Origin of the sequence: Phenylobacterium sp. (assembly GCF_036495085.1) — a bacterium.
Taxonomy (GTDB): domain Bacteria; phylum Pseudomonadota; class Alphaproteobacteria; order Caulobacterales; family Caulobacteraceae; genus Phenylobacterium.
The window spans coordinates 55554-110672 of the sequence record NZ_DASXNL010000023.1; the positions used below are offsets into that span (position 1 = coordinate 55554).

Annotated in this window: 58 protein-coding genes and 4 tRNA genes (2 of these 62 running past the window's edge); 44 read left to right on the forward strand and 18 right to left on the reverse strand. The window is 66.5% G+C overall.

Annotation, left to right across the window (positions count from 1 at the left end; translation table 11 throughout):
• The 5 genes from VGI62_RS03730 to VGI62_RS03750 form a co-directional block, all read left to right on the forward strand.
• Positions 1-141, forward strand: partial view of a riboflavin synthase gene (locus tag VGI62_RS03730; protein ID WP_331503048.1) — the end only. Its footprint begins 450 nt before the window's first position; only the last 141 of its 591 coding nucleotides appear in the window; the start codon falls outside the window, past its left edge; it ends in the stop codon at positions 139-141.
• Positions 142-170: 29 nt separating this feature from the next.
• Positions 171-638: a 6,7-dimethyl-8-ribityllumazine synthase gene (gene ribH, locus VGI62_RS03735; protein ID WP_331503049.1), complete on the forward strand. Its 468-nt coding sequence runs from the start codon at positions 171-173 to the stop codon at positions 636-638.
• Positions 635-1099, forward strand: coding sequence for a transcription antitermination factor NusB (gene nusB, locus VGI62_RS03740; RefSeq protein WP_331503050.1), 465 nt, complete (start codon positions 635-637; stop codon positions 1097-1099). The genes ribH and nusB overlap by 4 nt, the downstream gene beginning before the upstream one ends.
• A gap of 14 nt (positions 1100-1113) precedes the next feature.
• Positions 1114-2052, forward strand: a complete 939-nt coding sequence (gene thiL, locus VGI62_RS03745; protein WP_331503051.1) for a thiamine-phosphate kinase — start codon at positions 1114-1116, stop codon at positions 2050-2052.
• A 77-nt stretch (positions 2053-2129) separates the two neighbouring features.
• Entirely contained in the window at positions 2130-3923 is a 1794-nt protein-coding gene (locus VGI62_RS03750) for a DEAD/DEAH box helicase (protein ID WP_331503052.1), read from the forward strand.
• A 7-nt stretch (positions 3924-3930) separates the two neighbouring features.
• On the opposite strand, the gene VGI62_RS03755 is transcribed toward VGI62_RS03750, so the two are convergent.
• Positions 3931-4890: a retroviral-like aspartic protease family protein gene (locus tag VGI62_RS03755; protein WP_331503053.1), complete on the reverse strand. Its 960-nt coding sequence runs from the start codon at positions 4888-4890 to the stop codon at positions 3931-3933.
• Between the two features lie 185 nt (positions 4891-5075).
• On the opposite strand from VGI62_RS03755, the gene VGI62_RS03760 reads away from it, so the two are divergent.
• Positions 5076-5507, forward strand: a complete 432-nt coding sequence (locus VGI62_RS03760; protein ID WP_331503054.1) for a hypothetical protein — start codon at positions 5076-5078, stop codon at positions 5505-5507.
• A gap of 205 nt (positions 5508-5712) precedes the next feature.
• Entirely contained in the window at positions 5713-7839 is a 2127-nt protein-coding gene (locus tag VGI62_RS03765) for a sodium-translocating pyrophosphatase (protein WP_331503055.1), read from the forward strand.
• Positions 7840-8081: 242 nt separating this feature from the next.
• Here the strand turns inward: VGI62_RS03765 and VGI62_RS03770 are convergent, their stop codons facing one another.
• The gene (locus tag VGI62_RS03770) at positions 8082-8588 is read right to left on the reverse strand and encodes an outer membrane protein assembly factor BamE (protein ID WP_331503056.1); all 507 of its coding nucleotides are present in this window, start codon (positions 8586-8588) and stop codon (positions 8082-8084) included.
• Between the two features lie 108 nt (positions 8589-8696).
• Here VGI62_RS03770 and VGI62_RS03775 point away from each other — a divergent pair, with 108 nt between their 5' ends.
• From VGI62_RS03775 to VGI62_RS03805, 7 genes are all read left to right on the forward strand, one after another.
• Positions 8697-9227: a ubiquinol-cytochrome C chaperone family protein gene (locus VGI62_RS03775; RefSeq protein ID WP_331503057.1), complete on the forward strand. Its 531-nt coding sequence runs from the start codon at positions 8697-8699 to the stop codon at positions 9225-9227.
• Entirely contained in the window at positions 9224-9745 is a 522-nt protein-coding gene (locus VGI62_RS03780; protein WP_331503058.1) for a DUF177 domain-containing protein, read from the forward strand. The genes VGI62_RS03775 and VGI62_RS03780 overlap by 4 nt, the downstream gene beginning before the upstream one ends.
• Before the next feature lie 90 nt (positions 9746-9835).
• Entirely contained in the window at positions 9836-10900 is a 1065-nt protein-coding gene (gene plsX / locus VGI62_RS03785; RefSeq protein WP_331503059.1) for a phosphate acyltransferase PlsX, read from the forward strand.
• A complete protein-coding gene (locus VGI62_RS03790; RefSeq protein ID WP_331503060.1) occupies positions 10897-11874 on the forward strand; it encodes a beta-ketoacyl-ACP synthase III in 978 nt (325 codons plus the stop codon). The genes plsX and VGI62_RS03790 overlap by 4 nt, the downstream gene beginning before the upstream one ends.
• Positions 11875-12024: 150 nt before the next feature.
• Positions 12025-12327 (forward strand): integration host factor subunit alpha, encoded by a 303-nt coding sequence (locus VGI62_RS03795; RefSeq protein WP_331503061.1) that lies wholly within the window; start codon positions 12025-12027, stop codon positions 12325-12327.
• 14 nt (positions 12328-12341) lie between these two features.
• A complete protein-coding gene (locus VGI62_RS03800; protein ID WP_331503062.1) occupies positions 12342-12722 on the forward strand; it encodes a MerR family transcriptional regulator in 381 nt (126 codons plus the stop codon).
• Positions 12723-12860: 138 nt separating this feature from the next.
• Positions 12861-13247 carry a hypothetical protein gene (locus VGI62_RS03805; RefSeq protein WP_331503063.1) on the forward strand — a complete coding sequence of 129 codons (387 nt, stop codon included), beginning with the start codon at positions 12861-12863 and terminating at the stop codon, positions 13245-13247.
• Between the two features lie 525 nt (positions 13248-13772).
• On the opposite strand, the gene VGI62_RS03810 is transcribed toward VGI62_RS03805, so the two are convergent.
• Positions 13773-14972 (reverse strand): cytochrome P450, encoded by a 1200-nt coding sequence (locus VGI62_RS03810; RefSeq protein WP_331503064.1) that lies wholly within the window; start codon positions 14970-14972, stop codon positions 13773-13775.
• 355 nt (positions 14973-15327) lie between these two features.
• Here VGI62_RS03810 and VGI62_RS03815 point away from each other — a divergent pair, with 355 nt between their 5' ends.
• A complete protein-coding gene (locus VGI62_RS03815; protein WP_331503065.1) occupies positions 15328-15768 on the forward strand; it encodes a hypothetical protein in 441 nt (146 codons plus the stop codon).
• Positions 15769-15831: 63 nt separating this feature from the next.
• Here VGI62_RS03815 and VGI62_RS03820 read toward each other — a convergent pair whose 3' ends face one another.
• From VGI62_RS03820 to VGI62_RS03830, 3 genes are all read right to left on the reverse strand, one after another.
• Positions 15832-16176 carry a hypothetical protein gene (locus VGI62_RS03820; protein WP_331503066.1) on the reverse strand — a complete coding sequence of 115 codons (345 nt, stop codon included), beginning with the start codon at positions 16174-16176 and terminating at the stop codon, positions 15832-15834.
• 249 nt (positions 16177-16425) lie between these two features.
• Positions 16426-16502 (reverse strand) — tRNA-Pro (locus VGI62_RS03825).
• Positions 16503-16572: 70 nt separating this feature from the next.
• Positions 16573-16770 (reverse strand): DUF2842 domain-containing protein, encoded by a 198-nt coding sequence (locus VGI62_RS03830; RefSeq protein WP_331503067.1) that lies wholly within the window; start codon positions 16768-16770, stop codon positions 16573-16575.
• 106 nt (positions 16771-16876) lie between these two features.
• Between VGI62_RS03830 and VGI62_RS03835 the strand changes: the two genes are divergently transcribed.
• From VGI62_RS03835 to msrB, 8 genes are all read left to right on the forward strand, one after another.
• Positions 16877-17908 (forward strand): COX15/CtaA family protein, encoded by a 1032-nt coding sequence (locus tag VGI62_RS03835; RefSeq protein WP_331503068.1) that lies wholly within the window; start codon positions 16877-16879, stop codon positions 17906-17908.
• An 80-nt stretch (positions 17909-17988) separates the two neighbouring features.
• A complete protein-coding gene (locus VGI62_RS03840; RefSeq protein WP_331503069.1) occupies positions 17989-18624 on the forward strand; it encodes a cytochrome P460 family protein in 636 nt (211 codons plus the stop codon).
• 149 nt (positions 18625-18773) lie between these two features.
• Positions 18774-19247 (forward strand): 50S ribosomal protein L13, encoded by a 474-nt coding sequence (gene rplM, locus VGI62_RS03845; protein WP_331503070.1) that lies wholly within the window; start codon positions 18774-18776, stop codon positions 19245-19247.
• 2 nt (positions 19248-19249) lie between these two features.
• Positions 19250-19741, forward strand: a complete 492-nt coding sequence (rpsI, locus tag VGI62_RS03850; protein ID WP_331503071.1) for a 30S ribosomal protein S9 — start codon at positions 19250-19252, stop codon at positions 19739-19741.
• An 82-nt stretch (positions 19742-19823) separates the two neighbouring features.
• Complete coding sequence (gene argC, locus VGI62_RS03855) at positions 19824-20804, forward strand: N-acetyl-gamma-glutamyl-phosphate reductase (RefSeq protein ID WP_331503072.1); 981 nt, start codon at positions 19824-19826, stop codon at positions 20802-20804.
• A gap of 130 nt (positions 20805-20934) precedes the next feature.
• Positions 20935-21378 (forward strand): GNAT family N-acetyltransferase, encoded by a 444-nt coding sequence (locus VGI62_RS03860; RefSeq protein WP_331503073.1) that lies wholly within the window; start codon positions 20935-20937, stop codon positions 21376-21378.
• 122 nt (positions 21379-21500) lie between these two features.
• Entirely contained in the window at positions 21501-22097 is a 597-nt protein-coding gene (locus VGI62_RS03865) for a hypothetical protein (RefSeq protein ID WP_331503074.1), read from the forward strand.
• Positions 22098-22207: 110 nt separating this feature from the next.
• On the forward strand, positions 22208-22699 hold the full coding sequence (gene msrB, locus VGI62_RS03870; RefSeq protein ID WP_331503075.1) for a peptide-methionine (R)-S-oxide reductase MsrB: 492 nt from the start codon (positions 22208-22210) through the stop codon (positions 22697-22699).
• Here msrB and VGI62_RS03875 read toward each other — a convergent pair.
• From VGI62_RS03875 to phaC, 4 genes are all read right to left on the reverse strand, one after another.
• Entirely contained in the window at positions 22696-23544 is an 849-nt protein-coding gene (locus tag VGI62_RS03875; RefSeq protein WP_331503076.1) for a GIN domain-containing protein, read from the reverse strand. The genes msrB and VGI62_RS03875 overlap by 4 nt on opposite strands.
• Positions 23541-24122, reverse strand: a complete 582-nt coding sequence (locus VGI62_RS03880) for a DUF1700 domain-containing protein (protein ID WP_331503077.1) — start codon at positions 24120-24122, stop codon at positions 23541-23543. The genes VGI62_RS03875 and VGI62_RS03880 overlap by 4 nt, the downstream gene beginning before the upstream one ends.
• Complete coding sequence (locus VGI62_RS03885) at positions 24119-24445, reverse strand: PadR family transcriptional regulator (protein ID WP_331503078.1); 327 nt, start codon at positions 24443-24445, stop codon at positions 24119-24121. The genes VGI62_RS03880 and VGI62_RS03885 overlap by 4 nt, the downstream gene beginning before the upstream one ends.
• A gap of 316 nt (positions 24446-24761) precedes the next feature.
• The gene (gene phaC, locus VGI62_RS03890) at positions 24762-26732 is read right to left on the reverse strand and encodes a class I poly(R)-hydroxyalkanoic acid synthase (protein ID WP_331503079.1); all 1971 of its coding nucleotides are present in this window, start codon (positions 26730-26732) and stop codon (positions 24762-24764) included.
• Between the two features lie 100 nt (positions 26733-26832).
• On the opposite strand from phaC, the gene VGI62_RS03895 reads away from it, so the two are divergent.
• From VGI62_RS03895 to glpX, 4 genes are all read left to right on the forward strand, one after another.
• The gene (locus VGI62_RS03895) at positions 26833-27267 is read left to right on the forward strand and encodes a hypothetical protein (protein ID WP_331503080.1); all 435 of its coding nucleotides are present in this window, start codon (positions 26833-26835) and stop codon (positions 27265-27267) included.
• A gap of 126 nt (positions 27268-27393) precedes the next feature.
• Positions 27394-28614 (forward strand): LL-diaminopimelate aminotransferase, encoded by a 1221-nt coding sequence (locus tag VGI62_RS03900; RefSeq protein ID WP_331503081.1) that lies wholly within the window; start codon positions 27394-27396, stop codon positions 28612-28614.
• Complete coding sequence (locus tag VGI62_RS03905) at positions 28611-29903, forward strand: homoserine dehydrogenase (protein ID WP_331503082.1); 1293 nt, start codon at positions 28611-28613, stop codon at positions 29901-29903. Before VGI62_RS03900 ends, VGI62_RS03905 begins: the two co-directional genes overlap by 4 nt.
• Before the next feature lie 39 nt (positions 29904-29942).
• The gene (gene glpX / locus VGI62_RS03910; protein WP_331503083.1) at positions 29943-30896 is read left to right on the forward strand and encodes a class II fructose-bisphosphatase; all 954 of its coding nucleotides are present in this window, start codon (positions 29943-29945) and stop codon (positions 30894-30896) included.
• 135 nt (positions 30897-31031) lie between these two features.
• On the opposite strand, the gene VGI62_RS03915 is transcribed toward glpX, so the two are convergent.
• Entirely contained in the window at positions 31032-31544 is a 513-nt protein-coding gene (locus VGI62_RS03915) for a multiubiquitin domain-containing protein (RefSeq protein ID WP_331503084.1), read from the reverse strand.
• A gap of 282 nt (positions 31545-31826) precedes the next feature.
• On the opposite strand from VGI62_RS03915, the gene recJ reads away from it, so the two are divergent.
• The 8 genes from recJ (at position 31827) to VGI62_RS03955 (ending at position 36475) form a co-directional block, all read left to right on the forward strand.
• A complete protein-coding gene (gene recJ, locus VGI62_RS03920; RefSeq protein WP_331503085.1) occupies positions 31827-33626 on the forward strand; it encodes a single-stranded-DNA-specific exonuclease RecJ in 1800 nt (599 codons plus the stop codon).
• A 75-nt stretch (positions 33627-33701) separates the two neighbouring features.
• Positions 33702-33776 (forward strand) — tRNA-Glu (locus tag VGI62_RS03925).
• Positions 33777-33923: 147 nt separating this feature from the next.
• Complete coding sequence (locus VGI62_RS03930; RefSeq protein WP_331503086.1) at positions 33924-34529, forward strand: cold-shock protein; 606 nt, start codon at positions 33924-33926, stop codon at positions 34527-34529.
• Positions 34530-34597: 68 nt separating this feature from the next.
• Positions 34598-35422 carry a glutaminyl-peptide cyclotransferase gene (locus VGI62_RS03935; protein ID WP_331503087.1) on the forward strand — a complete coding sequence of 275 codons (825 nt, stop codon included), beginning with the start codon at positions 34598-34600 and terminating at the stop codon, positions 35420-35422.
• Positions 35419-35853 carry a PaaI family thioesterase gene (locus VGI62_RS03940; RefSeq protein WP_331503088.1) on the forward strand — a complete coding sequence of 145 codons (435 nt, stop codon included), beginning with the start codon at positions 35419-35421 and terminating at the stop codon, positions 35851-35853. The genes VGI62_RS03935 and VGI62_RS03940 overlap by 4 nt, the downstream gene beginning before the upstream one ends.
• 122 nt (positions 35854-35975) lie before the next feature.
• Positions 35976-36052, forward strand: a tRNA-Pro gene (locus VGI62_RS03945).
• A 28-nt stretch (positions 36053-36080) separates the two neighbouring features.
• A complete protein-coding gene (locus VGI62_RS03950) occupies positions 36081-36389 on the forward strand; it encodes an ETC complex I subunit (RefSeq protein ID WP_331503089.1) in 309 nt (102 codons plus the stop codon).
• 9 nt (positions 36390-36398) lie between these two features.
• A tRNA-Arg gene (locus tag VGI62_RS03955) sits at positions 36399-36475 on the forward strand.
• 138 nt (positions 36476-36613) lie between these two features.
• On the opposite strand, the gene VGI62_RS03960 is transcribed toward VGI62_RS03955, so the two are convergent.
• The 3 genes from VGI62_RS03960 to metC form a co-directional block, all read right to left on the reverse strand.
• Positions 36614-36913, reverse strand: coding sequence for a hypothetical protein (locus VGI62_RS03960; protein WP_331503090.1), 300 nt, complete (start codon positions 36911-36913; stop codon positions 36614-36616).
• Positions 36914-37097: 184 nt separating this feature from the next.
• A complete protein-coding gene (locus VGI62_RS03965) occupies positions 37098-37949 on the reverse strand; it encodes a kinase (RefSeq protein ID WP_331503091.1) in 852 nt (283 codons plus the stop codon).
• A 129-nt stretch (positions 37950-38078) separates the two neighbouring features.
• Positions 38079-39224 carry a cystathionine beta-lyase gene (gene metC / locus VGI62_RS03970; RefSeq protein WP_331503092.1) on the reverse strand — a complete coding sequence of 382 codons (1146 nt, stop codon included), beginning with the start codon at positions 39222-39224 and terminating at the stop codon, positions 38079-38081.
• A gap of 116 nt (positions 39225-39340) precedes the next feature.
• On the opposite strand from metC, the gene VGI62_RS03975 reads away from it, so the two are divergent.
• Entirely contained in the window at positions 39341-40435 is a 1095-nt protein-coding gene (locus VGI62_RS03975) for an amino acid ABC transporter substrate-binding protein (RefSeq protein WP_331503093.1), read from the forward strand.
• Here the strand turns inward: VGI62_RS03975 and sseA are convergent.
• The 3 genes from sseA to VGI62_RS03990 are packed head-to-tail and all read right to left on the reverse strand — an operon-like array spanning position 40432 to position 43570.
• Positions 40432-41277, reverse strand: a complete 846-nt coding sequence (sseA, locus tag VGI62_RS03980) for a 3-mercaptopyruvate sulfurtransferase (RefSeq protein WP_331503094.1) — start codon at positions 41275-41277, stop codon at positions 40432-40434. The genes VGI62_RS03975 and sseA overlap by 4 nt on opposite strands.
• Complete coding sequence (locus VGI62_RS03985; protein WP_331503095.1) at positions 41274-42275, reverse strand: cysteine synthase A; 1002 nt, start codon at positions 42273-42275, stop codon at positions 41274-41276. Before VGI62_RS03985 ends, sseA begins: the two co-directional genes overlap by 4 nt.
• A 41-nt stretch (positions 42276-42316) precedes the next feature.
• Positions 42317-43570 (reverse strand): cyclopropane-fatty-acyl-phospholipid synthase family protein, encoded by a 1254-nt coding sequence (locus VGI62_RS03990; RefSeq protein WP_331503096.1) that lies wholly within the window; start codon positions 43568-43570, stop codon positions 42317-42319.
• Between the two features lie 181 nt (positions 43571-43751).
• Here VGI62_RS03990 and kdsA point away from each other — a divergent pair, with 181 nt between their 5' ends.
• From kdsA to VGI62_RS04020, 6 genes are all read left to right on the forward strand, one after another.
• The gene (gene kdsA, locus VGI62_RS03995) at positions 43752-44606 is read left to right on the forward strand and encodes a 3-deoxy-8-phosphooctulonate synthase (RefSeq protein ID WP_331503097.1); all 855 of its coding nucleotides are present in this window, start codon (positions 43752-43754) and stop codon (positions 44604-44606) included.
• A 34-nt stretch (positions 44607-44640) separates the two neighbouring features.
• Positions 44641-46128 (forward strand): D-glycero-beta-D-manno-heptose 1-phosphate adenylyltransferase, encoded by a 1488-nt coding sequence (gene rfaE2 / locus VGI62_RS04000; protein WP_331503098.1) that lies wholly within the window; start codon positions 44641-44643, stop codon positions 46126-46128.
• Entirely contained in the window at positions 46125-47129 is a 1005-nt protein-coding gene (rfaD, locus tag VGI62_RS04005; protein ID WP_331503099.1) for an ADP-glyceromanno-heptose 6-epimerase, read from the forward strand. Before rfaE2 ends, rfaD begins: the two co-directional genes overlap by 4 nt.
• Before the next feature lie 51 nt (positions 47130-47180).
• Positions 47181-48236, forward strand: a complete 1056-nt coding sequence (locus VGI62_RS04010; RefSeq protein WP_331503100.1) for a DUF3089 domain-containing protein — start codon at positions 47181-47183, stop codon at positions 48234-48236.
• A gap of 42 nt (positions 48237-48278) precedes the next feature.
• Complete coding sequence (locus VGI62_RS04015) at positions 48279-49283, forward strand: NADP-dependent oxidoreductase (protein ID WP_331503101.1); 1005 nt, start codon at positions 48279-48281, stop codon at positions 49281-49283.
• Positions 49284-49369: 86 nt separating this feature from the next.
• Complete coding sequence (locus VGI62_RS04020; RefSeq protein ID WP_331503102.1) at positions 49370-49711, forward strand: hypothetical protein; 342 nt, start codon at positions 49370-49372, stop codon at positions 49709-49711.
• Positions 49712-49714: 3 nt separating this feature from the next.
• On the opposite strand, the gene recG is transcribed toward VGI62_RS04020, so the two are convergent.
• Entirely contained in the window at positions 49715-51793 is a 2079-nt protein-coding gene (gene recG / locus VGI62_RS04025; RefSeq protein WP_331503103.1) for an ATP-dependent DNA helicase RecG, read from the reverse strand.
• Positions 51794-51840: 47 nt separating this feature from the next.
• Between recG and VGI62_RS04030 the strand changes: the two genes are divergently transcribed.
• Together VGI62_RS04030 and mfd are read left to right on the forward strand one after the other, a co-directional pair.
• A complete protein-coding gene (locus VGI62_RS04030) occupies positions 51841-52164 on the forward strand; it encodes a succinate dehydrogenase assembly factor 2 (protein WP_331503104.1) in 324 nt (107 codons plus the stop codon).
• A 28-nt stretch (positions 52165-52192) separates the two neighbouring features.
• Positions 52193-55119, forward strand: the 5' portion of a protein-coding gene (gene mfd / locus VGI62_RS04035; protein ID WP_331503126.1) for a transcription-repair coupling factor. It continues 526 nt past the right edge of the window; the window shows 2927 of its 3453 coding nt (coding positions 1-2927); its start codon is at positions 52193-52195; the stop codon falls past the right edge of the window.

Here is a 55119-nt window from a genome sequence, read left to right on the forward strand (position 1 = left end):
GAGGACGACGTTTTTGGGGTGAATCTGATTCCGCACACCTGGGACGTCACCACCCTTGGCGAGCTCAAGCCAGGTTCGCGGGTGAACCTGGAGATCGACATGCTGGCGCGCTATCTCGCCCGTTGGCGAGAAACGGCCTAAAGCGTTCACCTCACGCTGAAGGGGCCCAGATGAGCGAAGACCAGATCCGCATCCTGATCGTCGAGGCGCGGTTCTACTCCGACCTGGCCGATGAACTGCTGAAGGGCGCCGTGGACGCTCTCGAAGCCTATGGCGCGACCTACGAAGTGGTCACCGTGCCGGGCGCGCTGGAGATCCCGGCGGCGATCGCGCTGGCCGAGGAAGGGGGCCATCGACCGGCCGCCGCCGCGCCCTACGACGGCTATGTGGCGCTGGGGACGGTGATCCGCGGCGAAACCTACCACTTCGAGATCGTCTCGAACGAGTCGGCGCGAGGGCTGATGGAGCTCTCGATCGCCAAGCGGCTCTGCATCGGCAACGGCATTCTGACCGTCGAGGACGAGGCTCAGGCCTGGGCGCGAGCCCGACCGAGCGAGGGTGACAAGGGTGGCGGGGCGGCGCGCGCCGCGCTCACCATGGTCGCGCTTCGCCAACAACTGCTGGCCGGCAAGCGATGACCGCTACCCCCAAGCAGGCCCGTTCCGTGGCGAGGCTCGCCGCTGTCCAGGCGCTCTACCAGATGGAGGTGTCGAACGCCGGAGCCGAGATGGTGATCCGGGAGTTCACCGAGCACCGATTCGACCGTGACCTGCCCGACGAAGCCGGGGAGGACGTGACCCTGGCCCATGCTGACGAAGTCTTCTTCGCCGATCTGGTGCGGGGCGTCGTTGCGCACCAGAAGGCGGTGGACGCCGCGATCGCCAAGCGGCTGGCCTCGGGTTGGCGTCTTGACCGGCTGGACGCCACGGCGCGGGCGATCCTGCGGGCAGGGGCCTACGAACTCAGCCACCGCGCCGACGTGCCTACCGAGGTGGTGATCGACGAATACGTGGAACTCGCCAAGTCGTTCTTCGAAGGGCCCGAGCCGGGGTTCGTCAACGGCGCCTTGGATGCCGTGGCCCAGGACACGCGGGGCTGATTGTCGGGGGGCTGATGTCCGGCGCTGACGAGTTCACCGAGATCGCTCGACTGTTCCGGCCTTTGACCGGCGGTGCGATCGGGGCCTTCGACCTCCTCGACGACGCCGCCATCGTTCCGCAGCGGCCGGGCTTCGACCTCGTGGTCACCAAGGACGCCATCGTGGAAGGCGTGCATTTTCCGGTGGGTGAGCATCCCGGTTTGGTCGCCAGGAAACTGGTGCGCGTGAACCTTTCCGACCTAGCGGCCAAGGCGGCCGAGCCATTCGCCTGCTTCCTGGCCGTGGCCTGGCCGAAGGCGTTCGGCCCCGCCGAGCGCGAGGCGTTCGCAAGCGGCTTGGGAGAGGATCTGCGGACGTTCGGGGTAGGGCTGCTGGGCGGTGATACGGTTTCGACGCCGGGCCCCTTCACCGCCAGCCTGACGGCGCTGGGCTGGGTGCCGCAAGGCGGTATGGTGCGCCGCGCCGGGGCGCGGGTCGGCGACGTCGTCGCTGTGAGCGGGACCATCGGTGACGGCGCCCTTGGCCTGCTGGCGACGCAAGGCGAGGTCGAGGATCCCGCGGGATGGCTTGCGGAGCGCTACCGGCTTCCCTCGCCGCGTCTCGACCTTCGCGACGTACTGCGTGGCGCAGCCAGCGCCGCTGCCGATGTGTCGGACGGCCTGATCGCCGACGCTGGACATATCGCCGCGGCCAGTGGGGTGCGGCTAAGCCTGGACCTGGACCGTTTGCCCGTCTCGGCGGCTGCGGCCGCCTGGCTGGCGACCCAACCCCATCAAAGTCAGGCGCTCGCGCAACTTGCGACGGGAGGCGACGACTACGAGGTGGTGGGAACCTTCCGGGAAACGCCGCCCGGCTTCACGCAGATCGGCAGGGTTTGCGCGGGAGCCGGGATCGAGGTCTCGGTGGGCGGGAGCCCCGTCGAGATCGGCCGCCGCGGTTGGCGTCACATCTGAAGGCTTGCGTTCCTGTTCGTGCTAGGGCTTTTGCCGCGTCCGCCGCGTTTCGTGAGAGCGGACGCCAAGGACCTCAGATGCCATTCCCTCCGACCCACCCTGCGCTGGCCCGCGCGCTCGAGCAGCAGGGCTATGCCGAGCCCACCCCCGTCCAGGCCGCCGTGCTCGCCGCGCCGGAGCAGCAGGACCTCCTGGTCTCCGCCCAAACCGGCTCAGGCAAGACCGTGGCCTTCGGTCTTGCGCTCGCCCGGGGCCTGCTGGGGCAGGAACCCCACTTCGAGCGGGCCGGTGTTCCCCTCGCGCTGGTGATCGCCCCGACGCGCGAACTCGCCCTTCAGGTCAGCCGCGAGTTGGAGTGGCTCTACGCCCACGCAGGCGCAAGGGTCGTGACCTGCGTCGGAGGCATGGACCCCTTGCGCGAACGGCGCGCGCTGCAGGCCGGCGCCCACGTTGTGGTTGGCACGCCTGGGCGGTTGCGTGATCACCTCGAGCGCGGAGCGCTCGATCTTTCCGGCCTTCGCGTCGTCGTGCTCGATGAGGCCGACGAGATGCTGGACCTCGGCTTCCGCGAAGACCTGGAGGAAATCCTCGACTCCACGCCGACCCAGCGCCGGACCCTGCTCTTCTCCGCGACGATCGCCAAAGAGATCGCCACGCTTGCGCGCCGCTACCAACGTGAAAGCCTGCGCATCGACACGCTGCGTCGCGACGAGGCGCACGGCGATATCGAGTACCGCGCCATCCGCGTTGCGCCAAACGAGGTCGAGCACGCCGTCGTCAACCTGCTGCGCTACTTCGAAAGCCCCGGCGCCCTGGTGTTCTGCGCCACGCGCGACAGGGTTCGCCACCTTCACGCCGCGCTGCGCGAACGCGGCTTTGCCGCGGTGGCGCTCTCCGGAGAGCTCAGCCAGAAGGAGCGGGCGGACGCCCTACAAGCCCTACGGGACGGCCATGCGCGGGCCTGTGTGGCCACCGATGTGGCCGCCCGAGGCCTCGACCTTCCCGACCTGGGCCTGGTTATCCACGCCGATCTGCCCGTGAACAAGGCGGGCCTGCTGCATCGAAGCGGCCGCACCGGGCGGGCCGGCAAGAAGGGGACCTCGGTCCTGGTCGTCCCGTACAACAAACGCCGGGTCGCGGAACGATTGCTGGACAGCGCCAGCATCGACGCAGGCTGGTCAGGCCCGCCGCTCGCCGACGAGATCCGCGCCAAGGACCAGCAGCGATTGCTTGCCGATCCGATCCTGACAGAAGATCCGTCCGACGAGGACCTGACACTGGCCCGCCTGATCCTCGCCGACCGCTCGCCGGAAGCTGTCGCAGCCGCCCTGATCCGTCTGCACCGCCAACGCTTGCCGGAGCCCGAGGACCTCTTCGACGACGCGCGCGACTCCGGCCAGTTGATCCCCTCGGCAAAGCCCCGCGGCGGCGCGGCCTATGATCCCCTGCGCGAGGGAGCCCCCGGAGCCTCGAACGCCACGGGCTCGGTCGGCGCGGAGTGGTTCCGAATGCCGATCGGACGTCAGAACAATGCCGACCCGAAGTGGCTGATCCCGCTGATTTGCCGGCTGGGCCATGTCACCAAGAAGGACATCGGCCAGATCCGCATCTTCGATCGAGAGACCAAGTTCGAGATCATCGCCGAAACGGAAGCTCGTTTCCGACAAGCGGTGAAGGGCGCCGCCGAAGGGGATATCCGCATAGAACCGGCCGCAGCGCCGCCCGCCGCAGACCGCCCGCGTGGACCGCGGCCGAGCGCAAACCGGCAGGGACCGCGGCCGCAAGCGCCTCGGTCGCCCGCAGCCAAGACGGCGGGGCCCAGGCCCGGTCCGAGAGCCAAGGGCGGCAAGCCGCGACACAAGCCCAACTAGCGATAGCTCATGCGGCCTTCGGGCGGCCCGGCTCGCTGACGTCGAAACGGACCTGTGAGCGGCCGAAATCCATCGCCACCGCATCGAACTGGGTGAGCAGGTCCATGCCGAGCATGACGGCCGGCTTGTCCTTCAGGCCCCAGATGTCGAACACGTGCAGATCGGCATAGATGACCGGCACATTGCCGAGGTGCAGGCCGCCCAAGCGCATGAAGGGGATGTACAGAAGGTCGCCCCAGAACTGCTCGCCGACCAGACTCTCCATCCGCAGGCGCTGGTAGGGTTCGACGCGCAACTTGCGGCGATCCACCTCGGCCACGATCTCTCGCAGGGCGGCGTTGCACATGGTCATCTGCGCGCCGGAGTCGATCATGGCGCTGATGTGTTTGCCGCTGAGGTCGGCGTCGACGATGGTCAACTGGCCGAGCCGGCGCCGAGCGGGAACGACCGCGCTGCCCTGGGTCGAGAAATCAGCTCTGGAGCGTGTGATCGCCAGGTTCTTCGCCTTGAAGCCGAGTTCCAGGCGTTGGCCGGACAGCCAATCGATCCCGAGCACCCCCTCCAGCCCGTCGTCGAGCGGCAGAACCGTAGCGTGCACGCCCTTTCGGTTGCGCTCGCCGACCCGCAACTGATCGATCAGGACGCCTGGCCGTTCACGGACTCCGACGATGGTATGCACCCGGGAGGGCGGGAGATCGGGGAGCGCAAGGCGCTGGGCGAGGTCCCTGGAGATGCAAGAAACATTGGCGCCGGTGTCGACCAGGAATTGGAACGGCCCCTGGCCGTTGATGGTGACGGGCCCCATCATATGCTCGAAAGCGTCGTGACCCGTATTGACCTGGGTCGGCGCCTCATCGGCGACGGCGGGGCGATCGGTCGAGACCTGGGCGATGGCGCGGGAAACGGTGAGGGAGGCGGCGCAGGCGGCAAGCAGGCTGCCGGATGCCTGTCGGCGGTTCGGAAGCATGGCTCCAACTCCTGCCCATAAGGCTGCGGCAGGATATCACCTGGGGGACCTGCGGTCACGCTGGAGGCTATGGCGACCGGTTTTTGGCAAGTCAGCCAAAAGTCGAGAGCGCTTCCGGCTACTCCCACCCGTCGGCACTGGGAGTGGGAAGCACCCCCTGGCCTCAATATTGCGGAAACCGGGCGATGCTATCCTCAGGCATGTCATACCGCGCCCTGACGTTAGCCCTCGCCCTGCTGACCCTCACTGGCCCAGCGCACGCGGCCGAGAAGTCCAGGGAGGTCGGGCAATATGTCGATCTGCAACCGGTCGCCCTGCCGATCGTCGTCCAGGGCCGCTTGGTCAACTACGTGTTCGTCTATGTCCGTGTGAACTTCAGGAACGGTGTCGACATCGCCAGGGTGCGGGACAAGGAACCGATGTTCCGCGACGCCCTGGTCCGCCAGGGGCACCGCACGCCCTTTGTCGTGCCAAACGACTGGAAAAGGGTTGACGAGGCCAAGCTCGTGGCGGCCCTGACCCGCGACGCCGCGGCGATCACCGGCCCCAACGTGGTGAGCTCGGTCGTGGTGACCTCACAAGCTCCACAGAAGAGCGTCATCACCCCAGGAGCCTAGGCCCTGGGAGGCTCCCGAACCGCGCCGGGCGCCGCAGGTTGCGCGTGCGAGACAACTTTGGCACTTTCCGGCCTCTTGCCGCAGGGCCGCGAAGAGGGCGCGCCCTGATTCTTGGGAAATTTAGGGGCTGGAAACGAGCCGGGGCCGTGTCGTCACACGGTCGTCGACCTCGGTCCGCGCGATCGCAAAAGGGGTGCGCACGAAAATGAGTGTTACTTTGATGCTGGTGATAGCCGCCGGCTTGCTTGCAGTGCTGTATGGCGCTGCGCAGACAGCCTCGCTGCTGCGGGCTTCGCCCGGCAACGCGAAGATGCAGGAAATCGCCGCCGCCATCCAAGAGGGTGCGCAGGCCTATCTGAACAAGCAGTACACCGCGATCGGCGTGGTTGGCGTGGTCATCCTGATCGCCGTCTTCTTCCTGATCGGTCCGCTGGCGGCCATCGGCTTCGCCACGGGCGCCATCCTGTCGGGCGCCGCGGGTTTCGTCGGCATGTTGATCTCCGTGCGCGCCAACGTGCGAACCGCCCAGGCGTCGTCCGAGGGGCTGGCCAAGGGTCTGTCGCTGGCGTTCCGCTCGGGCGCCATCACCGGCATGCTGGTGGCGGGCTTCGCGCTGATCGGGGTCGCGGGTTACTACGCCGTGCTGACCGGGCCGCTGGGCCACGAGAACACCAGCCGCGAAGTGCAGGACTCGATGATCGCCCTGGGCTTCGGCGCCAGCCTCATCTCGATCTTCGCCCGTCTGGGCGGCGGCATCTTCACCAAAGGCGCCGACGTCGGCGGTGACATGGTCGGCAAGGTCGAGGCCGGCATCCCGGAAGACGACCCGCGCAACGCGGCGACCATCGCCGACAACGTCGGCGACAACGTTGGCGACTGCGCCGGCATGGCGGCGGACCTCTTCGAAACCTATGCGGTGACCACCGTCGCCACGATGGTGCTGGCGGCGATCTTCTTCCGCGGCCAGGAAATCGTATCGAATATGATGCTGCTACCGCTGGCCATCTGCGGCGTGTGCATCGTCACCTCGATCATCGGCACCTTCGCGGTCCGCCTGGGCCGCTCCAACAACATCATGGGCGCGCTCTACCAGGGCCTGATCGTCACCGGCGTACTGTCGGTTGGCGCGATTTATTGGGTCATCAGCAAGCTGGTCACCAGCACCATGACCGTGGGCGACAAGAGCTTCGACGGAATGAGTCTGTTCTGGTGCGGCATCACCGGCCTGGCGGTCACCGCAGCCATCGTCGTGATCACCGAGTACTATACCGGCACGGGCTTTCGACCGGTGAAGTCGGTGGCCAAGGCCTCGGTCTCCGGCCACGGGACGAACGTGATCCAGGGCCTGGCCATGTCGCTCGAGTCGACGGCGTTGCCTGCCCTTACGATCATCATCGGGATCATCGTCACCTATAACCTGGCGGGGCTGTTCGGCATCGCCATCGCAACCACTTCGATGCTGTCGCTCGCCGGGTTCATCGTGGCGCTGGACGCCTTCGGCCCCGTGACCGACAACGCCGGGGGCATCGCCGAGATGGCCGGCCTTCCGCCGGAGGTCCGGGTCACGACCGATGCGCTCGACGCCGTCGGCAACACCACAAAGGCCGTGACCAAGGGCTACGCCATCGGTTCGGCCGGCCTGGGTGCGCTGGTGCTGTTCGCGGCCTACACCGAGGACCTGAAGTTCTTCGCCGCCAACGCGGCGCCTGGCACCTTCTTTGACCATCTGGGCGCTGTGGCCTTCGACCTCTCCAACCCCTACGTCGTGGTGGGACTGCTGTTCGGGGGCCTGCTGCCCTTCCTTTTCGGCGGTCTGTCCATGACCGCGGTGGGCCGTGCGGCTGAATCGGTCGTGGAGGAGGTCCGCCGTCAGTTCCGCGAGAACCCCGGCATCATGACGGGTGAGGTGAAGCCCGAGTACGGCCGCGCCGTCGCGATTCTGACCCAGGCGGCGATCAAGGAAATGATCGTGCCCTCTCTGCTCCCGGTCCTCAGCCCGATCGTGCTGTTCTTCATCATCAAGGCCATCGCTGGCAAGGTTGACGCCTTCGCCTCGCTGGGCGCCATGCTGATGGGCGTGATCGTCACCGGCCTCTTCGTCGCTATCTCGATGACCTCAGGCGGCGGTGCGTGGGACAACGCCAAGAAGCTGATCGAAGAGGGCCACTACGGCGGCAAGGGCTCGGAGGCCCACAAGGCGGCCGTCACGGGCGACACCGTTGGGGACCCCTACAAGGACACCTCCGGTCCGGCCGTGAACCCGATGATCAAGATCACCAACATCGTGGCGTTGCTGCTGTTGGCGGTCCTGGCCCACGGCGCGATCCACTGATCGCCGCGCGCCTCGTCGCGGAGGCGAATGGCTGAAACGAAGGCGCCCCGGAGATTGCTCTCCGGGGCGCTTTTTCGTGGGCGTCATCCCTCGCCGGGGAAGGCTCGACCGAGCGAACCTCCGGACAGGTCGAGGTGTAGCGGCCAAATGGGGGGATCCAACGCTTGAGCTCGGCGCCTAAAACATGGCCCTAAGGCGACTTCTCCCTTCCCCAGGAGGAGAGACGAGGCGGTGAATCTGGACTAGTTCCGACGATCGCCGGGGCGGTTGCCGGGGACGGTCTCGTCCTCTTGCGGCAGCATCGAGCCGCGGCCGACGTTGCCGAGGATCTGCTCGAGGATCGTCAACTCGCGGCCGCGCGTGGGCGTCTCGCGCCCGTTGAAGGCGATGACCTTGCCATCCTTCAGGGTGTAGCTGTTGACCGACTCGACCGTCTCGGAGTCCTTGTTGAAGCTGATCGCCGTGACGTTACGGGAGATCACCTCGGGCCGCCTGAACGCGACGCGCGACTTTAGCTGGTTCATGTAGAACCAAGTGTTCGAGTCGAAAGTACCGGTCGCCGAGGGCGAACCAAGCCGCGTGCGCACGGTCGACTTGGTGTCGGTCCCGATCTTCACGTCTTTCGGATCCGACTCGATGGCCTGGAAGCCGGAATAGCTGGTGATTGGGGCGCAAGCCGAGAGGCTCGCAGCGGCGGCTGGGATCAGCAGGCCCGCGGTGAGGGCGGCGAAGGCGGCTCTTGAGGACATCTGCGGCGTTTGAACCTACTTCGGGACACTCGTGGCCTTTGACCTATCGTCGCTCGGCCCTTAGTTCAATGCGGCTTTATGGAATGGATCGGGCGAAAACGAGGCGTGATGTTGCTGGACCGTCTGTTCCGACCGCGCGCGGCGCTCCTCGCCGGCCGGGCGCTCTACGCCCTCGCCGTCGAGCAATCGCGTCGCCCTGAGCTTTATTCCGCGTTCGGCGCGCCGGACACCGTCGAGGGAAGGTTCGAGGTCTACAGCCTGCACGTCGTCCTTCTGCTGGACCGCCTGCGGGGACTGGGCGAGCCGGCGGCGGACGTCTCGCAGAGCCTCTTCGACACCTATGTGAAGGGCCTGGACGACGCGCTTCGCGAGATGGGGGTCGGCGACCTTTCGGTCGGGCGCAAGATGCGAAAGCTGGGCGAGGCCTTCTACGGCCGAGGCAAATCGTACGAGAGCGCCTTTGCTTCCTTGCCGGACACAGCCGCGCTACAGGCGCTGCTGACGCGTACGGTCTATGCGGACGCCGATTCGCATGCCGCGCCCCACCTCGTCGCCTACGTCCTCGATCAGCGCGCGGCGCTTGCGACACAGCCGCTCGAGCGGCTGCAGGCCGGCGAGGTCTCCTGGAACGCGGCATGAGCCAGCCGTGGAACACACGCGTACGGCTGCACGAGCTTGCCCGTGGCGCACTGAGCGTGAGGCTGGAGCCGGACGCGGCCCAGCGAGCCAAGCTCGCCTACGACCTGGGCTTGGAATCGCTCCCCGCCCTTACGGTTCAACTTGCGGTCAAACCCTGGTTCGACGGCGCGGAGATCACCGGTGGCTTCGACGCTGTCGTCGAGCAGATCTGCGCGGTGTCGCTCGAAGCCTTCGAACACCCGCTCGCTGGCCGGATCGGCATACGGCTCGTGCCCGCCGACAGCCCGCATGCGCCCCAGCCGGATGGGGGAGAGCTGGAATACGACCCCGACGCCCCCGATCCTCCGGACGTCCTGGAGAGCGACATCATCGATCTGGCGGCCTATGTGGTCGAACATTTGGCGCTGGAAATCGACCCCTTTGCGCGCAAGCCGGGCGCGACGTTCGACTACACGCCGCGTGACGAGCCGGAGTCGCCGTTCGCCGTGCTCAAGAAACTGAAGCGCGACAAGCCCTGAAGCCTTAAGGCCTTTGTTTGCTTTGCCGGGCCCGGGCGCTATCGTCGCGACCGAATCCGGCGGGACCCGTCGAAGGACCATAGCGCCGCCTTGACCCAGCCACTGGTGATTTCCATCGACGCCATGGGCGGAGACCACGGGCCGTCCGTGGTGATCCCCGCGGTGGTGCGCGCGATCTCCGCGCTCCCCCAAGACGTCCGCTTCCTCCTGCACGGTGACGGGGCTGCGATCGCCGCAGGACTCGCGAAACATCCTGATGCGGCGCGCCGGGTGGAAATTCGTCACGCCGATCGGGTCGTCGGCATGGACGAGAAGCCCGCGCAGGCTCTTCGCCGCGGCAAAGGCACCTCCATGTGGAACGCCGTCGAGGCGTTACGCGAGGGCCACGCTGCAGCCGCAGTCTCGGCCGGCAACACCGGCGCCCTGATGGCGATCTCCAAGCTGATCTTGCGGATGAGCGCCGAGCTGGAGCGCCCGGCCTTGGTGACCAGCATCCCGACCGCGCGCTCGGTGACCACCTTCCTCGACGTGGGCGCCAACATCGACTGCGACGCCGAGCGGCTGGTGGAGTTCGCCATCATGGGCGAGGCCTACCATCGCGCTGCACACGGGGTGCCAAGGCCTACTGTCGGTCTCCTCAACGTGGGCTCCGAGGAGATGAAGGGCCACGAGGAGGTGCGCGAGGCCAACCGGGTGCTGCGTGAAGGCAAGATCGATCTCGACTATCGCGGTTTCGTCGAAGGCGACGACATCACCCGCGGCGCGGTCGACGTGATCGTCACCGACGGCTTCACGGGCAACATCGCCCTGAAGGCCATGGAAGGCGCAGCCCGGTTCATGAACAACGAGCTTCGCAACGCCCTGACCTCGGGCTTCGCCGCGACGGTTGGGGCCGTCCTCGCACGCTCAGCGCTGCTGCGGTTCCGCGATCGACTGAGCCCAACGCCCGCCGCGCCGCTGTTAGGCCTGAACGGCATCGTGCTTAAGTGCCACGGCGGGGCCAGCGACCGCGACTTCGCCCAGGCGGTTCGGCTTGCGGCCGACCTGGCCCGCAGCGACTTCGCCTCTGAGATCGAACGGAACATGCGGCGGCTGCCCGAAGCGCTCGCCGAGCCTGCGACTGCCACCGAGGTCGCTCAAGGAGCCCACGAGTGAGCCTGTTGCGCAGCGTAGTAACTGGGGTCGGCGGCTACCTGCCAGAACGCGTCGTGACCAACAACGACCTCGCCAAGTTCGTCGACACCTCGGACGAATGGATCATCGAGCGTACCGGCATCCGCCAGCGCCACCAGGCCGCCGATGACCAGCCGGTCTCTGATCTAGCTGTCGCCGCCGCGCGCCGCGCGCTTGCAGCCGCAGGCCGCACGCCCGACGACGTGGACTTGATTGTCGTGGCCACCACCACGGCCGACCTGACATTCCCGGCTGTAGCCACCATCGTGCAACGCAAGCTGGGTTGCCCCGTCGGAATCGCCTTCGACGTCCAGGCGGTTTGTTCGGGCTTCGTCTACGCCCTGTCGGTCGTCGACGGCTTTGTGGCGCGCAACCGCGCCAAGTGCGCGCTGGTGATCGGCGCCGAGACCATGACGCGGCTCATGGACTGGACCGATCGCGGCACCTGCGTGCTGTTCGGCGACGGGGCCGGGGCCGTCGTCATGGAACCTCAGGCAGGTGAGGGCACTACCGCCGACCGCGGCCTCCTGGGCTTTGCGCTGCGCGCCGACGGCTCCAAGCAGGAACTTCTGTTCGTCGACGGTGGCCCCTCGACGAATGGCCAGGTCGGCAAGCTCCGCATGCAGGGGAACCAGGTGTTCCGCCATGCTGTGGTGAACATCTCAGAGGCGGTGACCGCGGCCGCGGCCGACGCCGGTATTGAGGTGGCGAGCGTCGACTGGTTCATCCCCCACCAGGCCAATATCCGCATCTTGCAGGGGGTGGCCCGGCGGCTGGGCATCGACGAAGCCAAGGTCATCACCACGCTTGCCCAGCATGCCAACACCTCGGCGGCCTCGATTCCACTGGCCCTGGACCAGGGCGTTCGTGACGGGCGGATCAAGCCTGGTCAGATGTTGCTGTTGGAGGCGATGGGCGGGGGCCTGACGTGGGGCGCGTGCGTGCTGCGCCTGTAACTCGTCGGCTTTTGGCGATCTGCTGGCCTGGCGCAAGCCCGGCGGGCGTGCGTCTTCTTAACGACGATCAACAATCGGACGCTTGAAGTCTTTGACGTGCTGGGACAATCAAGGCACGGTGACACTATCGCTACGGGGGAACGGGCGAGAATGAAAAGCGCGACAGTTACGCGGGCGGATCTCTGTGAAGCGGTCCACGAGGAAGTCGGGCTCACGCGGCAGGACTGTGGTGAACTGGTCGAGCGTGTGCTCGAACTGATGTCGGTCGCTCTGGAGCAAGGCGAACAGGTCAAGCTCTCCGGCTTCGGCGTATTCCAGGTCCGGTCCAAGCGCGCCCGGATGGGGCGCAATCCCAAGACCGGCGCGCCCGCAGCCATCGAGCCGCGTCGGGTCATCGGCTTCCGCGCCTCGCAGGTCATGAAGGCGCGGGTCGATCGCGCCCTCGCGCGGTGAGGCTCGCCTAGGCCGTGGCCAAGGGGCCGGAAGCCTTTCGGACTATCTCCGAAGCGGCGGACGAGCTTCACGTGCCGCAACACGTCCTGCGGTTCTGGGAAACCAAGTTCGCGTTCATCCGCCCGATGAAGCGGGCCGGCGGCCGGCGCTTCTACCGTCCCTCTGATATCGCGGTGCTGCGTGGGGTCAGGCGTCTGCTTCACGACGAGGGCTACACCATCAAGGGTGTCCAGCGGCTGCATCGGGAGGAGGGCCTCCGACGGCTGGTGGGCGCGGGTGGATCGAGCGAGGCGGCCGCCGAGACGGTTTCAGACGGTGGCAAGGCAGGGCTGTTGAGCGCACTGCGGGACCTAGAGGCTGCGAAGCAGCGACTCGACCAACTGCTTTCCGGCTGAGCCCGGTTCGGGCGAAAAAAGCATACGGCGCCGACCCGGCGGTGGGTGGCACGGTTCTTGCGGACCCCGACGCAATTCGCGCCGGCGCGTGCCGGATCGGGACCGGCTTGGTCATGGCCGAGGGTTCGGGGGACCACCTTGCCGTTGATCGACTTGCGGGCCTTAGCCGCGCGAATCCTGTTGCGCTTTCAGACGACCGAGATTGGTGCGTCGGCAGCCGAGTACGCCATCTTGCTTGCGAGCTTCGGGGCCGCGGTGCTGCTGGGCGCTTTGGCGCTCGGCTCAGCGATCAGCGGGTCGATCGGCAATAGCAGCGCGATGTTCACGGCGGTCGCCGCTGCCGGCTCAACGGGCGGAAATACGACCGCCTCCGAGGCGCCGACAGGAGCTTCGTGCGGGACAAGCCACGGCAACGGCCAGGGCAATAGCGGCAACGGCGGCGGTAAGGGCAGCAACGGCGGCGGCAACGGCAAGGGCAACAACGGCAACGGGAATGGCAACGGCGGCCCCAACTGCGGGCCCTGAGGGCTGCGTGCGCATCGCGAGCTCAGTAATCGAGGCGCGGGTGACAGAGCGTGCCGGACACCAGGGGTGACGCTTTCCGCTGTAGGCCCGCAGGCGCCGAAGTCTCCTCCGACGCGGCTGTCGGCGGCATCGAAGGCTGACGCCCAGAATTCCGGGTCGCAGAGCCAAGCGTACACCGCTGCTGCATGACCCATTCGCGGGACGCCTCGGCGTATCTCTCTTCGAACAGCCGGTTACGGCCGACCGAAAGCGCCTGCGAACCATACCCAGGACAGTGCAGGTCCCCGAGGGACCCCCCAACCGAGGTTGGGAGCGTTCTCGGCCACGAAGCCGGAACGTCGCCGTCCCGGCGGAGCCAATGCTACCCGCGGACCCCGTACCTGCTTCAGGCGCGGGTTGGCTAGACGACCGACCGAGCACGATTCACTGCGACGGGGGCGAAGGCAAAGCCCGCAGCGACGTCCCCTTCCACCCACACGAAGCGACCTTGGCGATCTCCGTTCATTGCGGACGTTGAGCCAGTTGCTAGTGTCGTCTCGGCGCAACGCTCAGAGGTAGGCTTGCGAGGCCGCGAAGGGTGTTGTTCAGGCACCGAACCGGGGGCGCCGCGAGTTCCAGTCGCTCGATGCGTTCAGCCAGCGCCTTCAAGACAATCTCCCCTTCCATGCGTGCGACGGCTTGGCCGACGCAGCTATGGATGCCGTACCCGAAGGCGACGTGACCGGAGGTCTTGCGCGCAATGTCGAATTGATCAGGCTCATCCCATCGGCGCGGGTCTCGGTTCGCCGCCCCCAGGAACAGCAGAATCTTGGCGCCCGCCGGCAGCGTCACGTCCCCGAGATCGGTCTCGGCCGTGGTCGTGCGGAAGAAGGTCTGCACCGCGGACTCGAAGCGCAACGCCTCCTCGAACGCTGTGCGGGCCAGCTCCGGCTGGGCGTGAAGTTGCGCCCACGCCTCGGGATGGGTCGCCAGGGCGAACAACGCGTTGCCCAGGCCATAGACCGTTGTGTCCAGGCCGGCCGAGAGCAGCGATCTGACGAGAACGGCCGCCTCTTCCTCTGAGACCTCGCCGCGGTTGACCGCGTCGAAAACGCGGGATCCCAGGCCTCCGGGACGCAGGGCGCGGCGGTTGCACTGCCTCTTCACCCATTCGCGCGCCGCCTCCCCGGCGCGGAGCGTCGCTTCGAACCGCGGGTTACGCGGGCCAAAGGCGTTGAACAGGAACGCCGCGTAAGGGAGCAGGTGCTCGCGACCCTCCTCGCGAAGCCCAAGCGCGTCGGCGAACACGCGGATGGGATAGACCTCAGCCAAATCCGTCACCCCATCGAACGTCCCGCGCGAAACCAGGCGATCGGCGAGGGCGTGCGCCTCGAGTTCGAACTTGGGTCTCAAGTCGCGCAAAGCCGAAGGCGAGAGGGCGAGCGCCAGCACCGGCCTGGTGCGCTGGTGCAACGGCGGATCAGCCTCGAGCAACAGGCTCGGCGGCTGAAAGAATGACGCTTCTTTCTCAATGTTCGCCAGCCCTACGCCTGCGGCCGAGGAAAAGGTGCGCCAGTCCTGGAGCGCCAGTTGGACCTCCGCATGACGTGCCGAGGCGTAGATGCCGTAGGTCTCGAGCCACACGACCGGTCCGGCCGCGCGCAGCCTTTCATGGTCGGGATAGGGATCCGCCAGGAATTCGTCGGAGAACGGATCGACATCCAGGACTGGAGGAAGCGCCGCCAATTCCAGCCCCCTGTTGCTTGTCGCCGCCCGAGTATGGGCATGCAGAGTCCGATGGCAACGCCCGCGCCCCAGCACCCTCAGAGGAATCTCCTGACCGCCGCTCCGGGCCGCCGAGCCGAAGCGTGGCGGGGCGAGGGTAGGGGTCAGCGTAACGTGTTACCCCAGGTGGTACCGGAGCCGATTTGAGCTCTCGGTCCGCCCTCGGGACGTTCAAGAACGCCCCGAGACGCAACTAGTAGGTCCCTTTGGCACCGACGCTTCCGGGTTTTGCCGGATTGTCGCGGGCGGATCGAGCGCCGCTCCTGCTGCAAGGCTCGGCAGCGTGAACCATGGGCGAAGAGCGATGAGAGCGAATGTGGCCAGGATCGGCGTATTGGCGCTCTTCGCTACCGGCGCACTTCTGATGGGCGCTGATATGCAGTCCCGTATTCTTGCTCTTTCCCCCCAAAACCGCGAAGCCCAAGAGCTCGGGCCTCTGAGTGCATACATTGAGGGACAAGGCGAAAACGGCGTGATCTGGCTCAAGCTTCGGGACGGTCAGGTCCTGAAGGGGCGCTTTGAGCTAAAGGTCGGCGGTTCATTTGGCGCTCTCGGCAAGGCGCGCGGCCTCGACAGACCAGGGGGCGCGTACACGAGTGACGGTGATCCAATAACGCACGGCCACCCCGCCTTCATCGACATGCAGGGGGATAATGGCGCAACCGTTCACTGCGAGGTCATGCATGATCGCGAGATCCACCACGGGAGCGGCGTTTGCCTTTTTTCCAACGGTGCCGAATATCGGGTGCTGTACTGAGGTCAATCGGACCGCAATCCACCCCTTCTCGGACCCACGGGAAGTCCGCTTCCGAGCCGCACGCTAACGCCGCCGTTCCTTCCGCCACGCCCGCAGCACGCAACCCCTCAGGACGCCCAACCGCTCGCCGTTCGGCTGGTGACGCTCGCCGTCGCGGTAAACGCCGATAGCGATATCCGCGTCGAGATCGTCCAGCCGGGTGAAGGTCCCTCCGGCCATGACCGCGTCGGCGCGCGCGGCGAGCCGATCCCAGTCCCCGTCGCTAATGCTGGCGATCCAGCGCCGATGCCGGTCGCGGCGTCTCGCGGCGCGTTCCTCGGCGGTCGCACAAGGGTCCTCGAACCAGTCGTCGTGGGCTCTGAACCAAGCGTCGGCAGGCGGGGAATGAGGCCGCGCGAAAGAGTCCATCGGGAAGCTCGGATATCGGGGTCGTTAGCCGGGCGATCCACGCGCGGGTCGCGGTCCGTGGTCAAGAGCGATGCGGCTCGGTCTGCTTTTGACTGCCTGACCGGCTCCGAGCGGGGAGGGGAGCCCCCTGCGTCAATGTGTTACCCCATGTGTTACCCGGAGCCGATTTTCGCGCTCGGCCACTAGCGGGGCGCTCCTCGCGAACGCCCCGCAAGCGGTTGAATTATTAGGGGATTTCCGACTTCGCGATGGTCGGAGCGACAGGATTTGAACCTGCGACCCCTTGACCCCCAGTCAAGTGCGCTACCAGGCTGCGCTACGCTCCGACGCCTCGCGGCGAGCGCGGCTTATAGACGGGCGATCATCGTCGCTGCAATCCCGAAAAGGACCTCGTCGCTAGCGCTCGCGGTTCATCCACGAGATCAGCGGCAGTATGGGCAGGCCCCAGGAGATCCCGGCGAGGAAGTAGAAGGCGAGCTGCCAGGGGCCGTGGTCGGGGACGTAAGCGGCGATGCGGACCACCAGCCCCACGTAGAACAACAGGAATGCCAGGATGCCGAAGAGGCCGATCAGTTTGCGCAGGCGGGGATTCATTGGCGGTGCTTAGCCGCCTCCTCGTGCCAGCGGAAGCGTGGACGAGGCTTCCTGTCCGGTGTAGGCCGCCCGCAGTTAAGCCTGCTCGGCGTCCGAACCCCGCCCCATGACCTCATTCCTGCGTTCCGACCGCTCCCGCGCCGTAGCCGTCTGGCTGCTGATCGTAGCCGTCCTGGTGCTGGCCATGGTTGTCGTTGGCGGCACGACGCGTCTGACGGGCTCTGGATTGTCGATCACCCAGTGGCGGCCGATCTCCGGTGTGCTCCCGCCCTTGGGCTCGGCGGAGTGGCAGGCAGAGTTCGCCCGGTACCGGGCGATCCCTCAGTTCCGGTTCGTCAATCCGAATATGACACTGGAGCAGTTCCGCTTCATCTATTGGTGGGAGTGGTCTCATCGCTTCCTCGCGCGATTGCTCGGCGTCGTGTTCCTCATCCCGTTTGCCTGGTTCGCCCTGCGGCGCGAGTTGCCGCGTCGGCTTCTTTGGCAGTTTGGCGCGGTCATCCTCCTGCTGGCGCTGGAGCCGCTAGTCGGCTGGTGGATGGTGGCCAGCGGGCTGGATGCGCGCGTCTATGTCGCGCCCGAACGGCTTATGATTCACCTCGGCATCGCCTTCGCGCTCCTAGGGGCGCTGATCTGGACCGCCCTCGACGCATGGTCCGGGCGCGCGCGGCAGACGCTCCCCAGCCCGTGGGGTGGCGGAGCATTGTTCCTCCTTGGGCTGATCTACCTGCAGATCCTGCTGGGCGCCCTTGTGGCCGGAAACCAGGCCGGGCTGGTCTACAACGACTGGCCGCTCTTTGCGGGCCACCTGCTGCCTGGGGACTACTTCGGCGCAGGCTTCTGGGCGACGATGGCGCACAGCCAAGGCGCAGTGCAGCTGCATCATCGGCTTATCGCCTATCTGCTGCTGGGTGTGGCTGTGACCATGGCCGTCGGCGCCTGGCAGGCGAACTACCTGGCCCAGGAGACCAGATGGCTGGCGATCAGCGTCGCCTTGCTGGTGTCGATCCAGGCCGTCCTGGGGATCGCCGCCTTGATGACGCGCGTGCCCATTGGGCTTGGCGTCGGCCACCAGTTGACCGCGGCCTTGGCGCTGAGCGTCGCCGTCGTGTTCGCCTGGCGGGTGCGGCGCGTCTGAAATCGCGGGTTCCGCGTCATTGCGGACGCCGGCGCGGGAGTCCACAAAGAGCGCCGGTTGGTGACGTGGGGCTCTGAGGCATGCATTCGCAGGTTCGGATTTTTTCGGTAGCGCTGTCCCTCGCCCTGGCTGGCGGCCTCGCCGTGACCGAAGCCTCGTACGCGCAGACGAAAACGCCCCAAGCCAGGCCGGTAATCAGCTACACCGCGGACGGCAAGCTGCAGTATCCGGCGGACTACCGGACCTGGGTCTATCTCTCGAGCGGCCTCGACATGGCCTACACCGATGCGCCGGGCATGAACCACCACATGTTCGACAACGTCTTCGTCAATCGCGAGGCCTATGACGCCTACCAGAAGACCGGGATCTGGCCGGACAAGACGATCTTCATGCTCGAAGCCCGCATGGCCGAGCCGAAGGCCTCGATCAACAAGCAGGGCCTGACCCAGACCGCCGTCATGGGCCGTGAGGCCCATGTCAAGGACACCGCGCGCTTTTCGAGCGGCTGGGCGTTCTTCCCATTCACGGGCGAGGGGCCCTCGGGGCCGGCCTTCCCTCAGACCTCCAACTGCAACCAGTGCCATGAGCAGCACGGCGCGGTGGACACCACCTTTGTGCAGTTCTACCCGACGCTGATCTCCAAGGCGCAGGAGAAGAAGACCTTCAGCGCCGCCTATCTGGCCGAGGAAGCCAAGCCGAAGGACGAGAAGCGGTAATATACTACCGCATCAAGAAAATCCTGTATTTTCAACACCGTGACGATATTCCCGCGCACACGAGTTGACAGCGCTCGGCGATGTCGGCATATGCGCCCGCTCACGCCGGGGGCCTTCTTGCCCCTGCCAAAGATCCGGATGAGTTTCCCATGATGAAGACCACGGCTTCGCTGAAGCCCGCCGAGGTCGAGAAGAAGTGGATCGTGATCGACGCCGAGAACGCCGTTGTCGGCCGCCTCGCGACCTTCATCGCCAACCGTCTTCGCGGCAAGCATCGCGCTGATTACACCCCGCACGTGGACTGCGGCGACGTCGTCGTCGTCGTGAACGCCGACAAGGTGAAATTCACGGGCAAGAAGCTGACCGACAAGATCTACTACTGGCACACCGGTCACCCCGGCGGCGTCAAGGAACGGACCGCCGGCAAGATCCTCGGCGGCCGCTTCCCCGAGCGCGTGCTGGAGAAGGCCGTCGAGCGCATGCTGCCCAAGGAAAGCCCGCTGGCCCGCAAGCAGCTGACGCACCTGCGCATCTACAACAGCGCCGAGCATCCGCACGCCGCCCAGAACCCCGAGACCATCGCGTTCGCCGATCTGAACGCCAAGAACGTGCGGAGCGCGTAAGCATGTCGGAAGCCACCACCACCGAAGCGACCGGTTTCGACGCCCTGAAGGGCCTGGGCACGCAAGCCGCCGAGGACGTCGTCGTCCACGAGCGCAAGGTCGACGCCCAGGGCCGCTCCTACGCCACCGGTAAGCGCAAGAACGCTATCGCTCGCGTCTGGATCAAGCCCGGCAAGGGCAAGATCACCATCAATGGTCGCGACCAAGAGGTCTACTTCGCTCGCCCTGTGCTGCGCATGATGATCGCCCAGCCGATGGAGCTCGCCGACCGCGCTGGCCAGTTCGACGTCGTCGTCTCCGTGCAGGGTTCGGGCCTCTCCGGCCAAGCCGGGGCGATCCGCCACGGCATCTCCAAGGCGCTGACCTACTTCGAGCCCGAGTTGCGCCACGTGCTGAAGCCGCACGGCCTGCTCACCCGCGACAGCCGCGTGGTCGAGCGGAAGAAGTACGGCCGGGCCAAGGCCCGACGCAGCTTCCAGTTCTCGAAGCGCTAACAGCCGCGCGCGAAAACTCGCGTTTCGGAAGGGCGCTTCGGGAAACCGAAGCGCCCTTTCTCTTTGTCTGGATCACGAGGCTATGACCCATACAGTCTTCATCGATGGCGAAGCCGGCACCACAGGCCTGCAGATCCGCCAGCGCCTGGCCGGCCGCAGCGACCTGGAAGTCGTCTCCATCGATCCCGCGAGGCGCAAGGACGCCGACGCGCGCGCCGAGCTGCTGAACGGCGTCGACGCCGTCGTGCTCTGCCTACCGGACGACGCGGCGCGCGAGGCGGTCTCGCTGGTCCAGTCGAACAGCGTGCGCATCGTCGACGCCTCGACGGCGCACCGCACGGCGCCGGACTGGGCCTACGGCTTCGCCGAGATGGACGCAGGCCAGCGCGCCGCCATCGCGGGCTCCACGCGCGTGTCGAACCCCGGCTGTTATCCGACCGGCTTCATCGGCTTGGTGCGGCCGCTTGTGGCCGCAGGCCTGATCCCGCCGGACTTCCCGCTGACCGTGAACGCAATTTCCGGCTATTCGGGCGGCGGCAAGGGGCTGATCGAGGAGTTCGAGGGCCGCCCGGCGCCCGGCGGCACCGAGGACGCCTTTCGCGTCTACGGCCTGACGCTCGCGCACAAGCACTTGCCGGAAATGCAGCAGCACGGGGGGCTGAGGCATTCGCCGGTGTTCGCGCCCTCGGTCGGCCGCTACGCCCAGGGGATGATCGTTGAAGTGCCGCTGCAGCTCTGGGCGCTGCCCGGCAAACCGGACCCAAGCGACCTGCACGTGGCCTTGCAGGCGGCCTACATGGGCGAACAGTTCGTGGAGGTGGCCAGCGGGGGCGAGTGCGCGGAGCTCGCGAAGACCCGCGCCGGCGCGGCAGGCTACGTCGCCGCCCTCGACCCTGAGGCGCTGAACGGCACCAACCGCATGAAGCTCTACGTCTTCGCCAACGCCGAGCGCACCCAGGCTCGCCTCGTGGCCCTGCTCGACAACCTCGGCAAGGGCGCCTCCGGGGCAGCGGTGCAGAACCTCAACCTGATGCTGGGCCTCGAGGAGGGCGCCGGGCTCTAGCTTGCTCCTGAGCTTCCTCCCGGATTAGCTGGCGGCCGCCTTTCCCGGAGCCGCCATGAAGGTCTTGCACACCACCGCCACGCTCGAGGATCAGCCGACCCTTCAATTCGACTTCGATGTGAAATAGGGCGTGACAGTGCTGCGCCGGGCCACGGCGGACGACGCCAAGGCGATCGCCACCGTCCACCGCACGGCCATGCGCATCTCGCTCGCCTTCCTGCCGGAGCTGCACACGGCTGATGAGGACCTGCGGTTCTTCTCGCAGAAGTTCCTGGCGACCAATGAGGTCTGGGTCGCCGAAACCGACGGTGTGGTGGTGGGCTACATCGGCTTCGATGATGGCTGGATCAACCACCTCTATCTTTTGCCCGAACACCAGGGGCAGGGGCTAGGACCGCAGCTGCTCGCACTCGCGCTCTCCGATGGCCGCCGCCGCAAGCTCTGGACCTTCCAGCGGAATACGCGGGCGCGCAGGTTCTACGAAGACCGCGGCTTCGTGCTGCTCGAACTCACCGACGGCTCCGGCAACGAGGAGAAGACCCCGGACGCCCTCTACGAGTGGCGCCCGGCTTAATCCGGCCGTGCGCCGCGCTGCCTCGCGTCGGCCCGGCCTTGACGGTAAAGCTTGAGGAGCGCGCAGTGGTTGCGTCTGATCCGAATGCATCGCTGGCGGCAGCGGCAGCGTGGGGCTCGATGATGCGACGAGTGGTGACTTGGGGCCCCGTGGCGGGAACGATCGCGGCAGGCGCCGTGCTGATCGGCGCCGAGCCCGTCGCGCCCAGGGCCTTCCCGCCCTTGCCCGTCCCGCCCGTCGAGCGCCAGGCCATGCCACCCTTCTTTGCGCGGATTACAATATCCGGCGACGCCAAGATGAGCGGCGTGTTCGAGAGTTGCACGGACCCGGCGGCGACTATCAGGACCGCCCAGGCGCGGGCGAAGGCTGGACCGGCGGATGCGCCATCGCCTGTAGCCGGGTGCAGCCATACGAGCGAGGTGCGAACGGATGGCTCCGTCCATATCGAAATGAGGTGCGACCGGGCGAAAGGCGCGCGGGCCAGCTTCCACATGACTGCTGACGGGACGCCGAACGACCTGCGAAACCATACGGAGACGTACGCCTTCGACTCCGTCACCGGAGAGCCGAAGACCACGGTGCACGACAGCCACATGGTCCGCCTGGGGCCGTGTCCGGCCGACCTCAAGCCCGGCCAGGTGCGCCGGCCCGGCGGCCCGGTCATCGACAAGGGCGAAGCGGCGGGACTCCTTGAGGGCGCCCGAGGCGCACCCCCCTAAGGCGGCGCGAGCCTCAAGTGCGGCGGGCCACCCGGCCGTTTGCCCGCGTAACAGGCCTGAGATCGAACAGGACTTGTAACTTTCAACGGCTGCGCCACGTAATTCCCGGCATGAGCATCGAGACACTTTCCCGCCGCGGATTCCTGATGGCCTCGGCTGTCGCGTACGCAATTCCGAGCCTGGCCTGGGCCGCTGCCGACGCTTACGCAGCCTCGCCGTTCCGCAAGCTGACCGACGCCGACTGGAAGCAGCGCCTGCCGCCAGCCTCCTACGGGGTGCTGCGCCACGAGGACACTGAGCGCCCGGGCACCAGCCCGCTCCTGAACGAGCATCGCAAAGGGACCTTTGCCTGCCTGGGCTGCGGACTGCCGCTCTTCAAATCGGAGTGGAAGTTCGAGAGCGGCACCGGCTGGCCCAGCTTCTACACCGCCATTCCAGGCGCACTGAGCAAGAAGATGGATCTCGCGATCGGCGTGCCGCGGACCGAATACCACTGCGCCCAATGCCTGGGACACCAGGGGCACGTCTTCGACGACGGGCCGAAGCCAACCGGCCTGCGTTATTGCAACAACGGCGTGGCGTTGAGGTTCATCGCAGCCTAGAGCCGCTTGCTGTGCCTGGGTGACGGCGTCGGCGAGAGCGACGCAGAAGGTGTGTTTGAGGTCGAGGCCCCGTCCTTCTGGTGCACGCTCCCCGAGCCCGTGACGCTGCTCTCCAGTTTGGCAGGATGGGTCAGCAGCGTGACATCGCCGGCACCGGAGATGTTGAGATTCGCTGAGGCGGTTGGAGCAAGGGTCGCCTCGCCGGATCCGGTGATGTCGACGTCAGCGTCCTGCAGCTTCAGGCCCGACAGGTCGGTGTCGCCGGAACCTGAGATGGCTAAGGCCAGGGTCCGGGCTTCGCCCTTTGCGCTGACGGCTGCATCGCCGGAGACGTCGAGGTTCAGTTTGTCCTGCTTATAGCTTTCGATCGCAAGCTTGCTCGATCCGTGCAGGTCGAAGCGGGTGACCGAGGGTGCGCTCATGGCGATGGTGAGTTCGCTCCAGTGGTGGCGATCATCAGAAAAGCGCAGCCGGTCGCCGTCGATCTCCAGGGCCTCCACTGCGTCCTTCGGGCCGGTGATCGTCAGTTTCCCGGCGCCCGGCGCTTGGGTGTAGGTCAACTCGGCCGGCACATCGACCTCCAGGGTGTCGCCCCCCGTCCAGGCCATTTCACGAGTCGTCTGCGGACCCTCCGGCGCACCCCCCTCAGTCCAACGTCCGTGGTGGCCCCAGCTATGGTCGCGCATGCCCCATCCATAGTCACTGAAGTCCCACATGCCGTCGCGGCCCCAGTTCCAGACGCCGGCCGCCAACAGATCCGGCCCCCCAATGGCGACCGCCGTCGACAGGGTCACGACCGAGACCAGGAAACCGGTCACGGCGATAATGACGAGCACACGGATCATTGCACCCCTCCAGCGGCTTGAGGTTCGAGCGCCGGCTTCAGCAGCCGGTAGTGCAGGCGGCCGTACCAGACGAGGGCATTGACCAGGCCGATCGTGCAGATCCCGAGCACGGCTCCGATCGCCGTAGCTCCGGCCATCAGGCCGATCCCGGCAAGGATCGCGGCGGCTGGTCCCCCCGGAACGCCGGTAAAGGGTCCCGCAGCGAAGACGACTCCGCCGGCGAAGAACACCGCGATCACCGCCACGCCAACGCCGAACATCGCCCCGCCGACGCCCATCAGGATCGGCAGCAGGAACAGGATGTCGATCGCCCCGAGGCCAAGCACAGCGAAGACCGCACCTGCGCCGGCGGAGGGGGTGCGCTCTTCCTCCCATCGCTGCAGACCGCGCTCGGCCCGCAACTCACGGGCCAAGCGGCCGGGATCACCCAGGGCCGCGGCCAGGTCTTCCTCGCTGCGCCCAGCAGCCGCTCCTTCGGTGAAATGGTTTTCGTAGTCGGCGACGATGTCGGCTACGGCTGATGGCGGAAGGCCGCGCAAGCCCTCGCGCAATCGGGCCATAAATGCCTGACGGGTCATTTCACCCCTCCAAGAATCCCCTGAACCGCGCCGGAGAACGAACTCCAGGCGGCCCTTTGCGAGGCGAAGCTCGCCCTTCCGGCATCGGTTAGCCGGTAGTATTTCCGCGACGGACCCGCCGGGGACTCGACCAGATAGGTCTCCACCAGCCGATCGTTCTGCAGCCGGCGCATCAGCGGATAGATCGTGCCCTCGCCCATACCGATCGATTCGGAGAGCTGGCTGGCGATGTCGTAGGCGTAGCTGTCGTGCTGGGAGAGGAGGGCGAGCACGCAAAGCTCGAGCGCCCCCTTCTTCAGCTGGATTTCGATGGCCTCCGGCACGTCGGGCGCCTCCTTGCGAAGCGAAGACCTATCGCAAGGTAGTGGGCGGTACAAGGTAGCTGGCATTAAACCTTAGTAACGTGTAACGCTCCTGCCCGGTCGCGTGGACGACGGGGGACGGGGACCGCGCCCTGAAGAGGCGCGGCGGAGGGAGGCGCTGAGGCCCGCGAACTCCGGTTTGAGGTTTTGGGGCCCCTCCGTCTCGCCGCGTGATCCACCTGCCCGAACTCTCAGGCCCGCTGGCTCGACCGGTCGACCCGGTAGATACTCTTCAGCCGACGGTCCCCTTCCCAGTTGCAGGGAAGGCAAGCCAAGCCTAGCTCTTCACCTTCACGTATTCCCCCGGCGCTTCGCCGAGCGGCAGCAGCGTGCCCTTCGCCGGATCGCGGGCTGGGACCTGGCTGCCGGACCTGGCCTTCAGCCACTGGGCCCAATGCGGCCACCAGGAGCCGGGCGTCTCCTTGGCGCCGGCCTGCCAGTCTTCCAGTGAGGCGGGCAGGTCTTCGTTCGTCCAGTGCTGATATTTATTGGCGACCGGAGCATTGATCACGCCTGCGATGTGGCCGGAGCCGGCAAGTGTGAACGTCACAGGCCCGCCGAAAAGCCTTGCGCCCTTGTAGACCGAGCGGGCAGGGGCGATGTGGTCTTCCTTTGAGGATTGCACGTAGACAGGCGTTTTCACCTTGCCGAGGTCGAGCCTGACGTTGTCCAGCACCAGTTCGCCTTTGGCGAGTGCGTTCTCGCCGTAGAACTTGCGCAGGTAGTAGAGATGCAGCGTCTTCGGCATCCGCGTCTGGTCCGAATTCCAGAACAGCAGGTCGAAGGGCTTAGGCTCTTTGCCCATCAGATAGTTGTTCACGAAGAAGGACCAGATCAGGTCGTTGGCGCGTAGGGCGTTGAATGTCTCGGCCATGGTCTGGCCTGGGAGCACGCCGCCGCCTTCGTCCATCTTCTTTTCGAGGTCGGCCAGCCAGTCTTCGTTCGTGAACAGCAGGAGGTCGCCGGCCTCCGAAAAGTCCTGCTGAGCGGCGAAGAACGTGGCCGAGGCGATGCGGTTATCGCCCTTGGCCGCCATGTGGGCCAGCGTCGAGGAGAGCAAGGTGCCCCCGATGCAGTAGCCGACCGTGTTTACCTGGTCGACGCCGCACTGCTTCATCGCCGCCTCGGTCCCGGCGTAGATGCCCTCGCGCATGTAGTCCTCGAAGGTACGGCTGGCGAGTTCAGGCGTCGGGTTGACCCAGGAGGCCACGAATACGGTGATTCCCTGGCTGGCCAGCCAGCGGATCATCGAGTTCTCCGGCCGCAAATCGAGGATGTAGAACTTGTTGATCCAGGGCGGGAAGATCACCAGCGGGATCTCGCAGACTGTCTCTGTCGAGGGAGAAAATTGCAGTAATTCTATGATTTCGTTACGAAATACGACCTTCCCTGGGGCAGTCGCGACGTTCTCGCCGATCTTGAACATCTCGTAGTCGGTCTGGGCGATGGAAAGCTGCCCGCCTCCGCGCTGGAGGTCGGCGGCGAAGTTCTCCATGCCGCGCACTAGGCTCTCACCGCCGGTAGCCATCACCTCACGCAGTGCGACGGGATTGGAGGCCAGGAAGTTGGAGGGCGAGAAGGCGTCGGTGAGCATTTTCATAAAGAATTCGACCCGGCGCTTGGTGATCGGCTCGATGTCGTCGACCCCTGCGACCAGCCCGTTCATCCAGTCGGCGGTCAACAGGTAGGACTGCTTGATGACGTCGAAGACGGGATTCTCCGCCCAGTCGGGATCGGTGAAGCGCTTGTCGCCGCGCGCCGGCGTGGCCACCGGCTCAGGGGTCTCGCCACCGACCCGGCGCGCCGTTGCTTGCCAAAGCTCGAGGTAGCGCGAGAAGAGGTCGGCGTGGGCGCGCATCAGCCGATCAGGCTGAGCGGCGAGGCGGCCCATCACTTCGGTCATCGCCGGGGCCACATGGAACGGGTCGGGCGAGAGCGCCGCGGGCCGGTCGGCCTGACGTAGCGCCATCTCGGCGATCGCGCCCTGGGCGGTGAGCGCCGCACGGGCCAGGTTGGCGGAGAGTTTTTCGACCTGGTCGCGCTGCTCGGCGCTCATGGTGGCAAGGTCGGGCGCTTTAGCGTCGGGGCCGGGCGCCGCGGCGCTGGAGGCCGTCTCGCCGACGCCAGCCGCCAGGACCTCCGGCGCGGCGGCCGAGGCCTTTGACGCCTTGCCGTTCGCCTTCTTGGCGCCGCGCTTCTTCGCCTTGGAGCTCTTCTGAACCTTGGCCGGCGAGGTTTGCCCACTCATCCGCTGTTCCTCCCGCGGCGAAAGGTGCGTGCGCTCTTTCGCCTGTGACGATCATCGCATAAGACCGGATCGGAAAATGTTTGTCCGGTCGAGCCTTTTCGTGAATGCCCTGAAGCCCCGCCTGGCTGCACAGCTTTTGGCGAGCGTAGGAGCGTGCGCCCTGCTCGCAGGCTGCATTGGCAATCCCTTCCAGGACGCCAAGGTCGATCCGCGCTCGCCAATCGCCGCCGAGGTGGCCAAGAGCGTGCGCCACGATGCCGCCTATCCGACTTTCGCGAGCATTCCGCCCGTCCCGAAGGATGTGCGCCCGCGCAAGGAGTACGGCGTGGACGCCGGCAAGATCGATCAGTCCGCCGCCGCTCTCGATCGGGCTACGGCTGACAACACCTGGACCCTGACGGGCACCGAATCATTTGTCGCAGCCGCCCAGGCCGCAGTCGGGCCGGACCTTACGCCCGTCCAGCAGGCGGACACTGAGGCATTTGCGGCGGCCCTTCGCCAGCGAGCTACCCCGCCTCCGCCGACCAAGAGATAGGGTCCTGCGGAGGCAGAAATTCATCGAACCATGGCTTGGCTGTCTCCCGCCCGGAGTCTATCCAAATCCCGACTTCACCTCCGATGAAAGCCGCACTCGGGCATCTCGCGGCGCAAGATCTTGAAAATGACCCCCGATTTCCACCGCATCCGACGCCTCCCGCCCTACGTTCTCGAGGAGGTCAACCGCATCAAGGCGCGGCTGCGCGCCCAAGGTACGGACATCATCGACTTCGGCATGGGCAATCCCGACATGCCGACGCCAAAGCACATTGTCGAAAAGCTGATCGAGACCGCGCGCGACCCGAAGTCCGGACGCTATTCGGCGTCGAAAGGGATCGTCGGCCTGCGTCGGGCGATGGCAGGCTACTATGACCGTCGCTTCGGGGTGAAACTGAACCCCGACACAGAGGTGATCGCGACGCTGGGCTCCAAGGAAGGGTTTGCCAACCTGGCCCAGGCCCTGACCGCGCCCGGCGACGTCATCGTATGCCCGAACCCCGCTTATCCGATCCATGCCTATGGTTTCATCATGGCGGGGGGCGTGATCCGTCACGTGCCGGCGCTCTCGCCTGAGGATTATCTGGCGGGCGTCAGCCGGGCTGTGAAACATTCCGCCCCGCCGCCGACAGTCCTCATCCTGTCCTATCCGTCGAACCCGACGGCCCAGTGTGTCGACCTCGACTTCTACAGGGACGCCATTGCGCTCGCGAGGAAGCACGAGATGCTGGTGATCTCCGACATCGCGTATTCGGAGATCTACTTCGACGACAACCCGCCGCCGTCGGTGCTGCAGATCGAAGGCGCGAAAGACATCGCCGTGGAGGTCAATTCGCTTTCGAAGACCTACGCCATGGCCGGCTGGCGAGTGGGCATGGTCGTCGGCAATGAGCGCATCTGCGCGGCTCTGGCGCGTGTGAAATCCTATCTCGACTACGGCGCTTACACGCCGATCCAGGTCGCCGCGGCGACGGCGCTCAATGGTTCGCAGGCCTGCGTCGACGAGATCCGTGGAATCTACAAGCGCCGCCGCGACGTCCTGGTGGATTCCATGAAACGCGCCGGCTGGGACATCCCTTCGCCCGCCGCCTCAATGTTCGCCTGGGCGCCCGTGCCGGAACAATTCAAGGAAGCGGGCTCGCTGCTGTTCTCCAAGCTCCTGATCGAAGAAGCCGGTGTCGCCGTGGCGCCCGGCGTGGGCTTCGGCGAATACGGCGAGGGCTACGTTCGCGTCGGCCTTGTCGAGAATGAGCACCGCATCCGCCAGGCGGCGCGAAACGTGAAGAAGTTCCTTAGCCAGGCCGACGACATCCTGGCGCGGTCCCACAACGCCCTGGCCGCTCAATGAGCGGCCCTCGCACCTGGCGTGTCGGCGTTGCAGGTCTCGGCACCGTCGGCGCTGGACTTCTCAACTTCCTCTCCGAGCGTCCGGACTTTGCGCCGGCGGGGGGGCGCGCTGTCGTGACCGGCGTCTCCGCGCGCTCGCGTTCTCGGCCCCGGCCCTTCGATATCTCGAACCTGCCTTGGTTCGACGATCCGGTGGCGCTGGCCACCTCCGAGCAGACCGATGTGTTCGTCGAGCTGATCGGCGGCTCGGACGGCCCGGCGAAGGCTGCGGTCGAGGCGGCGCTATCGGCTGGAAAGCCCGTGATCACCGCGAACAAGGCGCTGATCGCCGAACACGGGGCAGAACTCGCCGCGCTCGCCGAAACCAAGGGCGCACCATTGCTGTTCGAGGCAGCCGTCATGGGCGGCACGCCCGCTGTAAAGATGCTGCGCGAGGCGATGGTCGGCGACGAGGTCAGGTCGGTGGCCGGCATCCTCAACGGGACCTGCAACTACATCCTGACCGAAATGGAGGCCACGGGACGCTCCTTCGCTGAAGTGCTCGCCGAGGCGCAGAGGCTGGGCTACGCCGAGGCCGATCCGACCATGGACGTGGGCGGCTTCGATGCCGCTCACAAGATCTCGATCCTGGCCGCCCTGGCGTTCGGTTGCGCGCCGAACTACGCCGCCGCCGAGATCGAAGGCATCGAAGCCGTCGACCTCCTCGACATCCAGCTCGCTCGCGACCTCGGCTACCGGATTAAACTGGTGGCCTCGGCCGACCGGTCTTCGGATGGCGTACTGGTGCGCGTGCATCCATCGCTGGCGCCGCTGGCCCATCCGCTGGCGCAGGCCGGCGGCGCGCTGAACGCGCTCTTCATCGAGGGCGTGCGGATCGGGCGCATCTTCATCCAGGGGCCGGGCGCAGGCGCAGGTCCCACCGCCGCCGCGGTCGCTGCCGACATTGCCGACGTGATGACCGCTGCGGTCCGACCGGTCTTCCAGGCGCCGGCCGGCAAGCTCACCCCCTTCACGCCCGTTGATCCGTCGAAGAGCATCGGACGCGCCTACCTGCGCTTCCTGGTCAAGGACGAGCCCGGGGTGATCGCGGCGGTTTCGGAGACCCTGGCCGAAGCGGGCGTCTCCATCGAGAGCTTCCTTCAGAAGCCCGTGGAGAACGCCCACGGCGTGCCCATCGTACTCACCACCCACGCCGTGGCCGAATCCGTGCTCAAGGCGGCAATCGAGCGCATAGCCGGTCTCCCGGCTGTGCTCGAACGGCCACGCCTGCTACGCATCGCCCGCATTTGAACGTTCCTCGAGACAAGACCCGTCGGAGACGCTGAAGAGATGAATTCTGAAAATCTGGACCGCAGCCTGGTGCTGGAGGCGGTCCGCGTCACCGAGATCGCCGCCATCGCTGCCTGGAATCTGGTGGGCCGCGGCGACGAGAAGGCCGCAGACCAAGCCGCCGTGGACGCCATGCGTACGGCCCTGAACGACCTGGCGATCGATGGCGAAATCGTCATCGGCGAGGGCGAGCGCGATGAAGCCCCGATGCTCTACATCGGCGAGAAGGTCGGCAAAGGCGGTGCGCACAGGATCGACATCGCCCTCGACCCGTTGGAGGGCACCACGCTGACGGCCAAAGCCATGGCCAACGCCCTTGCCGTGATGGCCTGGGCGCCCAAGGGCACAATGCTGAACGCCCCGGACACCTACATGGACAAGATCGCCTGCGGGCCTGGCTATCCGCAGGGCGTCATCGACCTCGACAAGAGCCCGGCCGACAACGTCAGGGCGCTGGCCGAGGCCAAAGGGGTCGATCCCAGCGAGATCACCGTCTGCGTGCTCGATCGCCCGCGGCACACCGAGATCATCGCCGGGCTTCGCGCGATAGGCGCGCGCGTCTATCTGATCACCGACGGCGACGTCGCAGGCGTGATGAACACCGCCGACCCCGAGACCGGTGTCGACCTCTATGTGGGCTCCGGCGGCGCGCCCGAAGGCGTGCTCGCCTGCGCCGCCCTGAAGTGCGTCGGCGGCCAGTTCCAGGGCCGCCTGGTCTTCCGCAACGCCGACGAGCGCGCGCGTGCCGCTCGCGTGGGGATCACCGATCTCGACAAGAAGTACGACCTGCACGAGATGGTGCGCGCCGATGCGATCTTTGCCGCCACCGGCGTCACGAACGGCGCTCTGCTGGACGGCGTGAAGCTCGAGGGCGGCTTCGTGCACACCCACACCCTGGTGCTGAACTCGGCCACCCGGACCGCCCGCGAAGTGCGGATGAAGCGGCCGGTCTAAAGGGGAGGAACGACCGAGGCCATGGTCATGGCCCGGAGATACGACTGAAGCTCTTCCAGCGCCGCGGCCCGGCGTCGCGCGTCCGACCCGCCCAGGCGCTCGCCTGACGGTCTGTTACGATGCCGGCTGCCAGCCCTAGAGGGGCCGTGTGATGAAGATTTCGACCCCGGGCTGGCTCAGGTCCACAAGCTGCGTCGCCGCCACCCGATGTTCTACGCCCTCGGCCTGCTGCCACACGCCGTGGCCGGCGAGGCTTTCGCGCGCCAGTTTCAGCACCGTCGCGCCGCTGATGAACGGGCCACCCCAATGGTATTCGCGCCTGTCGATCAAAAGGCGGAAGATGCGGTCACTATGGAAAGCGAGGAACCTTTCGACTCCTTCGCGCAAATCGACCGTTTCCTCCAACCGGATCTCTTCGAGAAGGCCGTCGACGAGCACAGCGAAGAGAACGTGCTGCTCAGCCGGCTTCAACTCCGCCAGTTCGAGCAGGCTGCGTCCAGTATAGGAGGCCTCGGGCGCGACGAGCGGTTGGAACTTGAACAAGGCGTCCCCGATCTGGACCCGGTATGGACCGTTATCGCGCGGCCGGCGCCCCTCGCGCGCACAGGTCTCAAGATCCTCGACGTCCCCACGCGCAACATCGTCCATGCCCGAGCACTCCTCCAAACGATCCAGTAACCCCCGTACGCCGACCCCGTCGGCGCAGGACCCGGCGCAGTCCTGACCTCGATGTCGCCGCGACGGCGGCGGTCGCCCGGTAGGCCTGAAAGATCGGAGGCGCCATTGAACCTTTTATGACAGCGGCGAGGCGGTCGGGGTCGCTGCGTCCGGTTCTGACGTTCCCGTGCGGCGAAGTGCCGGGGCGCCGCCGGCTGGCGACTCAGGGGGCGAGAGCGGATAGTGGCGGGGTTGAGGGGGAAGGAGCGGCGATTGGCCGACGGCAATCCACAGTTCGGCTACCTTGGCATCACCCGCTCGCTCTCCGGGCGGGCATGGCGCGAGCGCGCGGCGGATCCGGAGCTGGTGCGCCGCCATCAGCTCGGCCATGGCCTCTCTGAGCCTCTGGCCCGGGCGCTCGCTGCCCGCGGCGTTACGGCCGATGAGGGCGAAACCTACCTCAACCCGACCCTGAAGGCGCTTTTTCCGGACCCGTCGTCGTTCATCGATATGGACCGGGCCGCGGAAGTCCTGGTGGACGCGCTGGAACGCCGGCGCCCGTCCGTCATCTTCGCCGACTACGACGTAGACGGAGCATCGTCCGCGGCTCAGCTGGTGCGCTGGTTCCGTGCGCTCGGCCAGGAACTGCCAATCTACGTGCCGGACAGGATCCTGGAGGGCTACGGCCCGTCGCCCGCCGCTTTCCGCCGGCTGAAGGCCGAAGGCGCAGAACTGGTGATCACCGTTGATTGCGGGGCCGCGGCGCACGATGCGCTGGCTTGCGCCGCCGAGATCGGCCTCGAGGTCGTGGTCATAGACCACCACTTGATGCGAGGCGACGCGATTCCCCATGTCGCGGCCCTGGTAAACCCCAATAGGCCCGATTGCCCCTCGGGACAGGGGCGTCTGGCCGCCGCGGGCGTGACCTTCGTGCTCCTGGCGGCGCTCAACCGCGAGGCGCGTCGACGCGGTCTTTTCGGCGAGCAGGCAGAGCCTGACCTGCGCGGATGGCTCGATCTCGCCGCCATGGGGGCCATCTGCGACGTCACCGAGCTTCGGGGCTTCAACCGGGCGCTCGCGGCGCAGGGGCTGAAGGTGATGTCGTCGTGGCGGAATGTAGGTCTGAAAGCCCTGCTGGACGTGGCGAAGAGCCAGGGGCCCGCCTCGATGTTCCACGCCGGCTTCATTCTTGGGCCCAGGATCAACGCCGGCGGGCGAATCGGCAGGGCTGATCTGGGCGCCCGGCTCCTATCGACGGATGATCCCGAGGAGGCGAGGGTCCTTGCAGAGGAATTGGACGCCCTCAACGCCTCGCGCAAGGAAGTCGAGCGCGAGGTGACCGAGGCGGCGATCGCCCACATTGAGACCGAGAGCAACCAGGCCGAGGCGCCGATGCTGCTGGTTGCAGCCGACGATTGGCATCCCGGGGTCATCGGCATCGTCGCGGGTCGCCTGCGAGAGAAATACCGCAAACCTGTCGTGGTCGTTGGCCTCGACCGAGCCGCCAATGTCGGCAAGGGGTCCGGGCGTTCGCAGCCCGGCGTCAATCTCGGCCGCGCGGTGCAGGCAGCTTACGACGAGGGTTTGCTGCTGGCCGGCGGCGGCCATGCCATGGCCGCCGGGCTCTCGGTGCGGCCCGACACCATTCCCGAGCTGCGCGCCTTCCTCTGCGAGCGGCTGGCGGCGGAAACGGAAATCGCGGCCGCGGAAGATGTCATCGAGATCGACGCCTTGGTGACGGCGCGCGGCTGTGACCGAGCGTTATGGCAGGACTTCCAGCGCATGGCGCCCTTCGGGACCGGCAACGTCGAGCCGCTGTTCGCGCTCAGCGCCGTGCGGATCGAGCGGCCAATGGCGCTCAGGGGCGGCCACGTGCGCTGCACGCTCACCGACGGTTCCGGGGGAAAGGTGAAAGCGGTCGCCTGGCGCGTAGAGGGCTCCGAGACCGGCCGCAGGCTTATGAGCGACGGTGGCGCGATCCACGTGGCGGGCCGCCTCAAGCCGGACGACTGGCAGGGTCGCCAGGGCGTCGAATTCGAGATCGAGGACGTCGCAGATCCCCGTCAGGCCTAGGTTGCGCAAGATGCGACTTCGGTAGCCTTGCACCCCCTTAGGAAGGCAGATATAGAGCCGCCCTTCGCGTCACGCGGTCCCTTCGTCTATCGGTTAGGACGCCAGGTTTTCAACCTGGAGAGAGGGGTTCGACTCCCCTAGGGACTGCCACGCGATTCCCTCCGAAGTCCGTCGCCCCGCCCCTTGGGCCGCCAAGGTCATGCGTTTTACGCATTGACGCGCGTCCAGTTACAAGAACAGTGTTATAGTTGGCTCAGTTCCAAAGTCGGGATCGGGGAGTGACGGGCCGAGGGGCAGATGGCTGGTTACGAGTTCGAGCAAGTGGATTCGGCGGCAGAAGCCGTACGGATCAGTGGCCGCGTCAAATGGTTCGACGCAGGCAAGGGGTATGGCTTCATCGTTCCCGATGATCCAACCCAGACCGATCTGAAAGACGTCCTGCTGCATGTGACAAGCCTGCGAAGTTCAGGACGCGAGCATGCGATCGAGGGCGCGACGATCACCTGCGACGTCGTTCGCCGGCCGAAGGGCTGGCAGGTGGCCGAGGTCGTCGAGATCGACGAGAGCGCCGCGCCGCCGGCGGCGGAGCGCCGACCGCGCGACGGACTGCGTAATGACCGTGAGGCCTTCCTGCGCGGCGACTATGCCAACCGTCCGCCGCCGCGCCGCCCGCCCGTGGCCACGGGGCCGCTGGAGCGGGCCAAGGTAAAGTGGTTCAACCGCACCAAGGGTTACGGTTTCGTCGTGCGCGACCTCGAGCCCGGCGACATCTTCGTCCACATTGAGACCCTGCGCCGGTCAGGCATGGAAGACCTGCAGCCCGGGGACGACGTCATGGTGCGGTTCGCCGAGGGCCCCAAGGGCCTGGTCGTCGCAGAGATCGAACTTCCCGAGCAGGACTAAGACCGGCCACTTGCCTGCGAATGTCGCCTGTCCCAAAGGATAGGCGTGCCGCTGCCCGGGAGTCTGGCTTGCCGTCTTCGAAACGTCCCCGGCCCTGGGCCGCTATCGCCGCGCGCGTTCGCCGGGCGGCGCATCTCCTGGGCTTCAGTCTGGCCCTTGCCTGGACACCGGCCTCGGCGGCCGTGCCGATGCAGGGCTTCGAACTCAAGACCGTCTATCCCCACGACAATCAGGCCTACACCGAGGGCCTCTTCTATCTCCACGGGTTCCTCTACGAGAGCACCGGGATTGAAGGGCGCTCCACCATCCGCAAGGTGCGCCTTGCGGACGGCGCCGTCCTGCAGTCGCGGTCAATAGCGCCGAACCTGTTCGGGGAAGGCATCGTCAACTGGGGCGGCGAGATCGTCAGTTTGACCTGGCGCAATGGGGTAGGGTTCCGCTGGGATCAGAAGACCTTCGCCCCAAAGAGCACGTTCCATTATCCGGGCGAGGGATGGGCGCTGACCCAGAACGGCAAGAACCTGATCATGAGCGACGGCACCCCGACGCTGCGGGTCCTGGATCCGGTCACCCTGCGCGAGGTTCGCCGGATCAAGGTCACCGCCGAGGGTCAGCCGGTCTTCAACCTCAACGAGCTGGAGTGGGTGAAGGGCGAGATCCTGGCCAACATCTGGCAGACCAACCAGATCGCGCGGATCGACCCGGAGACCGGCGCCGTGAAGGCGTGGATCGACCTATCGAGCCTGCCCGAAGCGCAGCGTCCAGCAGGCCAGGACGCGGTACTGAACGGGATCGCCTATGACCGCGAGCACGACCGGCTGTTCGTGACCGGCAAGAACTGGCCGCACCTCTACGAGATCCGGCTGACGCCGCTGAAGGGCGCGGCACGATGACGCGCCCCGACGATGAGGAGACGCCCTCGCCGCCGGAGGGCTATGTGCCCTCGGAGGGCCGTGGGGCATTTTCCACCCTCAACGGTCCTTACTTCCACCGTGCGGGCGACGGGCTGATGGCCGAGCAGGCGTTCTTCGCCCTGAGGCGTCATGCCAACGGTATTGGTCTGGTGCACGGCGGCATGCTGTCGGCTTTCATGGACGGCGTGCTGGCCGGGGCGGTATGGCGCGGGACCGGCAAGCGGGCGGTAACAATCCACCTTTCAATCGACTTCCTGCACATGGCCAGGGTCGGCGAGTGGGTGATGGGTGAGGCCAAGCTGACCCGCGCCACCCGCGACGTGGCCTTTGTCGAGGGGCGCGCCTATGTCGGCAGCCACGACGTCGTTCGCTGCTCAGGCATCTTCAAGCTGATGAGCCGGGACCGTTAGACGCTTTCGCCGGGCGAGATGTGTCGGTCGGCATGCGGCATTGCCTCGCGCCGCACACCTAAGATCACGGCTTCCGTTGCCGAAAGTCGAAAACGCTTATATCGCAAGCCCGCCGGCGAGATCGGGGCGTAGCGCAGCCTGGTAGCGCATCTGCTTTGGGAGCAGAGGGTCGCAGGTTCAAATCCTGCCGCCCCGACCAGCCGGCAAAGGGAATCTGGGGTTCGTCCATGCTTGCGCGCATCTTCCGCCCGTCCAAGACCGCAATGCAGTCGGGCAAAGGCAAGACCAACGAATGGGTGCTGGAGTTCGAACCCAAGGACGCCAGGCGTCCCGACCCGCTGATGGGTTGGACCCAGACCGGTGATACCGAGTCGAGCCAGGTGCGCCTGTCCTTCGAAACCCGGGAGGAGGCTGTACGCTACGCCGACCAGCACGGCATCGCCTTCCAGTTGATCGATCCCAAGTCCGCCAAGCGTATCATCAAGGCCTACGCTGATAATTTCGCCTTCGGCCGCAAGATCCCGTGGACGCATTGACGCTGGAGAGCGCCCTTAGCTCAACCGGATAGAGCACTCGCCTTCTAAGCGAGCGGTTGCAGGTTCGAGTCCTGCAGGGCGCGCCAGCGCTAGAGTGTCCGAACCGGACACAAGGGATTGCATCCCGCACCTAAGACAGCCTCGGGCCGAACGGGTTGCCCGGGGGAGCCCGAGAAAAGGGTCAAAGAGCGGGAGGTGGGCGCTGGCGACGCCACTTAAGAGCGCTACTTCTTTTCTTCTGCGCAGGCCGTCTTGAGCGCCGAATTGACGCCGAACGCGGTCGGGACTGGCGGAGCGCCACCGCCTAGTCCTTCGAGAAGCTGCTCATTGACCACTTCGGAGCGCATGGCGCGCATCTGCCGCTGGAAGCAGAACCGCTTGAGCTCCTCTGGGTAGCGCCGCTTTAATTCCGCTACGACCAAGGCGACGCACTCCCTATCCCGGGAACCGCAAGGCTTGCCCACCGCAGGCGCGACAACCGTCAGTCCGTCGACCGTCTTGCCTGCGGCAGCACGGGCTTTCACCGGCAAGCCAGCTTCGGACGGAACGATCTCTGGGGACACGCTCGATATAGGCGGGGAGATGGACGTCGCCGGCGGAGGAGCGGGGGGCTCCGCCACGGCTGTGCTCGCGACGAGGGTCGCCGAGATCAGAAGCCCTATGCTGGATTTCATCATCTCCTCCTCAGCGAGCTTTCTAGACCCAAGCTCAGACGTAAGGATTTCGCTCTGTGTCCAGAGGAACGACCCAGTCCGCACGGGCGGGCATTTCAGCCAGAATCCATCGGGTCAGGCGCTCATAGTGGGCGACGAATCGCCTGACCTCGTCGTCATCCATACCTCCGGCGCCGCCGGCGCGCAGTTTGGCCTCCTGCTCGGCGCGCCATCCTGCGACGACTTCGAAGCTCGGGGCTTCCAGCAGGACGAGGTCGTGCAGTCGCGTGAACAGAATCTGATAAGGGCCGTCGAGCTGATCGTTGACGTAGGTGCGCCACACGGCCTTCGGATCCTCGTTCCGTTCCAGATCGTTGACCGGCGTCGCCAGCGCCGCGCGACCCTGGCTCACGGCCCCCACGCACCAGCCCTCCAGGATGATCACATCGACCGGAGAGGCGATCGTCTTCCAGGTTCCGCGGGGCGCGCGATTGTCCACGGCCTTGTCGAAGCGGGGCAGGGAGACCTTGCCCTTCGAGCGCAGTTGGTCGATGGCCGCGCCGACCATGCCGACATCGTGCGTGCCCGGCGGCCCTCGAACGGCCAGAAGGGGATGAACCTCCTTCGCCAGGCGCTCGCGCGCGTCGCGGGTCAGGTAGAAGTCGTCCAGCGACAGCGCCACAGCGCGCAGGCCGCGTTCTTCCAGCAACCGGGCAGCGTAGCGCGCGACTGTCGTCTTGCCGGAGCCCTGCGCCCCGCAGAGCCCGATCACCGCGCAGCGCTTGCGGTCGATCCGGCGGCGCTGGGCGCGTGCAGCGAGAGGTTCGCAGACCAGCTCCGCGGTCCTGCGGAAAGCTTCGGGCAGGCCCTCCTCGGAGATAAAACGCTCCAGCCCAGTCTCGTTCACGCGCGCCCCTCTAGGGGCTCCAGCCCCCACTCAAGCCGCCGATCACCGGCAGGATCTCGCCGGTGATGTATCTGGAGGCGTGAGGCGAGGCCAGAAGGACGTGGGTCGGGCGGTCACAAGGCCCCGTCGTCAGCCTGCTCGCGCGGCATAGACCTCCAGGCCGCGCTGCAGGTCGGCGACCAGGTCGTCGGGGTGTTCGAGTCCGACGTGCAACCGGATCATCGGGCCGCCGTAGTCTCGTTTGATTGTCCGGTTCCTGAATTGCGGATCGCAATGGACCGCCAGGCTTTCGAACCCGCCCCATGAAAAACCCAGCCCGAAGAGCGTGAGTTCATCGAGGAAGGCGCGGACAGCCACCTCGGGGCCGGGCTTCAGGGCGAAGGCGAAGAGCCCGCAGGCGCCGGAATAGTCGCGTTCCCAAAATTCATGGCCCGGTGAGCCGGGCAGGGCGGGATGATAGACTTGCGCCACCTCCGGACGTCCTTCCAGCCACGCCGCGATGGCAAGGCCGCTTCGGCCCTGGCGGGCGATGCGCGTGGGCAAGGTGCGCAGGCCGCGCAGCATCTGGTAGGCGTCTTCTGCCGACACCGCCCAGCCCAGGTTCAGCACCCCCTCTTCAAGCGCTCGGACCAGCTTTGGGTCTTTCGCCGCCGCTGAGCCCATGAAGATGTCGGAGTGGCCGCCGACGTACTTGGTCAGCGCCTGCAGGGAGATGTCCACGCCGAGGTCGAGGGGCTTCATCAGGTAGCCTGCGCCCCACGTATTGTCGGCGACAGTCAAGATCCCTTTCAGGCGAGCCAGTTCGGCGACACGGGCTATGTCCTGCATCTCGAAACTCAACGAACCGGGCGATTCCATCAGAATCATCCTCACCGCCGCTGACACGCGACCGACCAGGTCCGCGGGCGTATCGCGGGGATCGAAGTAGCGGACCATGATCCCGAAGCGGGTGAGGACGTGGTCGCAGAACCGGCGTGTGGGCTTGTAGATCGCGTCTGTGACCAGCACCTCATCGCCCGCCTTCAACACTGCCAGCAAAGCGCCCGTGAGCGCTGCAAGACCCGACGGATAGAGGGTGACGCCCTCGGCGTTCTCCATCTCGCCCAGCGCCGCCTGCAAGGCGAACTGGGCGGAGAGTCCCTGGCGTCCGTAGGTGAGCTGATTGGCGTCGTCGTAGAGGCTGGCCGCGTCAGGCAGCAGAACCGTCGAGCCCTTCTGAATCGGCGGCCCCACGGTCTTGGCCAGCTTCTGCGGCCCACCGCCCGCGCGGATCAAGCGGGTTTCGTCTCGGCCTTTCGTCGGGGGCATACGGGTTGCGAAGGCCTAGGCTGCCGGGCGAGAGTGCCCGACGCACTTAGAGCCCGAGGGTTTGGCTCTTTCAAGGAGCACGGATGATCCGGCGGCTAGCGGCGGCGCTTCTGATCCTGGCCCTCGCAGGTTGCGATGGAGGCTCCAAGCCCGCGCCGGCGGCGGCCCCGTCGAACAAGCCGGCGGCCCGGGTCGAGGCCCATTACAAGGCAACGCCCAGCAAGGTCCTCAACACCGTCCGCAAGCGCGGCTACGTGGCGTGTGGCGTAAATCCGGGACTGCCGGGCTTCGCTTATCCCGACGTGCGCGGAAACTGGCGGGGTTTCGATGTCGACTTCTGCCGCGCCGTGGCCGCCGCCGTGCTCGGAGACGCCGGCAAGGTGCGCTTTACTCCGATCCCCGCCCGGGATCGGTTCAGCGCGCTGCAGAGGGGCGAGATCGATATCCTGTCGCGCAACACTTCCTGGTCCTACTCCCGCGACACCGGCCTCGCGCTGGATTTCGCTGCGACCACCTATTTCGATGGCCAAGGCTTCATGGCCCCGAAGGCCCTGGGGCTGACCAGCGCCCAGGAGCTTTCCGGCGCGCGCATCTGCGTGCAGGCCGGAACCGCGAGCGAAGACAACCTCGCCGACTTCTTCAGGGCGCGTGGCCTGACCTACAAGCCGGTCGTGGTCGCCTCCGAAGCCGAGGCAAGGCGTCTCTACGAGAACGACGGGTGCGACGTCTTCACGGCGGATATTTCCGCCCTGGCCGGTTCGCGCTCGGTGCTGAACAACCCAGGCGCCCACGTGATTCTCCCGGACGTGATCTCCAAGGAGCCCCTGGGGCCTGTGGTGCGCCAGAACGATCCGGTCTGGGCCGATATCGTGCGCTGGTCGGTCTATGCCACCATCCTCGGCGAAGAGCTTGGCCTGAGCTCCAAGACCGTAACCCAGGCGCGCGAGACAGCGTCCGATCCGCAGACCCGCCGGCTGCTCGGCGTGGAAGGCGACTACGGAGCCATGCTGGGGCTCTCCAAGGACTGGGCCTACCAGATCATCCGCCAGGTGGGCGCGTATCACGAGATCTTTCGCCGCGACGTGGGCGCCGCATCACCTCTGAAGCTGGATCGCGGCCTCAATGCGCTTTGGAGCGCCCCGAAGCCCGGCCTGCTCTATGCCCCGCCGTTGCGTTAGTCGGCTCCGGTGACGACCGGAGTGTCGGCCCGGCCGCCCCATTCCGTCCAGGATCCGTCATAGACCGCCACGTCCTCCCGGCCCAGGCGGGCGAGCGCGAGCGCCAGCAGAGCGGCGCTGACGCCTGAACCACAGGTGGTGACGATCGGCTTGGCGAGGTCGACGCCTGCGTCCTCGAAGGCGGCGCGGATTTCGGGCGCGGCCCTCATCGTGCCGTCGGAATTGAGCAGCACGCTCCACGGTACGTTGCAGGCCCCAGGCATGTGGCCGGAGCGCAGGCCCGCGCGGGGCTCAGGCGCTTCGCCGCGGAAACGGGGAGCGGCGCGCGCGTCGATCACCTGAGCGTCGCCGCGCTCGAGCACACCTCGGACTGCGTCCAGGCCACGCACCAGTCCCGGGACGAAGGCGGCCTGGAGGTGGGTGGTGGATGGCTGGGCCGGCGTCTCCTCCAGCGCCCGACCCTCGGCGCGCCATCTGGCAAGGCCGCCGTCCAGCACGAAGACTTTCGGAAAACCCATCGCGCGCAAGGACCACCAGACCCGCGGGGCGGAGAAGATGCCCAGGCCGTCGTAGACCACGACCGTCGCTTCTCTATTCAAGCCAAGTTCACCCGCGGCCGCGGCGAAGTCCTGCGGGGCAGGCAGCATATGCGGCAGGTCCGTCTCGCGGTCGGCGATCTGGTCGATGTCGAAGAAGACAGCGCCAGGGATGTGCGCCGCGGCGTAGGCGTCGCGACCCACGCGGGCCTCGCCCGGCATGAACCAGGTGGCGTCAACCACCTGGACGGCGGGGTCGTCGAGGCGCTCGGCGAGCCAGGCTGTGGAGACCAGGGGGTCTTTCATTCCATCCACGCGGGTGTGGGCAGGCCCCGCTCCTTCAGGAAGGCGGGATTATAGATCTTTGACTGATATCGCTGACCATTGTCCGCGAGCACCGTGACGATCGTCTTGCCCGGGCCTAAGTCCCTGGCCATTCGGATCGCGCCGGCGACGTTGATCCCGGTCGATCCGCCCATCACCAGACCCTCGTGCTCGACCAGTTCGTAAAGGGCGAGCAGCATCTCTTCGTCGGATACGCGGTAGGCGTGATCGATGATGAGGCCTTCCAGATTGGCGGTGATGCGCCCCTGGCCGATGCCCTCCGTGATCGAATTCCCCTCAGCTCTGAGTTCGCCGTCGGAATACCAGCTGTAGAGGGCGGCTCCGTGCGGATCGGCCAGACCGATGGCGACGCTGGAGTTCTCCTCGCGCAGCGCCTCGGCCACGCCGGCCAAGGTGCCCCCCGAACCAACGGCGCAGATGAACCCGTCGATCCTGCCGCCGGTCTGGGCCCAGATTTCGGGACCGGTGCCAAGGCGATGGGCCTCGCGGTTGGCGACATTGTCGAACTGGTTGGCCCAGACCGCGCCGGCCGGCTCGTTCGCGTCAAGTTCCTGCGCCAAACGTCCGGAATATTTGACGTAATTCATTTCGTTGGAATAGGGGACGGCGTCGACCTCGACGAGTTCAGCCCCATAGAGTCGGATAGCGTCTTTCTTCTCCTCGCTCTGAGTGCGCGGGATGACGATGGTGCAGCTGTATCCCAACGCCTTGGCGACCATCGCCAGGCCAATGCCGGTGTTGCCCGCCGTGCCCTCGACAATCCTCCCGCCGGGCTTGAGCAGGCCCTTCGCCTCGGCGTCGCGGACCATATGGAGGGCCGCGCGGTCTTTCACCGACTGGCCGGGATTCATGAACTCAGCCTTGCCGAGAATCTCGCAGCCGGTGGCCGCGCTCGCCCTGTCGAGCCGGATCAGGGGTGTGTTTCCGATGACGTCCAGGACGCTGTGGGCGATGCTCATGACCGCTACTTAGTCGCGCCGGCTGACAATCAGAAGACCGCTCAAGCTTTGGCGAGCGATAGCTGCACCACATTGGTGCGCTCGGTGCGGAAACCCGCCTCGCAATAGCCCAGGTAGAACTTCCAGAGCTTGCGGAAACGCTCATCGAAGCCGAGCGCGGCGATGTCGTTCCATGCGGCTTCGAAATTGCGGTGCCATTGGGAGAGCGTGTCGGCGTAGTCCTGCCCAAAGCGCGTGATGGCCGTCCAGGCGAGGCCCGCCCTGTCGGTGGCTTTTCTGAGCTGCGCCTCGGAAGGCAGCATGCCGCCGGGGAAGATGTATTTCTGGATGAAATCGGCGCGGGCCCGGTACCGCTCGAAGTCCTCGTCGCGGATGGTGATGATCTGCAGGCCCGCCCGGCCCCCCGGCGTCAGCGCCTCATTGATCTTGCCGAAATAGGCAGGCCAGTAGCGCTCTCCCACGGCCTCGAACATCTCGATCGAGGCCACCCGGTCGAACTGACCATCGACGTCGCGATAGTCGACGAAGCGGATATCGGCCCGCTCGTTCAGCCCTTGGGCGAACATCCGCTGCCTGGCGAACTTGAACTGCTCCTCGGAGATGGTGATGCCGGTCACCTTGGCGCCCACTTCCCGGGCGGCGTATTCGGCGAAGCCGCCCCATCCGCAGCCGATCTCAAGGACGCTTTGGCCCGCCTGCAGCCCCATGCCCTGCGCCAGCGCGCGATACTTCGCGGTCTGGGCGTCGGAAAGCGGCTGGTCGGGACGTTCGTAGCGGGCGGATGAATAGGTCATTGTGGGGTCCAGCCACCGCTCGTAGAAGGCGTTCCCCAGGTCGTAATGGGCATGGATGTTCCGGCGCGCGCCCTGCCGGGTGTTGCCGCGCAGCGTGTGGCGGACCCGGTTGATGGTCCAGACCAGCGGATTTCCCGTCGTCACGCGCCGCAACCGCGCCCAGTTGGCGGCGAACACCAACAGAAGCGCAGGCAGATCGGGCGTGTCCCACTCGCCCGCCATGTATCCTTCGGCGAAGCCGATGTCGCCGGTGGCCAGGACGCGGCGCATGAAGCGGAAATCGCGCACGAGCACCCGGCCGGACAGACCAGGCTGCTCGGTGCCGGCGATGCGCAGTTCGCGCCCTGAGGGCAAGACAAAGGTTACCGAGCCGAGCATCCAGTTGCGGGCGATGAGCCGCAGCGCAGCACGGAAGGTGGCCGGCACGCCCTTTAGTTCCGGCAAGCGGCGGAAGGCGCGGCGATCGCCGGCTAGACTTGCGAGCGTAGTTTCCCGGGCCAAGCTCTTGCTCGTGCTACCCAATCCCTGCCTGCGACATTAACACCGATCCTGAACCCGGCGAGAAGCCCCAAACTTCTCACGCGCTGCGCAAGGGCCATCGGCGCCGCACACCAGTCGCCGCTTGCGCCGCGATCCGACCCGCGCCACTTAGCCGGCGGTCGTTCCAAAGCCGGGGAGTCTCATGGCTGTTCTGAAGCTTGATCGTTGGAATATCGCCATCGGCGATCGCCAGCCCCTCTTGGTGATGGCCGGGCTGAATGTGCTGGAGGACGAAGGCCTGGCGCTGGCGACGGCGCGCCATCTCAAGGACGTCTGCGCCGAACTGGACCTGCCCTACGTTTTCAAGGCCAGCTTCGACAAGGCCAACCGTTCCTCGATCCACAGCTACCGCGGACCAGGACTCAACGAGGGGCTTCGAATTCTGGCCAAGGTGAAGGCCGAATTCGACGTCCCGATCGTGACCGACGTCCATGAAATAGACCAGGCCGAGGCGGTGGCCGCGCTTGCGGACATCGTCCAGATCCCCGCCTTTCTCTGCCGCCAGACCGATCTTGTGATCGCCACGGCTAAGGCGACCGACCGAGCTGGAGGCCTGCTGCACGTCAAGAAGGGCCAGTTCCTGGCGCCCTGGGACTGCAAGAACATCCTCGACAAGATTCGCGAGGCGACCGGGCGGGACTTCACCATCCTGTGCGAGCGCGGCGCCTCCTTCGGCTACAACAACCTGGTCGTCGACATGCTGGGCATTGAAGAGATGAAGCAGCTGGGCGCGCCGGTCACCATTGACGCCACCCATGCCGTGCAACTTCCCGGCGCCGACCCGCGGAGCAACAGCGCCTCGACCGGCGGACGGCGGTTCGGCGTGCCCTTGCTCGCCAAGGCGGCGATCGCGGCGGGAGCCAATGGGGTCTTCCTGGAATTCCACCCCGAGCCGGACAAGGCGCTTTGCGACGGCCCCAGCTGTCTTCCCCTCGACGGCGCTCGCGAGCTTCTGGCCACGCTCAAGGCCATCCACGCCATCGTGCAGCCGGCTTGACCGCGCCTGCGCTCCGCCGCACACCCTGAAACCCATGGATCTCTCCGCCCTTCAGCACCTTCTGGCCCTGGCGCCCGGCCGGCGCGTGGCCTGCGTCGGCGACCTGATGGTCGACCGCTTTGTCTATGGCGATGTGAGTCGTGTGTCGGCCGAGGCGCCTGTACCGGTGCTCGCCCGTTCGCGCGAGCTGGTGATGCTGGGCGCTTCAGGCAACGTGGCGCGCAACGTAGCCGCCCTGGGGGGCGAGGTTTCTCTGGTGGGCCTGGTGGGCGGTGACGCCGAAGGGCACGAGGCGCTTCGTCTGGTGGGTGCGGAAGCCGGAGTTGAGGGCTACCTGGTCACCGATTCCGGCCGCCCGACGACCCTGAAGACGCGGTTCGTCGCCGGCGGCCAGCAAATGCTGCGCGTGGATCTGGAGGCCGCGCGCGCGGTGACGGGTGATGTGGAGCAGCGGCTGGTGCGCACGATCCGGGCCGCGGCCAAGGGCGCCGGGGCCATCCTGCTCTCCGACTACGGCAAGGGCGTCGTCACCGATGCGGTCATCGCAGTCTGTCGCGAGGCCGCGGCGCAATCTGGCGGCAGGCTCGTGGTGGACTCCAAGGCGCGGTCTTTCGCCCGCTATGGCGCCGTGGACATGATCAAGCCGAACGCCGCAGAGCTGGGCAACGCCACCGACCTTCCCACAGACACCGATGCGCAGATTGAAACAGCCCTGGCCCGCGCGTTGGAACTCTGGGAAGCCAAGGCGATCCTGGTGACACGCGCGTCCAAGGGAATATCCCTGGCCATACGCGGCGAACCGGTCCGGCACTTCCCGACAACGCCGCGTGAGGTGTTCGACGCCTCTGGCGCCGGCGATACGACCCTGGCCGCCCTGGGGCTGGCCCTTGCCGCGGGGGCGTCGATCGAAGACGCCATCGCTTTCGCGCAGCTGGCCTCCGGCGTGGCGGTGGGTAAGGCGGGCACAGCCACGGTCTCGCCCGACGAGCTCGTCGAGGCGGCGCTTTCCGCTCACATGGCGCCGGCTGAGGCCAAGGTGGCGACGACCCAACGAATGCTGGATGAAGTCGCGCGTTGGCGCGCCAAGAACCTCAAGGTGGGTTTCACGAACGGCTGCTTCGACATCCTGCACAAGGGCCACGTGGCTTACCTGGCGCAGGCCAGAGCATGGTGCGACCGGCTGATCGTGGGCCTGAATTCCGATGAGAGCGTGCGTTTGCTGAAGGGCGAGGGCCGGCCGGTTAACGATCTGGAGTCGCGGGCCCTGGTGCTGGCCGGCCTGCGCTCGGTCGACCTCGTCGTGCCATTCGGGGAGGAGACCCCGGTCAAGCTGATCGAGGCCGCGCAGCCGGACGTGCTGGTCAAGGGCTCCGACTACGCCGAAAGCGAAGTGGTCGGCGGCGACCTGGTCAAGAGTTGGGGTGGGGAGGTGAAGCTCGCCCCGATCGTCGAGGGCTATTCCACCACCGCGGCGATCTCCAAGATGTCGGCAGGCAAGGTTTCGGGGAAAGCGTCCGCATGACCCAGCGTCGCATAGCCTTCGTCACCGGCGGGGCCGGATTCATCGGCTCGAACATCGTGGCCAAGCTCGCCGAAGATCGCACGCTCGATGTTGTGGTCTGCGATCGGCTGCATGAGGCCGAGTTGGGCAAATGGAAGAACATCGCCAAACACCCGATCGGCGATTTCGTGGCGCCGGAGGACATGTTCGACTGGCTGGAGAAGCGCTGGCGCGATGTCGAGATTGTGGTTCACATGGCCGCGATCTCCTCGACCACCGAGCCGGACGCCGACAAGATCATCCATTCCAACTTCACGCTGAGCCGGGACCTTTTCCGCTGGTGCGCCGACCGGCAACGGCGGCTGATCTACGCATCATCGGCGGCCACCTACGGTGACGGCGGGCATGGGTTCGATGACGATAACGACTACGAGGCGCTTGCGAACCTGCGCCCGCTGAACACCTACGGCTGGTCGAAGGCGCTGTTCGACCTATTTGCGGCGCGCCAGGCGCTGCGCGACTATGCTCCGCCGCAGTGGGTTGGCTTGAAGTTCTTCAATGTCTACGGGCCCAACGAAGAGCACAAACACTCGATGAAATCGGTGGCCTCGCAAATCTGGCCGCACGTACGCGACGGCCACGGGGTGCAGCTCTTCAAGAGTTATCGCCAGGACGTCCCCGACGGCGGCCAGAAGCGCGATTTCGTCTATGTCCGTGACGCCGCAGAGGTCGTCGAATGGCTAACTCTGAATCCGCAGGTGAGCGGCATCTTCAACCTGGGCTCTGGCGCAGCGCGTACGTTCGAGGACATGGCTCGGGCGGTGTTTTCGGCGGCAGGCAGGGAAGCCAGGATCGACTTCACGCCGATGCCTCCGGCGATCCGCGACAAATACCAGTACTTCACCGAAGCCCGGATGGATCGGCTGCGCGCCGCCGGCTATGCCAAGCCAATGACTACGCTGGAAGAGGGGATCGGCGACTATGTCCGATCCTATCTCAGCCAGCCCGACTCCTACCGGTAAGCCATGCCTGAGGCACAGCCGCGCCCGAGGCGATGGCTGGGATTCAGCCTGTTGTCGGCCATCGTCATCCTCGGGGTGGCGTTCCTGGTATTTCGCAGCGACCTCATCCGCTACTCACTCGATCCCAAGACGCCGTACCAAACCTACAGACCGCCGCCGGCCCCAGACTATTCAAAGCGTTCGGCGTGGTTCCTTTTGCCGACAAACCCGGCGACTCCGGCCGCCAGCGAACCGCCCGCCGATGTGTTCTTCATCTCGCCGACCACCTATGCCGGCGGGCACGAATGGAACGCGCCTATCGGCGCGCCCCGGTCGGACAAGATCTTTCGACAGGTCATGGCGCCGAACTACGCCGGACCGTTCGTGCGCATCGGACGCATCTTTGCGCCTCGCTACCGGCAAGCTGGTCTCTACAGTCTTCTCACCTTGCGCGACGACGCCCGTGACGCGCGCAAGTTCGGTTACGTCGACGTCGCAGCAGCCTTCCGCTACTGGCGCGACAATGCCGGCGCGGAGCGACCCTTCTTCATCGTGGGCGTCGAGCAGGGCGGCACCTTGGCCGCCCGTCTGCTGGCCGAAGAAGTGGCCCCCAATCCGGCGTTGCGGGCCAGGCTCGCCGGCGCTTACCTGATTGAGACCGTGGTGTCGGCCACTCATCCGCCGCTGCCGCCCTGCGCTCGGCGCGACGAGGCCGGTTGCGTGGCCGCCTGGGCGAGCGTGCCGGAAAGCGAGATCGACCGCGGACGCATCCTGCTCGCCCGCGCCCTGGTCTGGGATACGAACGGCGAGTTGCAGAACCTTGAGGGGCCGGCCCTGTGCTTCAACCCGATTCTCGGTGCGACCACCGATGAGCCGGCGCCTGCGCGGATGCACGAAGGCGCCGCCAACGCCACGGGACTGGAGTGGGGCGCACGGCCCGCGTTTCTGGCGCGGCAGGTGTCTGCACGCTGCGAGGAGGGTGTGCTGCGGGTCTCCTCGCCCAAATCCGCCTCGCTGAGGCCCTCCGGGTCCTGGACCGAACAACGCATGTCGCCCGGCTTCAACCTGTTCTATGCCGACCTTGAGAACGACGCGCGCGCGCGCCTGGCGGCCTTGACCGCACGCTGAGCCTGGCGTCCTCGTAGACTCTGAAAATGATGGAGACACGCCATGGCGGACGCCAATCGTCAGATCGTGCTGGATCGGCTGCCACAGGGCGACAAACTCGCGCCAGAACACTTCCGCCTTACCAACGGCGCACGGCCGACGGCCGGGGAGGGCGAGGTGCTGCTGCGAACCCGCTTCATCTCCCTCGACGCCGCCAACCGCGCGTGGATGCAAGGCGCCACCTATCGATCCGCCCTGGAGTCGGGTCAGGTGATGGCCGGCGGCGCGCTGGCCGAGGTGGTGGAGTCGAATGTCGCAAACCTGCAGCCCGGCGACATCGTGTTCGCCGATACCGGCTGGCAGGACTACGCGGTCCTGCCCGGCGGGCGGCTGGCGAAGTTGCCGGCCCTGGAGCCGATGACCCATCTGATGAGTGTCTATGGCATTGCGGGACTTACGGCCTACTTCGGCCTCCTGGAGTGCGGCAAGCCGAAGCCCGGGGAGACGGTCGTGGTGTCGGCAGCCGCCGGCTCGGTGGGCTCCATCGTCGGTCAGATCGCCAAGATCAAAGGATGCCGGGTGGTCGGCGTGGCCGGCGGAGCCGAGAAGGGGCGCTGGTTGGTGGAAGAGCTCGGGTTCGATGCGGCGCTCGACTACAAGGCCGGTGACTTGCGCCGCCAGATGAAGGAAGCGATCCCCGAGGGCATCGACGTCTATTTCGACAATACCGGCGGAGAAATCTTCGAGACCTGCCTCTTCGCCATGAAGAATTTTGGCCGCATTGCCTGCTGCGGAGCCGTCTCGCAGTACGACGGCGCCGCGCCGCCGCACGGGCCGCGCGGCATCCCGGGCCTGATCGTCACCAAGCGCCTGACCCTTCGGGGATTCGTGGTCATGGACTTCGACGAGCAACGCGACGCCGCCCTGAAAGAGCTGCAGAGCTGGGTCGCGTCGGGCCAACTGAGGGTGAAGGAAGACATCATCGAGGGGTTGGAGAACACACCCACCGCTCTCATCGGCCTGCTGGCCGGAGAGAACCGCGGCAAGCGGATGATCAAGGTCAGGTAGGGACGGGCTGACTCTTTTGGCTTCTGGTCGTTTGCGAATCGGCGTCGATTTCAATATCCGACGTGCCGCGCGCGAGCTGACCTTCGATGAGCGCAGTTTACAGGTTCGATGAGCTCTTCCCAGACGAGGCCGAGCCGGGCCCCGCCGAGGTCGCCGTCGATGGCGAGACAACGCTTACCTATCGTCTCAAGAGCAAGCTCTCCGAACTGAAGGCCGCCGGCTACCAAATCCGGTGGATCGAGGCTTCCGAAAAGGAGCTCGTGACCCTCTTCGTCGAAGGCGGCGATGACGCCATCCAGCTGGATCCCGATCCGGATTGCGACCGGGCTTGGTATGGCGACTTCGAGATCAGGGCCAGCCAGAAGGACCTGATCTGGGTCTATCTGGAAGGCGAGCATGAGGGCCTGAGCGCTCACATCGTCTCCTGAGGCTCAGCCGGCGTCTCTCAGTCCAAGACCGGCCTTCCAGTCGAAGAGCTCCTGAAGCACCTGGAGCGCCTTGCCGCGCTCCGATTTCAGTTCCGGATCGCGGTTGACGATGAGACGAGCATCGTCACCGGCCGCGGCGATCAGGTCGCGGTGCGCGCCGGTCACGTCAGCGAAGATGTAGTCGGGAAAGCCCGATTGCTTGAGGCCCAGCGGATCTCCGCCCCCGCGCAGCTCCAGGTCGGTCTCGGCGATCAAGAAGCCGTCGTCAGTGCGCCTGAGGATATCCAGCCGCTTCTGCGCGGTTTCCGACAGGGGCGGGTCATACAGCAAGACGCAGGCGCTCTCCCGGCGGCCGCGACCCACGCGGCCACGCAGCTGATGGAGTTGGGCCAGGCCAAAGCGCTCGGCCTGCTCGATGACCATGATGGTGGCGTTGGGGACATTGACGCCAACCTCTACGACCGTGGTGGCGACCAAGACGGACAGCCGCCCCTCGGCGAATTCCGCCATCACCGCGTCCTTGGCGGCCGACGCCATCTTGCCGTGCACCAGCCCGACACTTGGCCCGACGCTCTGCTTGAGCTCGCCGGCTCGGGTCTCAGCCGCCTTTAGGTCGACAAGTTCGGATTCCGCGACCAGGGGACAGATCCAAAAGGCCTGCGCGCCGCCCTTCACCGCATCGCGTAGGCGGTCCTCGACCTCGGAGATGCGGGTCATCGGCGCGGCACGGGTGGCGACGGGCGTCCGGCCGGGAGGTTTCTCGTCGATGCGCGAGACATCGAGGTCGCCATAGAGGGTCAACTCCAGGGTGCGCGGGATCGGCGTCGCCGACATGGCGAGCAGATGCGTGGCCCAGCCTTTGGCCTGCAGCCGCTGGCGCTCGGCGACGCCGAAGCGGTGCTGCTCGTCGACCACGGCCAGTTGCAGCTGATTGAACGCCACCTCGTCCTGGAAGAGCGCGTGCGTGCCGACCGCGACCTTCACAGCGCCCGAGGCCAGCGCGCGCAATTTCTCGGCGCGCCCCGCGCCCTTGTCGCGTCCGGTGAGCAGAATGACACCGATGCCGTGGTCGCTGAGAGGGCCCGAGATGGTCTCGAAGTGCTGACGCGCCAGGATTTCAGTTGGGGCCATCAGCGCGCTTTGGCCGCCGCCTGCCGCTACGTCGGCCATGATGGTCATGGCGACGACGGTCTTTCCGGAGCCCACGTCACCTTGGATCAGCCGGCTCATCCGCTCGCCGGCGGCGAGGTCCGCGCGGATCTCGCCGAGAACCCGCTCCTGGGCCCCGGTGAAGGCGAAGGGCAGGTCGGCCTGGATTTTCGCAGCGGTCTCGCTTGCGATGACCTTCGGGGCGGGTTCCCTGCGCCGCTCGGCCTTTCGCTGGGCCATGGCCAATTGCTGGGCCAGGAGTTCGTCGTAGGCGAGGCGGCGATAGTGCGGGCTGGTGGGCGCGAGATCGGCTTCCGCCTGTGGGCTGTGCAAGCGGTTCAAGGCCTCCCGCCAGGGGACGAAGCGCTGGCGGGCCAGCCAGGCGCGGTCCTGCCATTCCGGGAGCTCCGGCGCGCGTTCCAGGGCCTCCAGTGCAAAGGTCCGCACGCGACGGGCCGGAAGGCCTTCGGTGGCGGGATAGATCGCCTCCAGCTCGGGGATATCGTCGCGCTTTTCCGGCGCGACCATATAGTCCGGGTGGACCATCTGGCGGCCGAACTTGTCGTCTTCGACCTTGCCCGAGATGATCCGTTTTGCGCCCACGGGATGGCGACCGGCGATCTGGTCGCCGAAGCGGCCGAAGAACACCAGGGTCAGAAAGCCGGTCGGATCGCTGACGCGCATCTTCAACGGTTGGGCGGACGAACGCGGCTTCTGGATCTCCTCGATCGTCACCTCGAAGGTCATGATCTGGCCGTCCGCCGCCGCCGAGAGGTGAGCCGGCGTCCGGCGAATGATGGAGTGAGGCGTCAGGAAGAGCACATCGCGAACGATTGGGCCGGCCAGCTTGGCCAGCAATGGCGCCACGCGCGGGCCCACCCCCTTCAGGGAGGCGATGGGCGCAAAAAGCGGGAACAGAATCTCCGGCCGCATGACGACAGCATAGCTGACTGGCGCCCAATCCCTGGCTAGCAAAGCCGGTGCGCGCGCTCTATATCCGCCAACTCTTCATGACGACCAATGACGACGCCCGGCTGAAGAAGCTGAGGTTCCGGGCATGGCGCCGGGGCTTCAGGGAAGCGGACCTCATTCTGGGGCCGTTCGCGGACAAGCATGTCGCGGATTTCTCAGCCGCGGAACTCGACTGGTTCGAAGATCTGCTCGAGCAGCCAGATCAGGATCTCTACGCCTGGATTATCGGCACGGCGCCCACGCCGCCTGCGTATGACGGCGAGATCATGAACCGGATCAAGCAATTCCGCTTCGAAGCTCATATTGCACGGGGCGATGATCGTGGCGGCTGACGACGCACGACCGGTGACAGCAGCGCAGATGCGCCGAGTGGCCGACGACCCCGGTTCGCTCGACCTGGTCGGTGCGCCGGAGGGATTCGACGCCCTGGTGATGGCCGACATCGTGCGCGCCCGCAAAGGTCTGTCGGTTTTCGTAGCGCGCGATGGAACGCGTCTTTCGGCGTTCGCAGAGGCCTTCCGCTTCTTCGCGCCGGGCGTGGAGATCCTGACGTTCCCGGCCTGGGACTGCCTGCCCTATGACCGCGTCGGCCCCTCGGCCGGGATCGCGGCGCAGCGCATGATGACGCTCTGGCGGCTGAGCGAACGGTCGGACGATAAGGCCCTCCGTCTCTTGGTGACGTCCGTCCCTGCGCTGGTCCAGCGCCTCCCGCCCCAAAGCTCGGTCCAGCGCGCGAGCTATTCGGCGCGGTCCGGCAATGTGGTGGAGATCGCCGCCCTCGAGGCGTATTTCGCGATCAACGGCTATCAGCGCGCATCCACCGTCTCGGAGAAGGGCGAGTTCGCCATCCGCGGCGGGGTGATCGACGTGTTCCCACCGAGCGCCGAGGAGCCGGTGAGGCTCGACCTGTTCGGCGACACCCTAGAATCTATTCGCGCTTTCGATCCCGAAACGCAGCGCTCCACGAAGCAGCTGAAGGAGGTGAGCCTCCTGCCGGTCAGCGAGGCCCTGCTCGACAAGGCGGCGATATCCCGCTTCCGCTCAGGCTATCTGGAGACCTTCGGTGCGGCAGGTGATGACCCGCTCTACGCGACAGTCTCCGAAGGCGGTCGACGGGCGGGCATGGAGCATTGGCTGCCGCTCTTCTATCCGCAGATGGCGACGCTCTTCGACTACCTGCCCGACGGTGCGCTCGTGGCCCTGGACCATCTGGCGCGCGAGGCGAGGGACGAGCGACTGGCGATGATCGCCGATGCCTATGACGCCCGCGCCCAGGCCGAACGACGCATCCACTACCATCCCCTGGCGCCGGACAAGCTCTACCTGAACGCCGAGGAGTGGAAGGCGCTGCTGGCCAGGCGCGCCACGCGCCGGTTCTCCTCTTTCCGGGAGGCCGAGGGCGAGACCGTCATCGACATGGGCGCGCGGGCCGGCCGGAATTTCGCCCCGGAACGGCAGCGCGACAGCGTCAATCTCTTCCAGGCGACCGCCGACCACGCTCGCAAGCTCTCGAGTGACGGCAAGCGGGTCTTGTTCGCTTCCTGGTCCGAAGGATCTTCAGACCGACTGGGCTCGATGTTGGCCGACCACGGCCTCACGGCCGTGCCCTTCGCGGCCTATTGGGACGCGGCTAGGGCCGCCAGCCCCAAGACCCCGCAGCGGATTGTCTTGCCCCTGGAGTCGGGCTTCGAGACTGACGCGCTGGCGATCGTCTCGGAGACCGACATCCTCGGAGACCGGCTGTCGCGGCCTAGGCGCCGGCGCCGGGCGTCCAACTTCCTGGCGGAGGCTTCGGCCCTCACGCAGGGCGACCTCGTCGTCCACATCGATCACGGGATCGGGCGCTACGAGGGTCTGAAGACGCTCGACGTGCAGGGCGCGCCTCACGACACCTTGGAGATCCACTACGGCGGCGAGGCCAAGCTTTACCTCCCCGTGGAGAACATCGACCTACTGACCCGCTACGGATCGGAGTCCGAGGGGGTGATCCTCGACCGTCTGGGCGGCGCCGCCTGGCAGGCCCGCAAGGCGCGCGCCAAGACCCGCCTTCGCGAGATGGCCGAGGGCTTGATCCGCATCGCCGCCGAACGAGCGACCCGGGTCACCGACCCGATGGAACCGCCGCACGGGGTCTTCGACGAATTTTGCGCCCGTTTCCCCTACGAGGAGACTGACGACCAACTGGCCGCAATCGGCGACGTGCTGGAGGACCTTTCGGCCGGCAAGCCGATGGACCGCTTGATCTGCGGCGACGTCGGCTTCGGCAAGACCGAGGTGGCGCTGCGGGCCACATTCGTGGTGGCCATGAGCGGCCAGCAGGTGGCGGTCGTGGCCCCGACGACCTTGCTTGCCCGCCAGCACTACAAGACGTTCAGCGAGCGGTTCGAGGGTTGGCCAATCAAGGTGCGCCGCCTCTCGCGCCTGGTCCCGGCCAAGGAAGCCGCTGAGACCCGCGAGATGCTGAAGAACGGCGAGGTGGAGATCATCGTCGGCACCCATGCGGTGCTGTCCAAGCAGGTCGGATTCCGCAACCTCGGCCTGGTGGTGGTCGATGAGGAGCAGCACTTCGGGGTGAAGCACAAGGAGAAGCTCAAGGAGCTTCGCGCCGACGTGCATATGCTGACGCTGACGGCGACACCCATTCCACGGACGCTGCAGATGTCGCTCAGCGGCATCCGGGAGATGTCGATCATCGCCACCCCTCCGGTCGATCGCCTTGCGGTGCGCACCTACATCACGCCCTGGGATCCGGTCGTGGTCCGCGAGTCGTTGTTGCGCGAGAAGTACCGCGGAGGCCAGGCCTACTATGTCGCGCCACGCATCTCCGACCTGCCGGACCTGGAACGCTTCCTGCGCGAACAGGTCCCGGAAGTGAAGTTCGTGGTCGGCCACGGCCAGATGGCGCCGACCCAACTCGAGGAGGTGATGAGCGCCTTCTACGACGGGCGATACGACGTGCTGCTCTCGACGACGATTGTCGAGAGCGGTCTCGACATTCCGACGGCCAACACCTTGATCATCCATCGCGCCGACATGTTCGGGCTTTCGCAGCTCTATCAGCTGCGTGGGCGCGTCGGCCGGGCGAAGAGCCGCGCCTACGCCTACATGACCACACCTGCGGAAAAGCAGATCACGCTGTCAGCCGAGCGACGGCTGAAGGTCTTGCAGTCGCTGGACAGCCTGGGCGCGGGCTTCCAACTGGCCAGCCATGACCTCGACATTCGCGGGGGCGGGAACTTGCTGGGCGAAGAGCAGTCCGGCCACATCCGCGAAATCGGTGTCGAGCT

Bases quoted from the DNA above. Each gene is read 5' to 3' on its own strand.
- ribH (WP_331503049.1), top strand. From the start codon at position 171: ATGAGCGAAGACCAGATCCGCATCCTGATCGTCGAGGCGCGGTTCTAC.
- nusB (WP_331503050.1), top strand. From the start codon at position 635: ATGACCGCTACCCCCAAGCAGGCCCGTTCCGTGGCGAGGCTCGCCGCT.
- thiL (WP_331503051.1), top strand. From the start codon at position 1,114: ATGTCCGGCGCTGACGAGTTCACCGAGATCGCTCGACTGTTCCGGCCT.
- VGI62_RS03750 (WP_331503052.1), top strand. From the start codon at position 2,130: ATGCCATTCCCTCCGACCCACCCTGCGCTGGCCCGCGCGCTCGAGCAG.
- VGI62_RS03755 (WP_331503053.1), bottom strand. From the start codon at position 4,890: ATGCTTCCGAACCGCCGACAGGCATCCGGCAGCCTGCTTGCCGCCTGC.
- VGI62_RS03760 (WP_331503054.1), top strand. From the start codon at position 5,076: ATGCTATCCTCAGGCATGTCATACCGCGCCCTGACGTTAGCCCTCGCC.
- VGI62_RS03765 (WP_331503055.1), top strand. From the start codon at position 5,713: ATGAGTGTTACTTTGATGCTGGTGATAGCCGCCGGCTTGCTTGCAGTG.
- VGI62_RS03770 (WP_331503056.1), bottom strand. From the start codon at position 8,588: ATGTCCTCAAGAGCCGCCTTCGCCGCCCTCACCGCGGGCCTGCTGATC.
- VGI62_RS03775 (WP_331503057.1), top strand. From the start codon at position 8,697: ATGTTGCTGGACCGTCTGTTCCGACCGCGCGCGGCGCTCCTCGCCGGC.
- VGI62_RS03780 (WP_331503058.1), top strand. From the start codon at position 9,224: ATGAGCCAGCCGTGGAACACACGCGTACGGCTGCACGAGCTTGCCCGT.
- VGI62_RS03795 (WP_331503061.1), top strand. From the start codon at position 12,025: ATGAAAAGCGCGACAGTTACGCGGGCGGATCTCTGTGAAGCGGTCCAC.
- VGI62_RS03820 (WP_331503066.1), bottom strand. From the start codon at position 16,176: ATGGACTCTTTCGCGCGGCCTCATTCCCCGCCTGCCGACGCTTGGTTC.
- VGI62_RS03830 (WP_331503067.1), bottom strand. From the start codon at position 16,770: ATGAATCCCCGCCTGCGCAAACTGATCGGCCTCTTCGGCATCCTGGCA.
- VGI62_RS03835 (WP_331503068.1), top strand. From the start codon at position 16,877: ATGACCTCATTCCTGCGTTCCGACCGCTCCCGCGCCGTAGCCGTCTGG.
- VGI62_RS03840 (WP_331503069.1), top strand. From the start codon at position 17,989: ATGCATTCGCAGGTTCGGATTTTTTCGGTAGCGCTGTCCCTCGCCCTG.
- rplM (WP_331503070.1), top strand. From the start codon at position 18,774: ATGATGAAGACCACGGCTTCGCTGAAGCCCGCCGAGGTCGAGAAGAAG.
- rpsI (WP_331503071.1), top strand. From the start codon at position 19,250: ATGTCGGAAGCCACCACCACCGAAGCGACCGGTTTCGACGCCCTGAAG.
- argC (WP_331503072.1), top strand. From the start codon at position 19,824: ATGACCCATACAGTCTTCATCGATGGCGAAGCCGGCACCACAGGCCTG.
- VGI62_RS03865 (WP_331503074.1), top strand. From the start codon at position 21,501: ATGCGACGAGTGGTGACTTGGGGCCCCGTGGCGGGAACGATCGCGGCA.
- msrB (WP_331503075.1), top strand. From the start codon at position 22,208: ATGAGCATCGAGACACTTTCCCGCCGCGGATTCCTGATGGCCTCGGCT.
- VGI62_RS03875 (WP_331503076.1), bottom strand. From the start codon at position 23,544: ATGATCCGTGTGCTCGTCATTATCGCCGTGACCGGTTTCCTGGTCTCG.
- VGI62_RS03880 (WP_331503077.1), bottom strand. From the start codon at position 24,122: ATGACCCGTCAGGCATTTATGGCCCGATTGCGCGAGGGCTTGCGCGGC.
- phaC (WP_331503079.1), bottom strand. From the start codon at position 26,732: ATGAGTGGGCAAACCTCGCCGGCCAAGGTTCAGAAGAGCTCCAAGGCG.
- VGI62_RS03900 (WP_331503081.1), top strand. From the start codon at position 27,394: ATGACCCCCGATTTCCACCGCATCCGACGCCTCCCGCCCTACGTTCTC.
- VGI62_RS03905 (WP_331503082.1), top strand. From the start codon at position 28,611: ATGAGCGGCCCTCGCACCTGGCGTGTCGGCGTTGCAGGTCTCGGCACC.
- glpX (WP_331503083.1), top strand. From the start codon at position 29,943: ATGAATTCTGAAAATCTGGACCGCAGCCTGGTGCTGGAGGCGGTCCGC.
- VGI62_RS03915 (WP_331503084.1), bottom strand. From the start codon at position 31,544: ATGGACGATGTTGCGCGTGGGGACGTCGAGGATCTTGAGACCTGTGCG.
- VGI62_RS03930 (WP_331503086.1), top strand. From the start codon at position 33,924: ATGGCTGGTTACGAGTTCGAGCAAGTGGATTCGGCGGCAGAAGCCGTA.
- VGI62_RS03940 (WP_331503088.1), top strand. From the start codon at position 35,419: ATGACGCGCCCCGACGATGAGGAGACGCCCTCGCCGCCGGAGGGCTAT.
- VGI62_RS03950 (WP_331503089.1), top strand. From the start codon at position 36,081: ATGCTTGCGCGCATCTTCCGCCCGTCCAAGACCGCAATGCAGTCGGGC.
- VGI62_RS03975 (WP_331503093.1), top strand. From the start codon at position 39,341: ATGATCCGGCGGCTAGCGGCGGCGCTTCTGATCCTGGCCCTCGCAGGT.
- sseA (WP_331503094.1), bottom strand. From the start codon at position 41,277: ATGAAAGACCCCCTGGTCTCCACAGCCTGGCTCGCCGAGCGCCTCGAC.
- VGI62_RS03985 (WP_331503095.1), bottom strand. From the start codon at position 42,275: ATGAGCATCGCCCACAGCGTCCTGGACGTCATCGGAAACACACCCCTG.
- kdsA (WP_331503097.1), top strand. From the start codon at position 43,752: ATGGCTGTTCTGAAGCTTGATCGTTGGAATATCGCCATCGGCGATCGC.
- rfaE2 (WP_331503098.1), top strand. From the start codon at position 44,641: ATGGATCTCTCCGCCCTTCAGCACCTTCTGGCCCTGGCGCCCGGCCGG.
- rfaD (WP_331503099.1), top strand. From the start codon at position 46,125: ATGACCCAGCGTCGCATAGCCTTCGTCACCGGCGGGGCCGGATTCATC.
- VGI62_RS04015 (WP_331503101.1), top strand. From the start codon at position 48,279: ATGGCGGACGCCAATCGTCAGATCGTGCTGGATCGGCTGCCACAGGGC.
- VGI62_RS04020 (WP_331503102.1), top strand. From the start codon at position 49,370: ATGAGCGCAGTTTACAGGTTCGATGAGCTCTTCCCAGACGAGGCCGAG.
- recG (WP_331503103.1), bottom strand. From the start codon at position 51,793: ATGCGGCCGGAGATTCTGTTCCCGCTTTTTGCGCCCATCGCCTCCCTG.